Below are 57671 nucleotides of genomic sequence, written 5' to 3'. Positions count from 1 at the left end.
CTCTCCGCCCTGAATCAACTGCCTTGTAAATTCAACGATAGGCTTTGTTGATCTGTAGCTTCGGGTCAATATGAACGTTTCTTTTTGATTGGATTCATATAAAGAGGCCAGATCATCCAGGCCATTGTTTGCTGCATGCGCAAAAATTGCCTGATTCAAATCGCCGAGCACGGTCATTTTGCTGTATGGAAACAACTGTTTAATGAAAGAAAACTGAAAGGGAGAATAGTCCTGCACTTCATCAATAAATACGTGCCTTACAGAAGTGTTTGTCTGCCGCCCTTCTATTTTCTCCTTTAAATATAAATAAGGGGTCGCATCCTCATAAAAGAGTTCCCCAACATTCAATGTTTCAATAGTCTGCTCACAAATGCCCTCCCATTGGTCCAGCCGTTTAGCTCCAGGCAAAAAACGAGAGAAGTGCTCCGTCTTCTCGAACAGCCTGCCGTAAATGGCGGTTATGTCGATAAAATGCAGTTGCTTGACGAATGAACGCACTGGTTTAAAACGCTTTCTCACGACTATGGCAGCAAGCAGTTCCTGTTCACGCTGGAAGTCGTCAAACGTATCTCCCGTAAACTGTTTTTGCCGGCGAAGCCTCTGGTAAGCCTTTAAATATTCTTCCTTCGTAAGAAGCTCGGTTTCATCTTCCACCCACGATTCATCGCGCTCGAGCTTTTCCCATTTTGTCAATTGTTTAAGAAGCCATTCCGCTAGAAGTTTGATACGGTTAGGAATGGATAAAGAATGGTCAAGTGAATAAAACTCTTCCTTTATCCTCTCAGCAGAAATCAACACTTTCTTGCGAAACTTTACATCTTTGAAGATGATTCCTTCCTGTTTAAGAGATTCTGCATATTTGTCAATAGCCTCCATGAAACCTATGCTTGCCTTGTAGCGAATTCCTTCCATACGAGCCTCATATCCTGGTTCATTCATGGCTGTTAGGACATATTCCATTTGCGAAAGGGAATCTTCAAGATGAAAATTCTGTCCGAGGCGATGGTCCAAATATTCTTGAAACGTCGTCTGCTGCATGTTTTCCTCTCCAAGCTCGGGAAGAACGGTGGATACGTAGCTGTTGAACATCGGATTTGGAGAAAACAGCATGATATTCTCTGCCTTTAATGTTTCCCGGTATCGATACAGCAAATAGGCCACCCGCTGCAGGGCAGCTGATGTTTTGCCGCTCCCGGCAGCTCCCTGCACAACAAGAAGGCGGCTTCGTTCATTTCGGATAATCTCGTTTTGCTCTTTTTGGATGGTCGCCACAATGCTTTTCATTTGGGTATCCGCTTGTTTGCCGAGTACTTCCTGAAGCAGTTCATCCCCGATCGTCACGCCCGTATCGAACATGCTCTGGATATGGCCGTCGCGGATGATGAATTGCCGCTTCAATTCCATATCACCGGCAATCACCCCCTCAGGCGTTTCGTATTGCGCAGGCCCCGGGGAGTAGTCATAATACAAACTTGATACAGGGGCCCGCCAATCATACACAAGAAACTGCTCGTCGCGATCGTCAAGCAGCGAGGAGGTACCGATATAAATTTGTTCCCCGCTCTCTTCCCCGTCTTCCATAAAATCAACGCGGCCAAAATAAGGCGACTGTTTTAGTTTAGCCAACGCCTGAAGCTGTTTATGGCTATGCTGATGGCTGCGCTCTCTTTCTGACAGTAATTCCGCCTGCTGCTTAATACTGACATATGTTTCTGCCGCTTCATCCGGTTCATCCAAGTTGACTGTTACATCACTCCAGAAGTTTTTGCGGATGTCTACGATATCTCCCTTCAGGCTGCTGACATTTTGCTGAAGTGCAGCCATTCGTTTTCCAATTTCTTTTATCACTTGATCCACACGCTGTTGTTCTTTCTCTCTCTCTTGTCCCGACATACTCACGGCCTCACTCCTGTTCACATTTTTTTGAGTAAAGGTTTGACAATGTTATTTTTTCTTGTTATAATTATAATGTAATAGTATGATTATTTTTTCGTAAAAATAACCTATTTTTCATTCTACCATGACTATGTTTGAATTTCAATATACATACAATCCATGCAAAAAACCGGAAGCGCCTAAAGCTTCCGGTTTTTGTGCAGGAAACGAACTTCCACCTTTCATAGCCTTTTCTTCTTCTTTCTCTTTTTATTATCCCGCCCAATTGTATATATTCTTTAAGTCTTCTTCCTTTTGATAATCGTTTTGGACATACAGTCTATCTTTTCTCCCTTTTCTAGTGCACTCGTTAATTGAAACATTCCATGTTATATAAAAATATAGATAGCGCTTATATTTTAAATTTGAACTGAAATTTGATTTCATTCAGAATGGGGCGGATGTTTCATTTTCTCATCAAAACCGATTTTCTGTATAGGCATCTGCTTTCGTTTTTCCTATTCCAATACTGACAACTCTCCAGTGATCATTAACGCTTGCAAGGATAAAAATAACTGATAATTAAAATTAGAATCATTTAACTCTCGCCCTAACAAGCATTTAATCTTTTGTAAGCGATATCGCAGCCCGCTTACAGATAAACAAAGATCATCCGATGTTTGTTCGAGGTTTCCCCCATTTTCCAAATAAACGTACAATGTTTTCAGAAGTTCTTTATTTTTAGAACAAGAAGGATTATCATATAATTTCCCTAACATATATCGTGATGTTTGTTTCACAGCCTCTTCATTATTTGAATTAACTAGCATCCCTACTACTCCGAGTGACTCAAATGACACTATGGCGTTTTTTTCAGTCGCCATACGCAATGCTGTCCTCGCCTCATTATAATGCTTAAAAGCCTGATCAATATGCTCACCAATCATGCTGATACCTGTTCGAAATCGATAGAATGGATGGTTTTTAGAAAGAAATTTTAATATTTCACGGCTAAAAGATTCGATCGTTTTTGTAAGAATTGGTGTTGGAACTAATAAAACAACCCCGTTTGTGCGTTGCGAAAATAATAAATTCAGTTTATTTTCCTTTAAAAGTTCTGTTATTGTTTCCATAAATGCTTCATGAAAAACAAGTTCGTTTTCCAGCTTATCTTCGATGCTATGATATTTAATAAAAACAATATAATACGATTGAGTTAGATCGAGATTGATAAAATTTCCCCGCTGGATAATATCCTTTTTTGATGAAATTTTCCCATATAAAATGTTGTCTAAAAAGTATCCCTTCATGCGCTCTGTTGCTTCAAAGCAATTTTTTTCATTTAAAAGGTAAAGCGAACATGCTAACGAAACTCGTTCTATTGTCATAACATCAATCTCGGAAACTTCCGCTTTAGATTTAGTCAAAATAAATGAGCAGTATCCAGAAATTTTATTACTTATAAAAATAGGTGTAATTAAACGAGTGTGATGATCTGTAACGACCTTTTTCGTCGAAAGAAACGGTTCATACTTTTTTTCTTTTTTTTCTGTAAACAGTTTTCTGTTCTCGTGGAGATAGGATTTAAATGAGGAGTCTATTTCGAAATATTGACTTGTCGATAGTCCAGCGTAAGCAAAAGACCGAAATTTAAAATCATCAATTATGATAGGGATCCCGGTAGTTTCATAGACTACTTCCGCAATGGACTGTAAGTTATTCCCTTTAAAAATTTCTTCCGTTAACCTGCTATAAATATTTGCTGCCCTTCTTAAATTATTTCGCTCTATCAGTAGTTTTTCATACGTATACCCAAGCTCATCAATAATGGTATCTTCTTCATAATATTTCAGTTCATTTTTCACTACATTTTCATCGCATAAATCAATCGATTTAGCGATCCAGCTGCAACAATTATCTCCTTTAGCTTCACATGTGATCTCTCTGACAATGACTTGTTGATTACTAATAACAGATAAATAGCCGCTTGCGTAGCCAACTAGAGTATTACATACTGGTTCATTAGCTGTTCCGTAACGATTCACATATTCTTCGGCTTCAAAAGAATGAAACCAATTACCTTCCATATGAAGAGACCATTTCGATTCATCATCCGTCTTGTCGCTCTTCAAATAGGTTACCTCTACATTGGCATGCCCTTTCAGCATATGCATAACCGGACCTTGTTCAATAGATTCTTTCGTTGTTGAAAAATTCATAGTCAAGGCCTTGCGTGCATCATTTTCACCAAGCTCCTTACCATGGCGAATGAAAAAGCCTTTTAACCTTTCTTTTCCAATGTTTTTAGCAATATCTTCTTTAAGTGTTCCCATTGCTGATATGGATAGTAAAACGACTCGCTCACCATCCGCATAATACTCTCCATTTCGTTTGGTTAAAGATTCTGGTAAAAAAATATTATTAGCCATACCGGTTGTAACCCCCTGTCCTGTAAAGGATCAACCAAACTTGGTAAGCGCCAGGCCTTTAGTACGAGTCTATGCTACCTAGTTCAACCCCAGATTTTCAAAGCTTACAAGATTTATAATTCGGCTCAAAAGCTCAGATGCCGACGATCTTTACAGTAAGATCACTTAAAGGATATGTTTTACATGCAAGTGCGTAGCCTTTCTCACGTTCACTATCTGTTAAAACAGCTTTCGAAGATACCCCAAACTCATAATCTCCAGCTGTTATTTTCATTTTACACATCCCGCAGCCACCAGCGCAACAACCGTAAGGAAATCTCACGAAGTTCTTTCTCGCAGCGTCAAGGACGCTTGAATCACCACTGCAAAAGACCGCCTCACCATCGATGGTGACTTGATACATCGTTTGCCTTTTAGTAACTATATCCATTGTTTCACCTCTTTTCTTTGATATACGGGATCAAAATTGGGCAGACTTCCGTTTTCGAAGTCCACCCAATCTTGAACATGAAAGCTGATATCCACGAAAAGGAGATAATGCCTCAAACGCTGATTTTGCGCTGGATTCCGCCTACTCCCCATCAACAAACAATGGCATTTTACGAACGGTTGTTGCCATTTTACTCATTTCACTCATCCCGTTGTGAATGTTCTTGTCTTTTTTTCACGGATATTCCTGCAATTCCCCAATGTTCTGGTTCCATCTCATTGATTAGTATCCTGACATTCTCAACCGGGGCATCCAAAACGTTACTAATTGTGTTCGTAACTTCCTTAATGAGCTCTTCTTTCATTTGAGGAGAACGACCTTTTATTATATTGATTTGAACAAATGGCATGTTTTTCACTTCTTTCTTTCCTAGTAAACTTCGCCTGGACCTCTCCAAGACTATCAAAACTTACAGAAAAAGCATTATCTCTTTCAATCATGATGGTCTCAGTCAGTGCTCCCGCTTTTATGTTAACGCTTTTGAAAATGATTCCATTAATTCGCGGCGATGATAGAAAATCCCGGTACCGATTTGATCCTCCGTCCATGTAATCGTCGGGAAGTCTGCATAAGTGATGTAACCGCTTGCAAAAGCTTCGTTGCGATTACCTGATGGATCAAAGAAATAAACCGTTTGTCCCCGTGTAATACCGTGTCGTGTCGGCGTTACTTCAATATGGATTTTGTTTTTCGATAAAATATCAGCCGCCTTTAAGACTTCATACCAGTTATCCACATGAAATCCTGCGTGGTGAAACTTCTTATCTGGTCCTTTGACAAACGCCAGATCATGTGCTGTATTTGTTATCGCAAGGAAGCTTCCTATCATCTGTTCTCCGTCAACCGTTACGATTTTTTCACTTTGCCGGAAGCCAAGTACCTCTGTAAAAAAGCGTGTGACTGTTTCGATGTCATCTCCCGTTAAAAGGGCGTGATCGAGACGGTGAGGCGCAATTCCACGCAGGTTATCAGGCCACGGATCTGGATTCACCGTACCGACATTTGTACCAACAAATTCGATATCGCTGTATAATTCGACTTCATGGCCTGTCGGAATTTCAAAACGAATCGCTTCTCCTTCCGCAATACGGGAACCATAGGAAACACGCGATAATTTGCAGCCAAACTGTTCGATTTTATGTTCAAGTATTTCTAATTCATATGGATCTTTTACCTTGAATGCCATGTGATCCATCCCCGGCGAGTCCGCTTTTTTCAAGATAATGCTGTGGTGATCATACTCATCCCACGCTTTTAAATAGATACGTTCACTGTCGCGAGCCGTTTCTTCTAATCCAATTACGTTCTTATAATAATCAGCTGATTGTTCTAAATCCATCACACGCAATTCAATTCGACCAATACGCATAATACTGCTCATAAATAGCAACCCCCTTATTTATTAAATTATATTGAATATTCTAATAAAACGAAATGTCAGAAACCTACACAAATCTTTCTATTTTTTGTAGGTTTGTGCTAGTTTTGATAGACTGTTCTCTCTTGAAAAATACGTAAAGCGGCTTCGCAACAAAGTTTATCTTCCTCTTCAGACCCCCCGCTGACTCCGATTCCTCCAATTACTTTACCGTCTGACAAAATGGGATATCCCCCACCGAATACAACGAGGCGTGACGTATGGACAATCCCTGTTTTTAATGCCGGGCTGTTTTCGATTAGCGGATACCATTCATGTGTAGGAATTCCAAAGGCAATCGCGGAATATGCTTTGTTTTGTGCGATTTCAATACTTAAAAGCGGTGCGTGATCCATTCTCGAAAATGCCACTAAGTGTCCGCCATCATCAACAATGGCAATGTTTACCGTTATCTTTAATTCGTTTGCCTTTTCTTTCGCTTTTTGAATCATTTCGTGAGCCAGTCCATTCGAGATCACTTTTTTATTAAGAATCATCATTTCTCTGCTCCTTTATAAAATCCTCTAAATGACACTTACCCTGGAGAATGCAGGAATTATTTCCTCCATGTACACCTGTCCTTGATCTTCATGCAAACGTCTTATCCATTTCAATTGAATCTCTTTATGTTGCTTGAGTGTTTTTAAAATCTCAACTTCTATTTCACCGGTATACTTATGATTCGCTCGAATATAGGAGACGCTCTTATAGCGCTGATCATTAACAATCGCCTCTGTTTCATAAACCCCCGGCTTTGGAAGTGTAAAATGGGGATCTATTTTTACGATCGCTTTTGATTGATCTTCAGTTCGACCTTTGGAATGGATTGAACGAATCTTTCCCCTCGTTTCATAAAATGTACCGAGATAATTAGGAATATTGTCTACATCGCCTGCTCCGAGCATTTCTCTAATCAGTGTGGAACTAATTTTTTCATTAGCTTCATTTACTTTTGAAACGGTTGTTACGCCAAACTGTCCAATACCATGATCTTTTATCGTTTTCATATTGCCTTCTCCCCGGCATCCATAGGTAAAATCAAAGCCGGCAACAACATGCTTGACATTCAATGCGAGTAAATAATCGTTTACAAACTGCTGCGGTGAAAGGGCGGCAAACATGAGATCAAAACGAACGACATAAAGAATATCGACTCCCAGCTGTTCAAACTTTTCTTTCTTTAATGAAAGCGGCGTTAAATATTGAACTGGGTTCTTCCCCCCCGAAAGCACTTCCTTCGGATGGGGGAAGAACGTCATAACGGCCAACTTTACCTTTTTTCGCTCGGCGATTGTTTTTGCCTTTTCAATAACGGTCTGATGCCCGATATGAACACCGTCAAAAAAACCGAGAGCCGCTACACAAGGCTCTTGTTGATCACAGTTATTTCTCTTGTCATGCGCAATCAGTACTGTTTCCACATCGATTCCTCTCCTTATACCAGCTAGTGTCCCTTTTTCAAAATAACCCGTTTCCATCTTTTTGCATGTTACACATTGGTTCACACTAGGGTAGGATCAGAAATCCTTCCTGGATTACTAAACCAATGAAGAGGTACTAGACTGTATATCGCGATATTTTCCATCAAAAAACAGGAGGGGTTCACCATCTTGAATTTGAATATCAGTCACTGCGCCAATAAATAATGTGTGATCGCCCGCATCGACCTCTTTACATACATCACACGTAATGTTTGCGAGTGCATCTTCAATAACAGGCATATTATTAAACCGCTCAAAGATAACCTCATAGTCTTCCTTTAACTGCCCGGCAAACACCATAGACATTTTTTGCTGGTGGTCGGAAAGCAAACTAACCGCGTATGTTTTTGATTGTTTAATGCGGTCATGCATTTTTGCCTTCTTGCCTACAGAAATGAGCACCAATTTCGGGTCTAACGATACAGACATAAAAGCGTTTGCTGTCATTCCGTATACTTCATCATCTACTTCTGTCGTGATAACCGTTACACCAGTTGCGAATTTTCCCATTGCATTTCGAAAAAGTCGATCATCCATTTTAAACTCTCCTCTGCCATCTTTTATATTATTGCTTAACTAGTTCCTTTTCAGGATTAACCCAATTGTCCACGGTCCAGCCTTCAAGATCATATTCACTTAATGCTTGGTCAACAAAGCTCTTGTACTTATCGCTTTCACCTGTTGCATTAGCAATATTAACCATTTCTGCGCGGACGTTTTCTGTATTGCCGCCATAGTTAATTTCATACAACTCGTGGCGTGCACCAAATTCTGTGCCAATTGAATCCCAAATCATTTTGTACAATTTCACACGTTCTAACGCGTCAACTCCAGACCCGCGATAATACTTGTCTATATAAGGACGAAGTTCAGGATTTAAGAAATCTTCGGCACCAGAAGGCAACTGGATTAGACCTCCGGCAAGAACTTGTTCAAAAATATTTTTCACTTTCGGCCATACAAATGGTGCAAGTGCGCGATACGCAGCACCATATTTCAAGTTTGGCATTACCGTGCCGTTCCATCCCGGAGTTGGATCGGTTGCCATTGCAGTAGACAGCGACCAGAACGTATTACGCCATGCAAGCACTTCTCCGACATTCACTTGAACACCTCTAAATTTATTTGTTCCCGCCTGTTCAGTCGCTTTAAGCAGTAATCCTGCCATAAAGTCTAATTTAACCGCAAAACGAGTGCATCCTTGGAATGTGAAGCGATTAATAAATCCTGTTTCAACGAAAAATTTATTTGTGACATCAACATTTTTATAAGTTAGTACGTTCTCCCACGGAATAAACACGTTATCTAGAACGATGACCGCGTCATTTTCGTCAAAACGGCTTGATAGTGGATAATTAAAAGGTGAGCCTGATCTGGATGCCTGAAGTTCGAACGATTGACGGCTAATCATTTTCACTCCAGGCGCATTCATCGGTACAAGGAAAATTAATGCATGACTTTGATCGCCGTCACCTAAATCTGTCGGTCCATAGTTAGAGACAAAATTATAATGTGTCAACGCTGCAGATGTCCCGACCATTTTGGCACCGCTTACAATTATTCCGTCGTCACGTTCCTCCACAGCACGTACAAACACATCTTTGTTTTCATGCAGGGGTTTCGAACGATCTACTTGCGGATTGATAATGGTGTGGTTAATAAATGGAAGTTCTTTTCCTGCTTTTTCATACCAACGTTTTGCATTAGATTCAAATCCCGTATAATAATCGGCATATGCATTCAATTGTCCTGTGAATGATGCTTTATAATCAGGTGATCTTCCCATAAATCCATAGCTTAATCTCGCCCATTCAGCAATTGCGTCTCTCGCTTCTAATAAATCTTGTGCGCTTTTTGCTTCTGTAAAAAATTTATGTGTTGTATATCCTTTTTCTGTCTTTGTTGTTAAGATTGGAGCTTTTTCCGGGTCATGCAAAGCATCATACAATCTTGCAACGGAGCGAACGGAGTTGCGATACGCAGGATGTGTTGTGACATCATCAATTTTTTCCCCATTTAAATAAACTGTACGTCCATCTCTTAAACTTTCAATGTACTCTTTACCATTCATCATTTTTCACTCTACCTCCGGTTCAATTTTTTGTTGTGGTGTACCTTTCCAAGATGTCAACGTATATCTTAATCGTAACGGATGTTTTGAAAATGAACTACGACACAATATGTCTGAAAATTTTATTTTTTTCGAATAGTAGTGCTGGTAATCGGAGTAACCTTTTCAAATCATCCATTCTACTATTTTGGAATTACCGAAGGTTCAGCTGATAAAGAGCAAAACAAAAGCGCTGGATTCCTCTCCAGCGCTTTCTTCAATACAAGTGTCGTCCGCCCGCATTCATTTATTTTTCCAACATAAAGGAAATCACTTTTGCCGCTTGCGCACGTGTTGCTGTGTTGGCCGGTTTGAACCGATTCCCGTAACCTGAACATCAACATCGTCATCATTTTACTGCAGCTGATTGCATGCTTCCTTGTATTATGCAAGGAAGCATGCCTGATGCGAACGCTTTGCGACTGTTTCAATTTTTTCGTAGTAACAACATATTAACGGTAATAATGGTAAACGCGATAAAGGCCAGCAGCGGAATGGTTACGAACCCTAACCAATTAATATATTCCCCCGAGCATGGGATTCCGCTTTTACACATCTCGAATGTTTGCAGGAAAGGAATTTTTTGCAGTGCATAATGATAGCCTGAGAGAATCATTCCAAGAATAGAAAACGGCAGTACATATTGATAAATCACTTGATCGTTCCGATAAAAAGCCAGTCCGAGTAAAATGGCGAGAGGATACATCAAAATCCGCTGATACCAACAAAGTGTACATGGAACAAATTGCATAACTTCACTGAAAAATAAACTTCCGATCACGGCTGTGATGGCTGCAATCCAGGAAAAGAGCAGCGGTTTACTCATCTCCGCTCTTCTCCTTTGCCGCTTTTTTGACCATTTCCTTAAAATCGTCGAATGTACGTCCCTCGAATTGTTTCCCATTAATAAATAAAGTCGGGGTGCCGGTTACTCCTAGCTTTTCCACATAAGACAGATCTTGATCCAAAGCATTTTTGGCATTGTTCTCTTCAAAGGCCTTTACCACTTTGGATACTTCTCCTTCACTTGCAATTTCTTTCAATGTACTCTCCAAAAATGATGGTGTATACAAATCAACCTTCTCATATTTCACGTCTTCAGGCTGTTTCTCATAGAGGCGTTCATGAAATTTCCAAAATGCATCATTTCCGAGTTCCTGATAGACGGCTTCTGCAAAAAGAGCAGAACGCTCAGAATCTACATTGATGAATGGATCATTCATAAAATAAAATTTCACTTTACCTGTTTCAATTAATTCCTTTTCGATCTGAGGAAAGAAAGATTCATTGAAGTCTTTACAAACCGGACATTTATAATCTCCGAATTCTACAATTTGAACCGGTGCAGACTCTTCACCCAAATACGGCTGATTTTCATAGTTGATCGCCGCTTCCTGCTCCTGTTCCTTTTCCTTTCCAGAGAAATTCCCTAAAAAAATCAGTCCTAACACGCATACACTAAATATCCCAATCACCCAAAATATCCATTTGGATGATTGATTGGATGACATGGTTGACTTTTTTGGGGGTTTTTTGTTTGGTTTTTTCTTTGATTTTGCCATAGTCTTCATTCACTCCAATGTTTGCAAAACGGATGAATTTGATTTCTAGAGAGATGTGTCTCCATCCGCTATAAGGCGATATGTTCCTTTGTTACCACTAGATCAAAAAAGAAAGGCACCTCCCGATGTAACCATTATAGTTACATCACAAAAGAAAAATCAAGAACTGATTCATAAACCGTTAACAGTTAACAAAAAACTTTTTCTACTGAAAAGTCCTGTCATCAAAACCCTTGACTTTACCGCACTTCTCATGCCGGGCCATCCTTTTGACTTTTTTTCTATTTATCTTCTTTTTCTTCTCCTAAAAACCAGGTGCTTTTTAGCAATTTCACAGCCACACTTTCCCTCTCCTTTCAAATAACGGTTTACGCTTTTTAAGCACGGGTACATATAACAATAGAAGCTGAATTTCTCTTCATAAAGAAAAATCAAAATCAAGCGGCTGTATAGAAGATATACAAAAGCACTCATATGGAGGTGATCGGAATGGATCATTCAAAATCCCGGAATCAATCAAAAAAAATGGACAATCCCGAACAATACGAAACAAAAACAAAAAGTCTCTTTGATCGTTTTGAGAGTGAACGAAATGTGGACCCTATCCCGCTGGAAGATCTGAAAGAGGAACAGCGGGAAGAAAAAGATGGTTACCATACGAAAGACACTTCCTCGAGCGAGAAAAAGCATAATCCAGATTCATAAAAACGTCCCTTTTTCAGGGCCGTTTTTTTTTTTGGAAAACAGTCTCTTAGAAAACAAGAAAAAAACCGCTCTCACACGAGCGATCCATCTCCCAAATCTTTGATTTTTCGACTTTTTCCATTTTTATTTCGTCTCTTATCTTTTGAACATGCACTTCGCTTGCGCTTCCCATCGCTTTCGTTTCTTGATGCCTTTTCTCCACTTAATTAGTTCATGCATCCCTAAAATAACAGTGACAATCAAACCGCTCATTGTCACAAATAAGGCAATATATTCAAAGATGGAATAGGACCCCATTTTTTCCCACCTAATGTTTCCTTTTAAGTCCTCGATTACCTGGTTCATCCCATATATCCCTCCTACGACCGTATAGAGGGTAAGAATTAAAAGAAGAAGACTGTTTTTCTTCGATGAAAAGGCCTCTTGATATTTGTATAAACTTTGTAAAGTTTGTCGGGCATCATCGTACAGGGCATCAATATTAAGCATGTTTTTTAAATGCAAAAAGATCTCTCGGCCTTGTGATTGGGTAGTAAATTCTATAAAAAAATAGTTTGCTGTAAACGTATTGATGGAATGAATAAGCTTTTCAACTTTTTCTGCATCCCGGTCAATACTAACTTCGGAGTAGTCCTTGTCTATTTTAAGCAAAACGATTTTATGGAATAAATTAAGAAGCAAACCATAATAATACTCACCATACATTTGACTTGCAAGCCGCGGTAATATCCGCTCATTCTCATTTGTAAGACAAGAAAAACTATTCTTTTCTAATACATAATAAGTGTTCGGTGCCCACTTTTCATAACTATTCTCTCGCAAAAAACGGCGAATATAGGATGGGTTATTGGAGCTAATGTACGGGTTTCCTTCTGAATCCAGCCCATCCAGGCTTCCTGCCCGATACACGTCCACACTCTCAATGCTTTCATCCTGCTCCAAACTAAACAGGGATTGAACAAACATTCGTTCATCTTCAAAAAACGGGAATGTTTCAAAATAGGAACCGGCCATTCCTTTTTTATCAAAAAAGCGATCAAGATGCGGGATTAAAAACTTAAAAAGAAAATTTCCTACATGATCATAACGTTTCTTGTCATATTCCACAATCGTCTCGACATCTTCTGACCTCCTTGGTTCCAGTACCCTAAAACGCGCCCCAAATTCTATGGCGCTTGAAAAATCAACTTTAAAAAGATCTGCAATCTCAGTCCGTATGGTCAAAAAGGCTAATTCATAAGGACAAATGACCACATCAGCGGAAAGTAAAGTAAACGGTATGACCTTTTTGTTTGCTTTCAATGAACACGATAGGTTGAAATTTTTGGAGTACCGCTGAAATCCTCCATTTGTTTCGGTTTGAGGAAAAAGAATTTTATTCGTAAAAGGGAGATAATAATGTTCCATATCAGCATGGTGGACACTAAACTTTCCATAGTAACGATCTTGGGCCTCTAGATTATCTAATCTAAATCGTTCAAAACCCCGCTTTTTCAAAGCCGAAACCATTGAAGATTCTGATCCGCCTTTCATGATGAAAGGAAAAATGAATTGAAAAATCGCATGGTTCATTTTTTTCTCTTTCAAGATAATGGGTTTCATAATGACTGATTATCCTTTCAAAAAGTCGCTTTAAAGGTACACGTACCCTTTTCACCGTTTTTTTATTCCCTCCAATTTCTGTATACCCACTTAAAACTTAAAAGAAAAACAATTGATTTTTTTACAGAACAAACCATGAGGGACCTTTTTCATTTATCGAAAGCGAAACCACAATAAAAAAATCATATCCTTGTAAACAATTTCCTTTAAAGGTCGGGTGTTGTCATAAAAAATAAAGGGTAATAAAATCAGAAATCACTTATTATCCAAGGATAAGCTGCCAAAAAGCGGCTGGCAAGGATGCGGGCGGGAGATAATGCGGATCTTAAAGCATACGCGGGAAAAATAGCGGTGAATTTAGAAACGGATTTATAACCATTCTTAACGAAAGGAGAACTTTATGGGATTATTGTTTATTTCTATATATTTAATAATCGTAAAATTAGTAATCGAAATATCCTCTTCCCTCTTGCAGGTGACTGGCTTAGACCCTAAAATCGCCAGATATCAGGCTATCTCTATGTTAACTGGAACCGGGTTTACGACTGACGAGTCAAAGTTAATCATCAATCATCCTGTGAGAAGAAAAATCAGTGAAGTTTTAATCTTATTTGGAGCCTTTTCGCTGGCTGTCATCATTTCTTCAATCAGCAATATACTATCAGATGACTTTAACATTTCCACTCTTCTCATTATTTCCGGCATATTGGGTTTCATTTCACTCGTCCTGAGAGTTCCATCGATAAATGAACGATTGACTCACAGAGTTAAAAGGAAAATCAAACATAATTTTTCGGTGTCCGAACTTCCGATAAGAGATGTGCTTTATTTTTCTAAAAACGATATCGTGATAAATTTAATTGTCAACGAGGAATTTGAATACAAGGATAAAAAACTAAAAGAAATGATTCACCCCCATGAAGATATCCACGTCCTTCTCATCAATAGAGGCGAATTTCCGATTCGAAAAAATTTATATGAAACCACTTTGCAATTAGGGGACCGCATTGTCCTATACGGAGATAAGGATTTAATCAAGCAGAGGTTTACACATTTTTTGACTGAACGAGCGGAGTGATTGATAAAATGTAAAGCCCTCCTTTAAACGGAAAGCTCTGTTAAACTTCATTGCTGATCTATGCCGCACTTTGCGGCACCACAGATTATGGAAGAAATTCTGTTCTTCCATGTGAGAGGAAGTAGGTTCCTTTTTCTTCTGCCAGCAACTGCTTGTAAGTCGTACTATGAGACATTCCTTCATCTATCATTTTTTACTCACATGAATGTTAGATTTGCGTTTTTGCCATAAATCAGTTTCTTCAAGCTGATCAACTAAGGAATATTGTGCATAACACGGTAGATATCTCAATAAAAAAATATCATTAACTCAATTATAAAAAGGGTATTACCCCACTACTTCAATTGTGTAGGGATGTTCAGGAATCTGAATTTCCATGGTCTTATTACCGTTTATTTTCACTCTCATTTTCGAAATCACAGGTTTCTTGTTTCCCATAAACCATTCACGGTCTTTATCGACAACTATAAATAATCCATTATCGTCACCGAATGCTTTAAATGTAAAAGAATCCATTTTCTCCTCAAATAAAGGAATATTCAGAATTCGAACATAAAATTTTCTCATTTCTTTAAGCTTAGTTGTTTGAAGTGTCAATTCAAGAATATGCATGGAGTCTCCTCCTTATTATGATAACAAGCATTCCTTGTTTTTTGAGCACTAGCTAGATAGCAATACTTTTTGGACAAGCAATAAAGAGGCCCATCCTATCATTCCCAGAACAATGGAAAATAGAAAAGGAACAGAGTGTTTTAAAGATAGAGCAACGATAAATATTAAAACAACAGTAGCCGGTAAACCATATAATACGCCAAACAAGAACTGGCTCAAATCGGTTGATTTCTCTCCCTGCATATATAACCAGAACAAACTTAGTAAACTTACAAGAGGAAGAGCAGCAACAATTCCTCCATACTTTGGAGAATACTTGGCCAGCGCACTAATAATCCCAATAATAAGTGCCGAGACAGTAGTTTTAAGAAGAAAATACATGTCTAGCCTCCTTGCTTAAGAGTTCAAATGCTTTTAAAACTTGTGCCTGGTCTTCAACACTAAGGCGCTCCAAAATAACCTGTAATTTTTGTTCATCTAACTCAGTATTTCTCTTTAAAGCTTCCTTCCCTGGAGTTGTAAGTTTCACTTGAACAATTCTTTTGTCTTCTAAATTCCTTTCTTTTTGTACATATCCCTTTTGCATAAGCCTTTTGATGTGCTCAGACGCTGTATTATGAGAAATGCCCATTACCTCTGAAAGAAGTTGTATGGTTACCCTCTTATTTTTTTCAATGGTTTGCATGCATCTTATATTTTGGTGTGTCAGTGACTCCTCGTGTTTGTAATGCAAGTAATAATAAAGATCTGTCCATGCCTTATTGATTGAATCAACACTCAAAATCATCATCCTTTAATATATCGTATAATACGATATATTAACAAAAAAATGTAAAGTTAGCAATAGGTGCTCCATCTGCACATGATACCCATGGAAAGTCTACATAAACATGATTTAACCACTTTGAAAAATCATTGCCACTCATGAATTTCTTTTCCTTCTCGTAATACTCTTTATTGGTAGACAAATACAGATTGTAGACATACCTGCCCATTTGTGGTATAAGATTTTTGATAAACGTTATATAAAGAAATATAAAGTAAAACAAAACCCTTCCTAATCTTGGAAGGGCTTTCTCAATATATATAAATCCACGTAAATCATTTGACATAAATAAAAAGCATTTATGTCAAATGATTTACGCATAAGCGGCTGACAACCGACGTTAAGGGTTCTTGTCAGCCGCTTATACAAGGCCTTTGTCAGCTCGTTCAAGATGAAAAAACAGAAAGGCATAAATAGAAGAAAAACCTTTGACATCATCTATCGCTTGTTATCCTGTTTATGTTCCTTTTCTTGATCTCCAATCAGCTGGTCCGGTAATGAGCCGGGTGTGTATACATTACATGCCCTTAATTACTGTCCAATAAAGTTTGGACTGTTACAAACTCGTATCCTTCTTCACGTAATTGATCAATCATCTTAGGAAGTGCCTGAACGGATCCATCCAATTCACCATTAAGGGCTTCAAAGCCGTGCTGCAAAATAATCCCTCCCGGCGATTTGTCCCTGTTTACAATTGATAAAATTTCTTCTGCTGATAGTCCGCTCCAATCAACGGTGTCCACTGACCACAAAATGGAACGGTAACCATGTTCGTCAAGTACACGAATATCGGCAGCTGTATAGGCGCCATACGGCGGTCTAAATAAGTCTGATTTCATTCCGGTAACTCTCTCAATCTCTTCCTGGGTAGATTGAACTTGTTGAATGACTTGTGAAGTCGTTAGTTTAGGCAGTTTAGGGTGACTCCAAGTATGGTTACCGATTGAGTGTCCTTCCCTTACAATGCGCTGTGTCAATTCAGGGAAGCGTTTGACCTGCTGTCCTACAACGAAGAATGTGGCGGGAACTCCCTTTTCACGAAGAATATCTAAAATTTGCGGAGTATAGATTCTATCAGGACCGTCATCGAAGGTTAAAGCAATCCTCTTTTCAGTTGTATCTCCTTTTTGATAAACGATTGGTTTGCCGGAAGACGGTGTATTCGTCTCAATAAAGGTTCTAGATAGCTGAGAATTATAGGATACCTTCATCCCCAACTTTTGGGCTGTGTACAATAACGGGATATAAGTTCCATCCTTAAGAGGGGTTATAGTGGTCGCAAGAGAGTCACGTGCCCATTTCCCATCCCCCCTGCAGAAACAGCATGACTTATCCAAAACTTCATGTTAGGACTAATATAAAATCGATTAATTCTTGATTTGACATGAGCAAAAACCGCCCATGTCAAATTCTTAACCTTTTCAGTCTATTCAGGATGCAAGAACAAACGAACATAAATAGGATTTCTCTTTTTTACACACGTGTAATTTGTTTTGTATCATTCGACTTAAGAGCCGCTAAAATGACTGCCAATGACTTCATGCCTTCTTCCCCTGTAATCAGTGGCTCTCTATCATTTAGAACACAATCAACAAAGTTTTCTATTACATATGAATTTTTTTGGCCGCCTTCTTCATTAGACTGAATTTTGCCAAGCTGATAATTAACCACTTCACCATTTGCATACTGTACTACCAGCGAGTAAGTTGGATCTTCTTCCAAACGAAGAATCGCTTTTTCACCGTAAATAACCGTAGAGTTATCTTCTTTTCCGACATAAGACCAGCTTGCGGCAAGCGTTCCGATGATGCCGCTTTCGGTTTTAAGTACACAAACCGCATTATCGTCCACATCGGCAAAATCTTTTGCGCTCGTTTCCACAAACGCGCCGACCTCTGTGATTTCTTCACCGAGCACATAACGAAGCAAATCCGTTTTATGAACGCCTAAATCGCCCATTGCCCCGATAAATGCCTGCTCTTTTTTAAAGAACCAGCCTTCCTTTCCTTCGACGCTCCAGGACTCGGGTCCAGGATGGCCGAATGCCGTGCGGAAGCTGTAAATTTTGCCGATTTCCCCATTCTTGATCAGCTGGCGCGCTTTTTGATGGGATTTAACGAAACGCTGATTGTGGGCAATCATTAATTTTTTGCCGCTCTTTTCAGCCGCTTCAATCATAGCCTCTGCTTCTTCTTTTGAAGTTGCCATCGGTTTTTCGCATAAAACATGGATACCTTCATTTAACGCCGCAATTGAGATTGGCGCATGCAGATAGTTCGGTGTACAAACGCTCACAGCTTCTACTTCGCCGCTTTGTAATAACTCTTCATAGCTCGTATAAGGTTTTACCCCATACTTTTCAGCCACTTCTTTTGCACGTTCTTCGACAATGTCACAGACAGCGACAAGCTCCGCGTCTTGATGCAATGCATATTCCGGTAAATGGCGATGCTGTGCAATACTGCCGCATCCAATCACGCCAACTTTTAATTTCCCCATCGTTTCTTCCCCCTTGATTATATATTAGTTTACTTTCACCGTAAGTTTTTCTAATGGTTGTGCATTTCCATAGACTGGACGATTGCGTTTTACAGGCTGTGCCCATTTCACGGCATTCACAATAACACGTTGAATCTCTTTGTTATGGTACGTCGGATATGTTTCATGGCCCGGTCTGAAATAAAACACTTTTCCGTTTCCGCGCTTATATGTGCAGCCGCTTCGGAACACTTCGCCGCCTTCAAACCAGCTTGTCAAAATAAGCTCATCCGGCGTGGGGATATCAAAATGCTCTCCATACATTTCTTCTTTTTCTAATTCGATATACTCACCAATTCCTTCAACGATTGGATGGCTTGGTTCTACAACCCAAAGACGTTCTTTTTCATCCGCTTCACGCCATTTCAAATCACAGCTTGTGCCCATTAATGCTTTAAAGATTTTGGAGAAATGCCCGGAATGAAGAACAATAAGTCCCATTCCATCAAGGACACGCTGCTGCACTTTTTGAACGATTTCGTCTTTTACTTCTCCATGGGCAAGATGTCCCCACCAAATTAGCACATCCGTATTGTTTAATACGTCATCTGTTAAACCGTGTTCCGGCTCATCCAAGGTAGCAGTTCCTGCTTCAAATCCTGCTTCGGTTAAGAATCCCGCAATCGCACCATGAATTCCATTCGGGTATATCTCTCTTACAACCGGATTTTTTTGTTCATGACGATTTTCATTCCATACCGTTACTTTCAACATAATAAAAACACTCCTTCTCGTTTTTTTCCGAAACTTTCCTTCACCGGAAGGAAAGTTTCGGATCTGCCTGAATATTTTTTTGAATTTAGCCCAGCTGCCGTCAAGAGCTTTCATAGCTTCTTCTTTAGATGCTTTTCCGCCAACATATGTTTGCAGGGTTGCGCCAAATTCCCGGCCTGCACCATCCGGATATTTCATGAATTGACCATGTTTGTTAATACAATGGCAACTACTGCATATTTAATGGTAATCCAGAAGGACTGCTGAAGCTTCCCCCTCCCTATATATCTAATTTTAATTAAGTATACAATTAATGAAACCGATTTCATTGACTAATAGAGTGGAAAATATTGACCTCATTCATTGTGGAAATTATTGATACATTTTCGTTGAAGGAACACACACATTTCCTGATAAGCCTTTTCGAACATCAAAGCTGGAATTTCAATGAGATCGTTCGAGGAACTAACATGAATATAAGGAACAGCTGTAGGGATATTTTTGTGAAGATATTGAATCTCTACTCGCCGAATGTCTTCGTAACAAACCTCTTTGCGTTCAAATAGAGTTTTAAAAATGACCTTTCGCTCTTCCAAAATAACCGACATGGACTTCACATACAAAAAGAAAAGAAATAATAATCCATAAACAATCGCTCCCCCTATCCACGACTTAATTGAAGGGGATTGAGAGTTTTGCAGATGGTTCACAAAGCCGTAAGTACACAGTAGAAAAAGTAAACCTATCAAAAAATACGTGAGCGAGGAAAAGCTTTTATATACTTTCATCACGGACTCCTTTTTATTCAGAGTTTAAAACGGGGAAACAAGCTGGTCATTTAATCATATGCAGGGTATTGAAATTTTTAACAATCATTTTCTAGAGTTGAAGGCATAAAAAAAGAGCGGTTGCATTAGGATTGTATATTTTTTAGCGGGTTGAGTGCTTCTGTTTCCACGAGCATGCCACTTAAAGTGGAGGTTTAGCCGCACACCAAAAGCTCCAATCTAATTAGATCTGCGTTTTTTAGTGCTCATATATCCGTTTTCATGAATGAACATGAGTAAAAGTACAATCGAATAACTTATGGGCGATGGATATGGAAGTTATGGCTATGGAGGCGCCGGCTATGGTGGAAGTGGCTTCAATATTGCGTTAATCGTTGTCTTGTTCGTTCTACTAATTATTGTAGGATCCGTTATTTGGAGCTAATAAGCCTAACATTCTTATAAAAATGGACCATTTACTATAAATAGGAGGTATTAAATATGGGCGATGGACTACGCAGTACTTTTGCTTTAGTGGTTGTCTTATTCGTTTTACTCATCATTGTAGGATATTCTTGTACAGGATTTGGCGGGTATTAATTCCCCATAAGGTGACATTAAACGTTCTCTTGATCCCCTTCTTCTTAATCGCTTCTATTTTTCTTTTAAGATTCAGACGACGCATTTTCTAAAAATGATCATTAAAAACATTTGGTTCATCATTTTGAGGTGTCCCAAAACCACTTGTTTTTTTGTGGTTTTGGGATATCCCCGCTTTTATTAGCCTTTTTTGATTTTGAACATTGAATTAGCATTCGCCTGAAATTCGGTGGTATTCCTTCTTTAATTTGTAACATTAAACGATAACAGAGCCAAACTGAAATAAAAAGTCAAGAGACCTTTGATTTTATAGTATTTCCCATGATGCTTTGCCTACAGAAAGATGGCTCACAAGGGCGCTCCTTCTGCTCTTGAATTACCCTCTCCAAGTCATATATGATATAATCAGCAAAGACCATCAACTTGATAGAATAGAGGATTATACATGTTAACGTTTGAAGAGAAACTAGAAATTATCGAATCGTTTCCCCAGTTGGAACGTAGAAACGTCTCCCTTGGACGTGTGAACTTTCATTATGAAGGGAGCGTTTTGGATAAAAAAACAGTCGTTTATCACTTACATCCGAACGGAAACGGTTTCGTCTACGCTGGCCACTTGCCGGCGAGTGCGACAGACAGCAAAGGAATGGTCAATATACGCGATTATTCAGCTGGGGATCTTCGTTCTTTAATTGAAGATTCCATTCGTTACCTTTCCAATGAAAGGGAGACGGCATTCCAAACAACAGCCGAACAAGCCATCATCGGGAATCAACCGGAGGAGCGCTGGGTAGGCCCGGAGGAGCATATGCTTATCCTTGTACATGAAGATGAATTATGGAACGTGTATTCCGGCTTGAATCTCGAAGCTGCTTTTGAATCATATAAAGAAGCAGAAGAATACATGCGGGAAGAAGGTTTTACACGCCGATAACTTGCTCCTGTTGAATTGAAGACTAACAAGAAAGCTGCTGGAACATTCCATAAAAAATGAAACATGAAAGAAGCAGAAATCTGAATGGTTTCTGCTTCTTTCAGTGCAATTGCTTTATTTTGTTTGTCCGCCAACCGTTTCTTTTGATTTCGTTGTAGTTGTGGTCGATGGATTGATCGTTCCTGTTCGTGATTGGGCGGGAGGAACGTTCGGGCTGTCTGCGGTCGAATCATGATGACTTTCTTCATCCGGTTTTACCCCATGAACCGTTCCTGTCAGCTCAGATCCTGCTTCCTTCACCTTTGATCCGATATCCGTTAAATCACTTTTCATTTCACTAGCGGCAGACATTGCCTCACCTGAAACATCCATTACTTTATTGACTTTGCCGAATACTTCCTCATTAACACGCTCGTACAAATTTTGCGCATCGTTAATCGCTTGTTTTAGCATATCTGCAGCATTTTTGAATTGTGAAACCATCTGGTCTTTTACTTCACCAGGATTCTCTTTTACATTCATAAATATTTCTTTTGAGGAATCCTTTAAATCGACTGCCTTATCTTTCATCTGAGTTCGTGTAGTGGAATCCAATAATGAGAGGGCTCCTCCGATGATTCCACCGATAATAATGCCTTTTACAAGCTTGCTGTTCTTTTCATCCGGCATCGTTGCTTGAGTTGTGGTGTATGTTGACGGTGCATTATCTGTTGATGATGCACTTCTTGTTGGAGCCGTCGTATTTGTTGATGCCGCGGTATTCACAGGTACCGCTGTGCCTTTCGCCGCATTTGTTGTACCAAATGTATCGGGTGTGTTTGTTGCGTTTGTTGTTGTCATTTTTATTCCTCTCCTTTATATGTTGATGATTTAATTCGTTATCGTTTTGTTGGTTATTTGTTTCCCGCATTTTTTCAGAGCTAAACCACGATTTGCAAAAAATTCTCTTTCACCAGTATTTACCTTGACCTCCATCGGACTGGATCATGAATCTTCCCTTCATGAAAAGCTGATCGCTTTATGGGCCACCTAGAAATCGGGAGCAATTTGGCGTATATGGGAACATAGGGATCATTATTGCACGAGAACACTGATTATCCCTAAATATGGAAAGAGAGCCGTTTTGTGTCCTTTCTCCTTCCATGTTAGGATGGATATGATACTAAATTAGAAAGGATTGATTTTTTATCAGTACTCTCGATTTAAATTACACGTCGGAAATGGAAAAAGCGATGTATCAGGCTCACGGAATGGGCTATGAGGAATACAGCCGGAAGCTCGATCAACGATTGAAGGTTGAACAGGAACGGGAAAAGGACTATCTACAAAGCAGACGTATTTTAGAGGGAATGAGAATCAATCCTTTAAGCTAAACCGAATAGAGGGACGGCTTTCCAATGAAAGCCGTCCCTCTATTCGGTTTAGTTAATTTTATAAAGTTTACATTTATCGTAAAAGCTTGTCTTACCGATTCCAAGTAATTTCGCCGCTTCCACTTTATTTCCGTCTGCGGCATCCAATGCCTGGATGATTGCTTCTTTCTCAGCCTGTGCCAGCACTTCTTTTAATGGACGAACCTCCGATTCATTGCACGAGAACACGTTTTCTGAAACTTCCATCTTTACACGCGACTCTAAAAGAACAGGTTCATCCTGTAAATATAGTGGCAAGTGCGACGTATAAATGACTCTCCCATCCAGCACATTGACAGCCCTCTCTAACACATTTTCAAGTTCTCGAATATTTCCCGGCCATGTATGGTGCTGTAATTTGCTCACTACATTTGCTGAAAGCTCGATACCCTGCCTATTAAACTTGTGCGCCAGCTTCTTTAATAGGATAGAGGCAATTGGGACAATGTCTTCCCTGCGTTCCCTGAGTGGAGGAATGTCAATCTTCATGACATTCAACCGATAATATAAATCTTGGCGAAACTTCCCCTGCTGGACCATCTCTTCCAAATTCCGGTGTGTCGCTGCCATCACGCGCACATCTACGGAAATGGGAGCCCTTCCGCCTACTCTTTCAATTTCTTTCTCTTGCAGAACGCGAAGGAGCTTACTCTGCATCGGGAGCGGCATGTCGCCGATTTCATCCAGAAAAATCGTCCCCCTGTGAGCCAATTCAAATTTCCCCATTTTCCCTCCGCGCTTTGCTCCTGTAAATGCTCCTTCTTCATATCCGAATAGTTCCGACTCAAGTAGATGCTCAGGAATCGAGGCGCAGTTTACCCGAACAAGCGGGAATGCTCCACGTGGACTAGCATGATGTATGGCGTGCGCAAATAATTCTTTTCCTGTTCCCGACTCCCCTAACAACAGCACAGCGGATTGGCTGCCTGACACTCGTTCCGCCAATCGTTTCGCCTCCAAAAATGCTTTATTTTCACCAACAAGATCTTCAAAGCGGTATTTGCTTCCCAATTCTTTTTCGAATTTCTTCTTGTAATATGTAAGTTCCTCCAGTAAAGGCTGTACTTTTCGTGAATAGTCGAGCCAATCCTGTGCGTTGCGGAACATGACTGTCCCAACTGCCCCTACCAGCTCATTATCGATGTACAACGGATACCGGTTAGCAATCATCTCACTCCCGTTTATGGACTGGATCGATGCTATCTCGGCTTGTCCTGTTTTTATCACCATGTGCATTCTTGTATTTTCAATGACTTCTTGAACATGTTTCCCGTGCGCTTCGTCTATAGTCGTTCCTAAAAACTCGCAGTATGCCCCATTAATATATTGAATGATGCCTTCACGGTCTACGACCACGATTCGTTCAGCCGCAGCATTAATGATTTCTTCCAACCATTCATACGGAAGTTTATCGATACCTGTTTTCACGATTCGCCTCTCCCCACTTCGTCTCACCATGGTGTGATGTATCTCTATGATAACAGAAGATAAAAGATAATTTTATACATTTTTCAGATATTATAAAACCAGGCCCCGATAAAACTACTTTGGGGCCTGCAGTTTTTCATGAAATGATCGCCAAAGATCGCCGTTCACATCAATGATTGTCATAATATCTACAAATGGAATTTTAAATGTCGGAAAACCTGCAGCAAAAGGAGCAATTTCATAAGGGGTAAAATAAAGGTAGAGTGCTTCTTCTGTGACATAAAATGGCTGATCTGCCTGAATTCCTTTAAAACGATCAGGAAAGACATATGAGTATTGGGGATCCGTTTTGATTTGATTGGCAATGTTGTCACTGAGTACTTTTACATAATCACTGTTTTGTTTGAATAAATCTTTCAACTCATAAAATCTTCCATTTGTTAGGTTGATATGAGGATAGATTCTAGAAGGCATGCCGTGGGCGGCCCCAAAAGGATAGTTGTAACCGTAAAGCTCTAATACAAGCAGATGCTTCTTGAAAAAAGGGATCAAGACATCACCTGTATAGCTGTGGTCAAGCTGGACATTCGGGGCAACCGTTTTCACTTGTGATAGTTCCTTCAGTTTCTGATTGACACGTTCTTGTACTCTTTTCAACAATATTCCTTCTATTTTGGGATAGTAGACAACATAGTCTTTATTCGGCTTAAATTTCAACTCTTTTACTTGATATTGCCCGTTTAACGGAACGACCGTATTTTGTGTCCAAATGAGCTTTCCTGCATGGTTATAATATGAAAGCCGTTGGTCTGTATAGGCTTTAATCAAATCGTCTTCAAACGCTACCGAGCCGCTGCCGCTTACGATCGGCAAATCTTGGGCGATTTTCCCGTTTCGATCGATAAAAAAGGTATATTCATCATCATAGGCTGAAGCATAACCGTTTTGATAAGGCGATACTCCTTTATAAACAAAACCGGTCAGAAAGCTTCCCTCCGTGTCAGCAATGGCATACACGGATCCCATAAACGGCCGTTTTTCGTCAATGGCTTTTCCAACCGCTGCACGATTTTGTCCTAATAAAATGATGTCATTATATTGGGGGGAAATCACGAATAGGCCTTCCTTATTAATTAAACCGTACCGATTTGTGTAATCATCGGACATGTTCACAACGGCTCTTCCATGACTAAATGGCTGTGCTCCCGAAAATTGCGGTTTTATAACCATTTTTCCTTCCTCATCGATAAAGCCGTACTTTTCGTTTTTGCCTTGTTGAAAAGCTAACAGCCCCTCGCTTAAATTGCCGACAAATTCATAAGGATACGTATGAAGCCGACTTCCGTTCTGATCAATTAGCGCATATTCCCGTTCCTTTATTTTTACCACTGCTTTTCCGGCGTTAAAGTCATACGCTGATTCATATTGAAGCGGAATCGCTTCGTTCCCTTTCCTGTCTAAAAATCCATCTAAATATTTTCCTTGCGCATCCGTGCCGGAAAACAAGGCCATTCCCTCTTCATACGGGGCAATATAGCTATATGCCTTCCTCGTCATCTCTTTTCCTCTTTCATCCATCACTTTATACCCTTGACCGTTAATAACAACAGCCCGTTGTTCCGAGAACGGAAATATGGTCTGATATTTCGGTTTTACTTTATAGGTACCTGACCGGTCAATTAATCCATACAATCCTTTCGATTGGACAATGGCCAAATGATTATCTTGAAAATCTTGTGCGTCCTCGTATTGGGCCGGCAAAACAAATTGGCCTTGGTTATTTATAAATCCCCACTTGATTCCACCTATGTCTTTCACCGCCGCGGGATATAAAGCGGCTTCTCTCGTAGACAAAACCGCTTCGATCCGTTGCTGTAAAGATAGCAGTTCCTTCCTGGCCGGGTATATATTGCCCAGCCGTATGGCTCGTTGAATGGACTTTAATGCATTGTACGGCTTCCTTTCTTTTAGCTGTGCATCCGCCAAGTAATACCAATAAGAAGAAGCATACGGTGCTTCCTGAATCTTTTGCTTATAATACCGCGCAACCTTCGTAAAATAAGAAGGATACAAATCCGAGGCCAAAACAAAATTCCCTTTACTCCATTTGTATACACTCACTTGATAAGCCTCTCCCGTATCATGCCTCCATAATGCGACTTCGTTTTTCCCGTCACATCCTGTTATTTCCGGTATATCCTCCACATGGATGCGGCTAAAATAAAGATCCTCTTTCACCACATTTTTCAAACCTTCGCACGTCCAATCATAAACCTCCAAAACTGACCACATGTCTCCCGCCAGCCATCCTATAATCAGATTGTTTCGGTTTTGATCCGTAATAGGAGCAGTTTGAAAAGAGCTCACTCCATATCCTTTCCCTTTTATGTTGGCTGCCACCCGCCAGGAATGGAGATGATATTTTAAAACAAGGAGATAGGTTTCCCCCAGCCATCTGTATGCAGCCGCGATTTCGGAAGTTCCATCTCCATCTAAATCCGTTTTCAGCACACATACGTCATGATAGGGTTTTTCCATTTCAATCAACTCGGCCATCGACGGCAAAAATGGTTGAATTATATGGATTACACTTGCTTCATGCCACATCATCTATACTCCCCATATTATGTTTTTAAACTATCATATGGGCATATGGAGATAATGGTACCTTGGCTTTGCAGAGAGGCCCATGAATGTAATATGCTATAATACCCCCTGCACAAATCGGCAGGTGAAAAAATATAAAGCAAAAAGGAGCTATTCTCAAACAGAATGGTTGTTGAGAATGCTCCTTCAACTAAATGATATCGAAATTTACGCAAGCCCTGTAAGCGTGTAGACCGTAATAATAAAGAATACAGCCAGTGTCTTAATGATCGTAATCGCAAAAATATCACGATACGCTTGACGATGGGTTAAGCCTGTTACCGCGAGCAGCGTAATAACAGCTCCATTGTGCGGTAATGTATCCATCCCCCCGGACGCCATCGAAATCACACGGTGCATCACTTCCGGCGGAATATTATACTTTTCAATGGCCTCTAAATATTTTTCCGACATGGCACTCAATGCGATTCCCATACCGCCTGAAGCGGATCCAGTGACCCCTGCAAGAGTAGTGGTCGTTACCGCTCCGTTTACAAGCGGATTGGTAAATGTTTCGGAAATTCCTTTACTGATAACCCCGAATCCTGGAAGTGAGGAAATCACGCCGCCGAATCCGTATTCAGCTCCTGTATTCATGGCCGCTAATAATGCACCGCCAATACTTGCATTAATACCTGTTTGGAAATTCAATTTAACTTTCTGCCAATTATATAGAAGAGTTGTCATAATCCCGACGACAAGTGCCATCTCAACTGACCAAATGGCCAATACGGAAGATAACTCGACTTTACCGAATGACTCCAATCCAATTTTTGCAAAATCAAACCCGTTTGGATACCAGCTCGGCAAAGACATCGTAAAAAACTTATTTGTTACAGCGACGAGAATAAGTGGAACAAATGCAAGAATCTGACGCGCAACCGTCGCGGAAGAATCAGCGGAAGTGCCAGGAACGGGTTCCTCTTCCTTAATAGCTGCTTCTACAGAGGCTGCCGTTTCCGGGCCATCGAAACCATCATATCCTTCTCCGGCCAACTCTGCTTTTTTACGGCGAGATTCCAAGTAAAAAATCCCGAGAATCAAAACGAAGATGGCACCTGTAACCCCAAGAATCGGAGCAGCATAAATGTCTGTTTTAAAAAACGTCGTCGGAATAACGTTTTGGATTTGCGGCGTGCCAGGCAGCGCATCCATCGTAAACGTAAACGCCCCTAACGCAATAGTTCCCGGAATGAGACGTTTTGGAATATTCGCTTCACGGAACAAGTTGGCAGCGAATGGATAAATGGCAAACACGACAACGAATAAACTTACACCGCTGTATGTTAAAATGGCACCCATAAGGACGATGGCTAAAATCGCTCTTTTTGCCCCGACCAATTGTACGATGGTTTTCGCAATCGTTTCCGCTAAACCGGACATCTCGACAACTTTTCCAAAAATCGCTCCCAGTAGAAAGACAGGGAAATATAATTTAATGAAGCCTACCATCTTTTCCATGAAAATATTAGAGAAAAACGGAAGTACGAAACTTGGTTCGGTCAATAAAACCGCAAACAATGCACAAATCGGAGCAAACAAAATAACTGAAAACCCGCGATACGCAACAAACATCAACAAACCTAATGCCAAAAGAATCACGACAAACTCCACAAATATCCCCCTTTTGCATATATATTGGCAGCTTTCAGTCAACCATTCCCCTATAATTGACCAAAGGCAGGAAACGTTTTCATTTTATTGAACACCCTATGCATTGCATAAAGCCATCCTCACCGAAAACGCTTGTCCCCTCTTTTACATGCAATTTCTGTGCCAAATTCATCGTTTAGACACAAATTGTTCACAACCGCTCGGTTTCTGTCACTTTTTGATGGATTCATCCTATGATGATGGCTCAATTTTCTAAAAAACAAGCTACATTTTCCGCTTTTCCGGAATATATTCTGTTTATTATTCCGAAAATACGGAATTTTCCGTTTTGGCGGAATAATAAAGGTTTAAGTGATAATAAAACACTCGCTTGAATATTCCTTTAAAAGCAATTTCAACCTGCGGGATCCTGGCTGGTCTTGACACTCCCAAACTGCATAAACGTGGAATTTGAGCTCCTTTGTAAACTTCTATCCAACTTTTTCTTCCACTTTTTTCATTTTTGAATATGATGAATGGAAGGCAAATATGGGAGGTGATTTTGAGATGGGCTTCTTTGGCGGTTATGGATACGGCTACCCTGGTTACGGATACGGCGGTGCTGGTTACGGCGGTTGTGGTTACGGCGGCGGCTTCGCATTGATTGTTGTATTGTTCATTCTCCTCATTATTGTAGGAGCAGTAATCTGGAGCTAGTAACGGTTCTTTAAGTCTAATTGTTTAAAAAGTTGCTGTAAAATATCCTCTTTAAGTATCCGCGTATGCTGATTTTCCTTCTCATATTCTCTATCCATGAAGAGCTAATCCATGCTTAAGGGGCTATCGAGATTATTCGACAGCCCTTTTCAGCATTTTTATGTGAACATTTCCATCATGTTAAAAACGCTTCTTGACATTTCGATTTTGGTGAACAGGTCTTTTTTTCGGTCTAAATTCCTCTTTTTTTCTCTCGTCTACAAGCTGTCCCCCATATAAAACCTTTTGCTGTACAGTGATGCCCAATTCACGGGCATATTGTTTCAATACACGTTCTTCTCGTTCGGTCACAAGAGAGATGACTGTCCCTGTTGCCCCTTGCCTTCCTGTACGTCCCGAGCGGTGAACATATTGTTTTATATCTTTCGGAAAATCCACATGGATGACATGGGTCAATCCTTTAATATCAAGGCCTCTTGCCGCCACATCGGTCGCAAGCAGCAGCGGAGATTTGCCAGTTCGGAAGTTTTTCAATGCCGCTGCACGCTCTTCTTTCTTGGATTCTCCATGAAGAACGCCTGGAGCGATCCCTTTATACTGCAGTTTTTCCTTCGTTACCGTCAAATTCCCGATATCCCGAATGAATGCCAATGCCTTGAAAGAATCCACATGTAAAAGCTTTCGCAGCATATCCAGCTTTTCTCTTTGGTCACAAACAATATAAAGATGCTCTACCTTTGATGGTGGCATATCCTCCTTTGTCATTTTCACGATTTCGGGCTGGTTCATCAATTCGCGGGCAATTGTCTCAGTAGTTTCAGGAAGCGTCGCTGAGAACAGAACAATTTGACGGTCAGCCATCGTAGCCTTCACGATGTTTTTCACCGTCTGTAAATGCTCCGGTACAAGCAATTGATCACCTTCATCGAGTGCAACGATCTTAACTTCATGCATTTTAAGCTTTTTCATTTTGATCAATTCATCAATGCGACCAGGTGTGCCAACGACGACATGCGGCGCTTTTTTTAGTTTTTCAAGCTGTCTTTTCACATTTGCTCCACCGATCAACGATGTATTGGTAATTCCGCTTCCCTCTGACCATTCTTGAATCACCTGCAAAATCTGCATGACCAGTTCGCGTGACGGTGCCACAATGATGGCTTGTGTGTTCTGCTTATCAGGATTGATCTTTTCTAATAAAGGAAGTAAATAGGTAATCGTCTTTCCCGTTCCCGTCGGGGATTCGGCCATGACATCTTTTCCTTCTAAAATCAAAGGAATGGCTTTTTCTTGAATCGCTGTTGCGCTCTCAAACCCTGCCTTTTTCCAGGCTTCCTGCAGAAATGGTTTCATGTTGGTTAAAAACTGTGACATGTACGTCTCCTTTGTCTATCAAAATTTCAAATTTTCACTGTATATTATATAAATCCATTTTCATTTTTCGACATCAGCTTTGGCTTTTTAAGCTACTTACAGTTTTTCTGTCTTTACATCTTGAATAGGCTGAAAAGGTGAAAATCTGACACGGCTGCTTTTTGCCATGTCGGATTTTCAATATGGATTTATATAGCCTAAAGTAAACTCCATCAAAATTATAACCTATTGAGCTGTTTCCGTTTCATTTTTTTCTTTTTGTTCGGCCTCTTTTAGAGTGGGACCCGGCAGATTTTGAAGGAGTTCGATAGACCGCTTTGGAACCGGTTCCTCTTCGTTTCGCTCTTTTCGTTTCTTCAGGTTTCTCTGTTTTCCCATGTCGGCCATTGTCCTTTTGAACGGAAGGACCTTCAATCTTTTTTCTTTTGATGGATGTATTGATTCCTTTTTCAATTAATTGCAAATGCATCCGGTCTTTCGGTGCAACAAATGTCACGGCTATCCCCTTGCCGCCCGCTCTCCCCGTACGGCCGATTCGATGAATGTAGCTTTCGACATCTTGTGGGATGTCATAGTTAAAGATATGTGTCACTCCTTCAACATCCAATCCTCTTGATGCCACATCGGTCGCAATTAAAAATTGGATTTCCGCCTCACGAAAACGATTCATCACTTGTTCCCGCTTTGACTGTGATAAATCACCGTGAAGCTCATCACAGTTATACCCGAGAGCTTTCAACGCTTCATTCAGCTTGCCCACTCTACGCTTTGTGCGGCAGAAGATGATCGCCAAAAAAGGACGATATACATCCATCATGTGACACAGCGCTTCTTGCTTTGCCCGGTCCGTCGTTTCAATGACGATTTGTTTAATCTCTTCTATAATCGTTTGGCTTCCCGCCACTTTTATATTTTGAGGGTGCTTCATATGCCGGTGTGCCAATGTACGAATCTCGTCAGGCATCGTAGCGGAAAATAACATCATTTGGCGATTGGACGACGTTTGGTGAATAATTTCTTCCACTTCTCCTAAAAAGCCAATATGAAGCATTTGATCTGCTTCATCAAGAACGAGCATTGATACGACAGAAAGATTGATGGTTCCGCGCCTCAAATGATCGAGCAGGCGGCCTGGAGTCCCAATGATGATATGTATATTTCCTTCCAGCTTTTTGATTTGCTTTTCCACATCTTGTCCGCCGTAAACAGGCAGTACATGAATATCATTTCGATGGCTAAGCAGCTTATGCACTTCTTCTGTAATTTGCAATGCCAGCTCACGTGTGGGTGTGATGATGAGCGCTTGTACAGACGGGTTTGATGTTTCGATTTTCTGTAAAATCGGCAAGATAAAAGCTAACGTTTTCCCTGTTCCTGTTTGAGCCTGCGCGATTACATCTTTCCCTGTCAGCACAACCGGAATGGTTTTTTCTTGAATGGGAGTGGGCTCTGCAATTCCATTGACTCTGAGTGCCTTAGCTAGTTCAGCTTGAATACCTACTGTTAAAAAGTCCGGCAAGATTCTGCCTCCCTTACTTTTATTGAAGAATGATCATGAACATTCATCGTAAGCTTTCACGTTTTTTTCTGTCAAGACAATCCCTGAAAAATATATGAATCCACACAAATAATTTGATATGGCTAAAGAGCATCTTCTATATCAAATTATTTGTGCATTATGTAGCGTTTGTGATTTGATGGTGGAACATGCACTGCCCGTACGAATCTTCTTGATCTTTTTGTAATGGTTGGTTCTTATTTATCACATAGAAATTTTAATCGTTCACCATATTTTTTGAAATAGAGCTTATAAAATCAATGATACGGAATAAACTAAGCACGGATTGAGTATATGACAGCCTCAATACCCTACACACGCCTATACGAAAGGACGATGACAAAGATGAAAAAATGGCTTCTGATGTTAACAGCAACATTCTTGTCCGCTTTCATGCTGGCAGCTTGCAACAACAATGATCAAGAGCCGCCTCCCCAGGAAGAGCAAAACCAGGACGATAGAAATGGCGGCACGGATACTGACACTAATAACGACAATATGGATAACGACACCAATGGTGATAATGACGATGACAATCTAAATACTAACATGCTGGATGACGATCCGGATAACAATATCTTGGATAACGATAATGATAACAATATCCTGGATAATGATAATGATAACAATATCCTGGATAACGATAATGATAACAATATCCTGGATAACGATATCCTGGATAATGATAATGATAATGATAACAACAACGGCAATGTAGATGATGACGGAATCATCGATGATGATGACCGTAACAATCGGTAAATAAATACAAGAAGAGGGTGCCCCTAAAAGCGCTGAAAGACATGCTTTTGGGGATACCCTCTCCTGAGCTTATGAACTGATAACACCTTTTCTGGTAAAATCCTGAATCATTTTTTGGAGATGTTTATGTCCATCCCTTAACTTTAAAGACTCATTCATAATCTTTTGAAAATCTTCCAAATCTTTATCTGAAGCGCTCAATAGAGTTCTAGGAAGTCCTTCAGCTAACTGTTGCAGTGTCAATTCCCTAATCACCATACAACTCTCACCTTCCATTCGATTTTTTGAACTCTCTGTCTCGTCTAATGTTCCTTTAGGCTGTAATCTACTTGATTCGGTTTGCATCGTCTTGGTCAAAACGCTCCGACCTCCTCAGTATAATAATTTTCCAAAGACAAAGAATTCCCTGCTTTCAATTAATAAATTTTGATAATTCTAAAAATTAATCGAACAATCCTAAAAAAGAGAAAAGGCGATACCTCAATCGCCTTTTCTCCCCGCTTATTCCCTGTTGAAATTAATTGTCGCCCATCGAATTGGGTTCTACTTCTTCTCCGCTCTTTAGATCAATGACATGCGTCTTATTTTTCGGTGTTGGAATGGTTTTGCTTTCTGGTGCTTGCTTTTTGTTTTCAACCCAATCGACTAGTAAATCAAACGCCTGATGAGCATACGGAAGGAGCGGCTGAACTTCTTGCTTTGGATCTGTAGCAGGATTCCAAACAAGACTATCTACATGGTTGCCTTTTTCAATCGTATAAAGGCGGTGTAAATGGCCCTTGCCCGCCTTCGTCACCAGCTTTTGATATGGCTTCGCATGAACCGATGGGAAAATGAGTGAATCCCACGAGCCGGTTATACTAATAAGCGGAACATCAATATCTCCTGTATTTTCAATCTTTTCTACATTTTCTTTCACGCTATTGGGACGGTTGAAGTAATTATAGTCTTTAAAAATCGAGTCATATGAGCGATTACGAACACCGTCCACAATGTTTAAATAGTTGCGCCAATCAATATGATTAGGAGCTTCTGGATCAAGCTCATCCCGATAAATATTCAATGTCACGAACCAATAAAATTGGTCATGATAACTCCAAAGCTTTTCAGAGCCTTTCGGCAGTCCTGCTTTATATATTTCTCTTAGCGCTTTCTGTTTTTCCTTTCCTTTGCCGTAAAGGGCCTTTTCTGCGTTATTAACAACCGGTGTTAACGAGCTGATCAAGTTCGGTTCGTTCGCTCTCCATAACACACCTTCCCAGTCAACCCCGCCGTCAAATAAAGCCGGTTCTCCGGTCTTTTTTGGTCCATCATGTTCAAGCGCATAGCGAACAACATAACCGCCGTTTGAAATTCCCATCGCATATGTCGGCACTTTATGATGTTTCGTAATCAATTTTCTGGCTGGGTTATGTTTATCATCAGCTTTAATGAGCTTTTGAGGATAGTTTTTAATGAGGTAGTTTTGGGCTGCTTTCGTTACTTGTCTGAACCGCTCATTCCATTCTATGATACTATCATCTTCAGATACGAGCGCATTCTTGACTTTCGCAAATGGATCGTCCGGATCGCTTTCTCCCTGTGTTCCTTTATCGATTGCCGCAAATGCGTAGCCCTTTGCCAGTACGAAATCGCTAAATAACAAATCAGTTGATGTTTCGTTACGGGTTGCCGGGATTCCTGCCACCACTAATTTACCGTTCCAGTTATCGGGCACACGAATAACGAACTTGGCGTCATCAAACATGCCGTTCACTTGGACACCCGTTACCTCGGCCGGCTTGTACATGTGATGCCAACCGCTCCCTGCTTTTGGATCACCCCAGTTATACGGAGCGAGTCCTATATTCCCGTAAACAGTAGCTGCTGCAAACTGTGCTGGATTTTTTGTTGTCAGCCAATTTCCGTCTTTTCCATCAAACTTTGTTACTATCACATTATCCGCCTCCTTTATGACGTTGGAAGAGGAAGCAAAAGCAGTTGTCTGCAGCACATTGGGAGCTGCAACAGGAAACAATAATGCAGATGCCGTGGCTAGAGCCATAAACCTTTTTTTGAACAAAACCATCCCTCCGAATCCGGTAATTCTTTTAAAGGAAAACGCTTTCATTTTGTTGTGGTGAAATCAAAGTGAAAAAACGTCGCCTCCCCCCATCTTATAGCTCATGACTAGAAAAACAAGGATTTACAAAGTTTTATAACAAGTAAAATTTTACCAAACAAAACAAAGGGCAAACAACCTTCTTTTTTCCTATATTTATTAAAGAGGATTGGATCCGATACGAAACTGCAATAAGATTTGCGCTTTAGCACAAGTTCAACATAGTATTGCGCAGTCAATTGCAGGACAGTTAGAGAGCAAGATTGTACTCACATTGTTCCAATCTATCATTTATCTGACCAAAGAAGAATAAAAAAGCGCCGGGTTTCCCCGAACGCTTTTCGATGACAATGAAATAAATCCTTAACGTCCCTTCAAATATCTCTCATATAACTGATAGATTGCAGATAATCCAACTAACCAGTATACAAGATTAATAAGGGATGAAACGGATGCAAACACTTCTTCTACAAGGTTAAAGCCTAGAGCCACAAATAACCAGTTAAGCCCACCTATGATGAGCAAAATGCTTGTGAATAATGATAGGAATCTCATGATGCCACCTCCCGGCTACTTTGTAAACGTCTCCTTATATAGTATGTTTCTCTGTCCCCTCTTGCTAATAAGCTAAAAAAATTCCGCCTTTTTTACTATTAGAAAGAAGAAAATCAAAATCATCATACATATAAAAAAACAGATAGAGGATTTTTTCATCTCCTCTATCCGTTAGAGCCGAATAAAATAAAAGCTTCTCATGTTAATATTCCTTCCTTGCTTCTTGCCGTTGTTGATTGTTCCCTTTTTATTACCCATTTATAGTTTAGTGAGCATGTTAGGATAGAAGAAATGGCTGAAACAACCATTAACGAAAAAATAATGAAGATTTGGTACTTTACAGACTCAAATGGATCTCCACCCGCTAGAATCATTCCTGTCATCGTTCCTGGTATTTGGACCAATCCCACTGTTTTTAAACTATCAATGGTAGGAATCATGGCAACTTTTGCCGCATTTTTCTTTAATTCATTTTCTTGTAGTGATCCGCTTTCTTTTTTCATCGTTTCTAATACGACCGCACTAGCCACCATTGCTGAGCCGATAAACATGCCGCCGATTGGGATTAAATATTGCGCTTTAAGCGGTACAATCGAAAACAGCAGCCAAATCCCGATAAAAAAGGAGACCGTAGTAAAAATTGAGATAAACACAACTAAAAACGACCTTCTTCGTTCAATCCCTCTCCTTGAGGAATTAACGGAAGCAATTACAATCATGGCGAGTATGTAACCGAAAACAGCAAATAAGTTTTTAAAAGAAAAAAGATAAGAGACAAACACTCCTAATAATAAAAGTTGCACAAATCCCCTGATAGACGAAAAGAATATGTCTTTTCCCAAACCTAGCTTTTGATAATAAGATATGAGAATCGGAACAAAGATCAATAATAAGATAAGCAACAATGCCATGTTACCAATGTGCTGCATACCATCATTCCCTTCATGTAAAAAATCCTCTATGATGACAACAAGCGCTGACTATATTATGATATAGGAAAAACAACTTGTACAACGATGCGCATCATTAGTTATGAAAAAAGCCCTTAATAAGTAAGTAACACTCCACAACCCCGCAATATACTTTACGATACTTTTACACAACCGTTACAAAGTTTTCCATGCTATCATGCTAAAATTAAAGAATAAAAGAATCATCAACACAGTATATAAATATGAGGTGACCTTCGTGATGAAACGCCCAAAGATTTTAATTTTGACAGCGGAGTACGGTAACGGACATGTACAAGTCGCCAACGTATTGAAAGAGCAATTTAACAAATACAACGTATCCGATGTGATCATATCAAGTATTTATGCCGAGTCCTATCCAACCCTTACTCCTATTTCCGAAACCATTTATCTCAAAAGCTTTACAACTGTTGGAAAACCGATTTACTCTCTTTGCTATCATGGAATTGAAAAAATTTATAATAAAAAAATTGCGAGATGGTTTGTTAACCTCGGCCGAAAACGCCTTTCGTATCTAGTCGAAACCGAAAAACCCGACGTTATTATCAATACCTTCCCTGTATTAGCCGTTTCTGAATTTCGCCGTCAAACAGGAATGAACATTCCCACCTTCAACATCATTACAGATTATTGTTTACATAAAACATGGGTTTCATCTGAAATTGATAAATATTACGTTGCTACCCAACATGTGAAAGAGGCCATTTGTCAACTAGGCATTTCTCCTTCGGTTGTAAAAGTATCAGGTATTCCAGTCCGTGCTCCCTTTGAACAATCCTTATCACCGTCATACTTATTTCAAAAATATAATCTAAATCCCTATAAGAAAACCATTCTCATGATGGCGGGGGCTTTCGGAGTCTTAAAAAATTTAAATAAGATTTGTGAAACACTTTTAATGAATAATGATTGTCAGTTAGTCATTGTTTGTGGAAAAAACAAGAAACTAAAAACAGAACTCGAAGTGTTGCGTACTAAATTTAAAAACAAATTACATGTTTACGGCTATGTGGAAAGAGTAGATGAATTGTTCCGCATCGCTTCATTCATGATTACAAAGCCTGGTGGTATCACATTGACTGAAGCAACAGCTATCGGGGTACCTGTCATTTTATACAAACCGACTCCCGGCCAAGAAAAAGGGAATGCCATCTATTTTGAACATCAAAACGGGGCAGTCGTCACTCAACGGTTCGGTGACATTTTCAAAGCAGCCTCTCATTTATTGAATAATGATCATGATTTAGAACGAATGAAACGCTCTATCCATTCCATTCATCAGCCGAACGCTGCTAAAACGATTGTAGAAGACGTTCTTCAAACAATATATGCAGGCGAGAAACGGCTGTACAGAAAAATTTTTTATTGAAAAAAGCCAGCGGTCTAGACCTCTGGCTTTTTCGTCCAATTATAACTCCATTATCTCCCCCGATGCTATCACTTTCACTTCCGCTTGGGATGATTCCGCTTTTTGTTTGACTCTGTGGATGCCATCATCTTCTCCCCTTTACGTCGTCTGTAATTGTTCTTCCTGGATAAAACTTCATGTTCTCATCAAGCAGATCTTCTTTAGCAGTCAAGGAATCCACTTGAATTTTAAACACGACTACCTTGCTTCTCATAGATGAACGATATGTTTCCACATGTTTTTTCGATAAAGGTGCTTGATAGTAACCTGGAACATATTTATCTAATAAATATTGTAATGCTTTTGTCGCTTCGTCTATGTCTTCAACTTGTTTTACTTTGCCAAACATCATGACACTAAAATAAGCAGTACCTACTTCAGCGGGAACAGGATGAGCCATTGTTCCAAAGTCTTCGCTGACTGTAAAGCAGACCGTTTCGTTTTTTTTCATCATGTCATTTTTTCGTCCTGCATTCGCCCCATGAAAATAAACGCAGCCGTCTGCATATACGAAATTAAGCGGTACGACATATGGGTGATTCCCTTCACACAATCCCAAATAACCTATTTTTGTACATGCTAGGAACCGTTCAATCTTTCCTGTGTCCTGGCATTCCTTCATGCTTCGTCTCATCGTTATCATTTATTTACTCTCCTCTGTCTTTTTGTTATGCTCATTTTATGAACATTTTGACCTTTCGAAAAGTGACAGTTTTATTTTTTTTGTCAGGGTCAGAAGGAGGAACGCATGCACATTTTATCTCCACAATTATCTAAGGAACATTCGCTGCCTTTATATGTCCAGCTTTACGAGCAAATCAAGCATGATATTATAAACAAAAGCTTGCCAGTAGGAAGTAAGCTTCCATCCATACGTGATTTATCCAAGCATTTGCGAATCAGCCGAAATACAGTTGAAACCGCCTATCAGCAACTGCTCGCAGAAGGATATATTACAAGCAGGCCAAAAAGCGGGATGTATGTAAAAGAGCTGGAGTTGGATGTGCTCCAGCAAGAAACCAAACCATTCCCTTATCAACATACAAAAAACACTCCCATTTTGGATGGTCCGGAAATAGATTTTGAGTATGGGAGCATTGATATGAATGCTTTTCCTATGAAACTATGGAAAAAGTACAGCAACCAGGCCTACAAACAAGAAATGGAAGAAGCGAAATCATACGGCCATCACAAGGGGGAAAATCATTTACGTCGGGAAATAGCCCGCTATTTATATCATGCAAGGGGTGTGCGATGCTCGGCAGAACAAATCATCATTACATCCGGCACCCAACATTCCCTGAACCTGCTTTGTGAAACGGTATTCAAAAATTGTGACCAGTTCGCCATCGAAAATCCCGGATATGACCGTGCCCGTTATATTTTTGAAAACCACCGTTTCATGGTCACGCCCATTTCGCTTGATGAGGATGGTCTTTGTACAGATGACCTTCGAAACAGTAACGCAAAAATTGTTTATGTAACCCCCTCCCATCAGTATCCGTGCGGAATGGTGATGCCGTTTAAGCGGCGCCTTGAGCTGTTGCAATGGGCCGGCGAAACAAATGGTTATATCATTGAAGATGATTATGATGGAGAGTTTCGTTATGAAGGAAGACCGATTCCGGCATTAAAGGAATTGGATCAGCATGACAAGATTATTTATTTAGGAACCTTTTCCAAAATGCTGCTTCCATCGCTGCGTATCAGTTATATCGTCTTACCTCCCCGTCTCCTCCAATCGTACAGTGCAGCGTTCGAAGCATACATACCGACTGTACCGAGGGTCATCCAAAACACACTCTATTATTTTATGAGAGACGGTGAGTGGGATCGGCATGTTCGCCGAATGAGACTGCTTTATCAAAAGAAACATAGTGTATTAGTTAATGCTTTAACAAAACATTTAGAAGAAGCAGCAGAAATCGTAGGAGAGAAAGCCGGACTGCACTTATTGATCAAAGTGAATAGCCAGCTCGGGGAACAAGCACTCATTGAAATGGCTGCAGCCGCGGGAGTGAGGGTATACTCAATTGAAAAATACCGAATACAGCAGAGTACGGACGGAAAACCGTTGCTTTTGCTCGGCTTCAGCAAAATGCCTATTGATCAAATCGAAGACGGAATCAAACGGTTGAAGGAGGCATGGTTTGCGTAACCCATTTCAACAAATGGTCTCTTCTCAAATATGGACTCTGTCATATTTTTACTCCTAAAGTGATGATTGGCTAATACACCCTTTAAAGTCTGAACAATCCTTGGCCAGGTTAAAAATAAGAAGGTGACTCACCTCGATTTTTCAGATTATTTATCTTTTTTTGACTACTTTTGTCGCAATCATTGATTTTTATAAAGGATGTATTAAACTAATGTAAAGATAATGTAAATATTACATTTATAATCTTGACAGCAGAAGGAGGTATACACTATGAAAATGACTGAGTATTGCGGTAATTTCGAGCATTCGATTTTACAATTCATTTTTCACTTAACAAATGATATTCGTGAAAAAATTCAACAGAAGAAACTATTTTATAGAGAGCAAATCGTTCGCTATGCAGAAAAACAGCTTGATTTCTTTTTTAAAGCATACCATTTAAAAAGTGCCATTTTGAATGCTTACAAACAAGAGGCTTATAACACGATGATGTTTAAACTAAAAAACATTTTAAAGGAGAATAACATTTTCCAATGTGTATAGAAGCTGCCATTACGTAAAAAGAGAACTTTACTCTTACTCTAAGCGAAAAGTGAAGTTCTCTTTTATATTTATTCCTGCTCCTTTGGATATGCTAAAATCCCGTATAACAAAATCTCCGTCATTTCCTTTGCCAATATGCTCTCATCTTTTTTGCCGGGAATCAGCCATTTGAATGTAAACCGCTCAAACATGCCGATCATACAGTCTGCCACCGTGTCGGGGACAAGTTCCTCCCTCAAGTGTCCTGCTCCCTGGTTTCACAGAACATTTCGGATTAACACCTGATAAATCGCCTCTTTTATCCCTTCAGATTCATTCGCTTCCAAAAAGGCAGTTTTCGTAAATCGGGTACGGAAGCTAAATGGAATATAATGGTTGATATGTTCAGTAAACTATAGTAAAGCTAACTTATAAGTTAGTTTTTGGATAAGAGGAGGGAGGAAAATGGTTCGTTTATCTTAAACTTTAACATAGCTTTTCAAAAATCGTTCTTTTCGGTCGTGTAAGCATACGTCCTCAACTTATGGGCAATTAAAATTCAATGCCTTTTACCGCTGGAATCCCCTCATTGTAATAATGTTTGACAGGGTTCATTTCTGTCACCAAGTCTGCCATGTCTTTTATTTCAGGTTTAGCTGAACGCCCTGTAATGACCAGATGCATCGATGGTAGGCGATTATTGATTACATCCATTACTTCTTCAAATGGAAGAACGTCGTCAATTGGAAACTTGTCAATGGCAAGGGCGTTGTTTAATTCGTCTAAAATCACAACATCATATTGGCCTGATGCCATTTTTTCTTTTGTGAACATCCAGGCTTTTTTCAACGCCTCTCTATGCTCCTCGGGCGTTTTGGTCCATGTAAAACCTGCACCTGTTTGATACATTTCGATTCCTATTTGATCAAACATGATTTTCTCTCCATATGTACGTTCAGGAGACTTGATGAATTGGATGATGAGCACTTTTTTTCCCCGTCCTTTTGCTCTCAAGGCCAGGCCAAGGGCAGCGGTTGTTTTTCCTTTTCCGTCCCCTGTATAAACGAGCAAAAGTCCTTTCTTTTCAGCCATTTTTCTTCCCCCTTTTTACAGCCATGTTGTTTTTTCCTCAAACGGAGTCCGTTTTGGGCCTTTCACATTTTCCCCTGATTCATGATCCGGATAACCGATGAATACTTCCATAACAGTCATAACTTCTCTCCTTCTCTTTCATAACTGCCTCTGATCACTCTTTTTCTAACTTTGTCTTGTGCTCGAGCAGTAACTTTGATTCTTCAAACCACTGTATTTTCTCTCTTAGGCCGACCACTTCTCCTACTAGAACAATGGCTGGATGAGCGATTCCTTCGCGTTTTACTTTCTCCTCAATATCCTCTAAATTTCCGCTCACGGTTCGCTGGCGGTTCGTTGTTCCCCATTCAATGACAGCCGCTTTTGTATATGGACTCTTGCCATGTTCAATAAGCTGTGTACAAATATGTTTGAGATTTCCAATCCCCATATAAAAAACAATCGTATCGCTTCCTTTAGCAAGCGCGTCCCAATTTAAATCATCCTGTTCTTTTTCCTTTCTGCCATGGCCGGTCACAATTGTAACGGAGGATGCATAATCACGATGGGTGACTGGAATCCCGGCATATGCCGGTGCTGCAATACCTGAGGTGATACCTGGAACAATTTCAAACGGAATCCCTTGCTCTGCCAGCACTTCCGCCTCTTCCCCCACTCTGCCGAACACGCACGGATCACCGCCCTTCAACCTTGTGACCACTTTTCCAGCCAAAGCTTTTTCAACTAAAAGTTCATTGATTTTTTCCTGGATCAGCTCGTGTTTCCCCGGCAATTTCCCGCAGTAAATCAATTCTGCATCTTTTTTGGCATAATTTAATAATTCCTCGTTCACAAGGCGATCGTAAGCAATAACATCCGCCTTTTGAATGCATTCCATCCCGTACACCGTGATGAGCTTCGGATCACCGGGCCCTGCTCCAACTAGATACACTTTTCCTTTATTCATCTACCTTCCCGCCTTTCGGGTATCACTCCATAAAACATTTCTACCTTTTGTCATATTGACTAAACAACCCTCTTATTCCTTATTTGAGATTCCTGCTGAGGAGAAGGTTGCCATTTCTCGTACCATTAATGATGCTGAATGCAAAATGGGAAAAGCAACGGCTGCTCCGCTTCCTTCTCCCAACCGCAAGCCTAAATCGATAAGAGGCTTTTTCCCTAACAATTGAATGGCTGCTTCATGACCGGGCTCCATTGAGCGATGCCCTACAATCATGTAATCAGCCGCCCGGCTTGAAATCATTTTTGCGACTACTGCCGCTGTTGTACAAATAAAGCCGTCCACGAGAATCGGGATGCGGCTGTTGGCTCCGGCAAGCATGGCACCTGCAATCCCCGCAATTTCAAGGCCCCCTATTTTAGAAAGGATATCAATCGGATCACTGACATCCGGTTTTCTTTCATGAAGGGCTTTCTCAATAACCTGCTGTTTATGAATCATGGTGTCTACAGAAATGCCGGTTCCCTGTCCTACAAGGTCCGCAACGCTTTTTCCGCTGATGGCAGCAAGGATGGCACTGCTTGTTGTTGTGTTGCCAATTCCCATTTCCCCCAGAATGAGGCACTTTGCCCCCTTTTGAATCATTTCTTTCCCCTGTTTATAACCGATCTCGATCGCTTTGATCGCTTCTTCTTCCGACATTGCATTCTCTTTGCAAAAGTTGGCTGTTCCATAGCGAACTTTTGCACGGGTCAGCCCTTCTCCATCAATGTCAGAGGCAACGCCAATATCAACAATTCGCAAATGCGCATTAATTTGTTTACTGAACACATTGATGGCTGCGCCGCCGTTCAAAAAGTTCCGTACCATCTGTCCGGTGACCTCTTGAGGAAAAGCAGAAACTCCTTCAGCTGTCACGCCGTGATCTGCTGCAAACACGATTACTCCCGGCCTTGTCACCTGCGGGAATGGATCAGCGGTCATGCTGGCAAGTTCGATTGCCAGCTCTTCCAGCCTGCCAAGACTGCCAGGCGGCTTTGTTAATGTATCTATATAATCCGCAGCCATTTTTCCTTTCTCATCATCAAGTGCAGGAATGGATATAGATGGAAATGTTTTTGTCATAGCTTTCTCATTCTCCTCTGTGAAAATTCTCTATTTTTTCGTAAATGACATCTAATTGCACATGGTTTCTGACATGATCTGCAAGCCGATCAAAAGCTGATTCTCTTAATTGATTAAAAGAAACCCGCTCCGTTATCTGCTCTAATCCTTTTTGTTTACGAATCTTGTTCAATAACGTTTCCCTGAATCCATCATTATGGAAAATCCCGTGAAAATAAGTGCCTATTACACGCTCATCATCACTTTTGGAACCTTCGTACCCTATTTCTGTTTTTATCAAAGGGTTTCGTTTCTCCTCAAAGAAAGATTTTCCCATATGAATTTCATAGCCTTTTACTTTCATAGGCGTTTGCTGGAAAGTCAGAATCCCTTCGGATAGAACGGTTGTTTTTTCCGTTGTAATCGTTGTTCGCAAAGGCAATAAACCGAGTCCCCATTCGTGTTGGAGCGGTGACTCGATGGCGTCAGGATCGGAAATGGAAAGACCTAGCATTTGAAATCCTCCACAAATCCCGACAATCATCGTTTTCCCATTGTTATGAAGGGAGTGAATCTTCTCCATTATTCCGCTTTGCTTCAAAAACAGCAAGTCTTCAATCGTGTTTTTACTGCCTGGTAAAATGACGAGATCCGGTTGTTTCAGTTGATCTGCTTTTGTCACAAATCGAACATGACAGTCCGGTTCGGCGAAAAAAGGATCGACATCCGTAAAATTTGAAATCTTCGGATAGCGGATGACCGCAATGTCTATATCTTTCGTTTGATCTTCATCGGGCTTATACCGGTCTAATATAACCGAATCTTCTGCTTCAATATGTAAATCCTGAAGATATGGAATAACGCCAAGCACCGGTTTTCCTGTATATTCTTCGAACCATTTGAGTCCGGGCTCCAGCAATTTTACGTCTCCCCGGAACTTGTTAATGATGACGCCAACGACACGTTTACGGTCTTCGGGGGAAAGAAGCTGAAGAGTTCCTACTAAACTGGCAAACACTCCACCTTTTTCGATATCACCTACAAGAATAACCGGAGCGTCGGCCATTCGTGCAACACGCATATTCACAAGCTCCCGATCGTTCAAGTTCACTTCAGCCGGGCTTCCTGCTCCTTCAATCACGATTCGCTCGTATGTATGGGACAAAGACTTAATGGCGTCTTTAATCAGCTGTAATCCCATGTTAAAAAAATCTTTCCGATAATCAAATGCATTCATATTTTGAAACGGCTTGCCATGGACAACAATTTGTGCATCATTTTCCCGGCTCGGTTTAATTAAAATGGGGTTCATATCGGTTGTGGCCGGTACACCGGCTGCTTCCGCCTGAACTCCCTGGGCACGCCCGATTTCTTTCCCGTCAATCGTAATGTATGAGTTAAGAGCCATATTTTGCGACTTAAATGGAGCGGTGCGGTAGCCGTCCTGAGCAAAAATTCGGCAAAAAGCAGTGACTAAAACACTTTTGCCTGCATCAGAATGGGTTCCCTGAATCATGATTGGAAGTGCTTTACGCATGCGCTTTTCTCCTCTTGCATTTCTCTATCCACGCTTCCATCATTTCCGGACAGGAGGCAAAATGAAAATGGGTATAACCGGCAACTAGATTTCCATCCATATAGCCTTCATTCTTGATACCCCGCATCCCTTTCGTTTCGTAAGCATGTTGGATTTCCTTATCCGGGTGGAAGGTAGAATAATGAAATTCGTGCCCCTTCGCTCTTTTTCCTTCCTGTAAAAGAAAGTTTCCGGCTTTACCTGTGATTTCCCTATAGCCAAGCGCCGCTAATTCGGGTTGCATTTTTACCTTTCCAGGAATGAGTCCGACCATTTTGAACACCTGTCCATCGTTTGTTTGGATCTCATCTGTTAAATACATAAATCCACCGCATTCTGCTAGTGTTGGCAATTCATCCTCGATGGCATTTCGAAGGGATTGTCTCACAATCGTTTGTTTTGACAGTTGAGCAGCAAATTCTTCAGGGAATCCGCCCCCAAGGTAGAGACCATCCACATTTTCCGGAAGAGCTTCGCCGGCAAGAGGAGAAAAATAAACGAGTTCCGCTCCGTAAGCTTCAAGCATTTCCAGGTTTTCCGGATAATAAAAATTAAAAGCTGCATCTTTGGCTACCGCAATCCGGACCGTCGGCGCTGCTTGTTTTTCAAAGAGTGAAGATGAATGATCGATCTTTAATTCCTCTGACACAGATAGTTCCATCAGCCTGTCGAGATCGACTGTTTCAAGTACGAGTTCACCGAGATGATCGAAAAACGAGTCAAGCTCGCCCCTTTCAATGGAAGGAATTAAGCCAAGGTGACGTTCAGGTATCTCCACCTCTGTTTCTCGCTTTAAATAACCGATAACAGGAATGCCGCATTCTTGTTCAATCGCCGTTTTCACAAGGCGAAAATGCCCTTCGCTTCCAACACGGTTGGCGATCACACCGACAATGTTCGGACCGTCGGCAAAACATTGAAACCCTTTGACAATCGCCGCTGCACTGCGTGCCATGCTGGCACAATTGACAACGAGCAGCACAGGACTCTTTGTCATCATACAGATTTCAGCCGTGCTTCCTGCATTTGTTCTTGGATCCTTCCCATCGAAAAATCCCATGACCCCTTCAATGATGGAAATATCCGCTCCTTCGCTTCCCCGCACGAAGATTTCTTTTACGGTTTCCTCTTCTAACATCCAACTGTCAAGGTTGCGTGAGGCTCTTCCGGTCACGGCAGTATGATAAGATGGGTCAATATAATCCGGACCGCATTTAAATCCCTGCACTATATACCCTTTTTTCCGGAGGGCAGACATTAAACCAATCGTTAACGTCGTTTTTCCGACCCCGCTCCCTGTTCCGGCAATGACGATTCTTCGCTCAGTCATGCTCCTTCCCCCCATCATGCGAAATAACTGCTACCGAAATGGTCACATTTCCTGACTTCTTTTTCACAAGGGCCAGCTTTTGGGTACCACTGCATAATCGGGCGGCAGGCTCGCTTACCCCGTAGGCGCCTGTATATTTGTATACTGTTTCAGAAGGATGTTCCATTTCAATCATATTTAGCTGTTCCGGCGTATAGTATACAAACTCCCAGCCGTATTTGGCTGCCGTCTCAAGCAAGCCTTCTTCATCTTTCTTTAAATCGATTGTGCTGATGGCCTTCACACTTTTAATGGAAAAGCCCAGCTCATCAAGCGTTTCTTGAATGACAGACTCGATTTCTTGCATGGACGTTCCGCGATTGCAGCCCATTCCCAGGACAATGACTTTCGGCCGGTATAATACACCATTTGCCAGGATCGGTTTCTCTTGTTCCGTTAAATGTCTGTGAGTAATAACAAGTGCGGCAGCTGTTTTTGCTTTTAATGCTTCTTGAATAGAAGCGTATGTCTGAATGTTTTCAGGCAGCGGACGGTCATAATCCCACCATTCCTTTTCACCCGATTCCTGGACGACAGCAATCTTCTCTTCATTCACAACGGAAGCACTGACAGGCGTCAGTTTTTCAGCCGAATCCCATACCCAGCCAAAACGTTTTCCAAATAGGTCGACGGGAATCGTTTTTTGGACATCAGAAGCCGTCGTTATGATGGGACGTGCCCCCAAGGCTGCAGCTACTTCTCTTGTTAATTCGTTGGCTCCGCCTAAATGGCCGGAGAGGACACTGATGACGTTTTCTCCCTTATCGTCAATGACCACAACACCCGGGTCCGTTTTTTTATCTTTCAAAAGAGGCGCAATCATTCTGACGACCGCACCGAGAGAAATAATCAAAATGATTCCTTTATAGGCTTGAAAAAGGGATGGTAAAAGAAGCCGGACACTTCCCTCAAACAGTTGGATGTCTCTTGCTTCTTCATCGCCTTTTTCGAATTTCTTCATATAATATAGATCTGCATGTTGAAATGAGTTGCTTAAATTACGTGCTAACTCCACACCGTGCTTCGTGATGGCAACAATGGCATATGTACCGTGCTGGTTAATGGTTGGGCGATTTCCTCCCTCTAACAAAATACTCACGATTTCACTCCTCGTCGAAAACCATGGGTGAAGGTTTTGTCGTACAGCTTAGAGCGGTAGTCCTTTTCATGAATATGTTCATCAAGTGCCCATCCCGCCAGTATCATCGCCTGCTTTCTCATTCCATTTTTGTGCATCTCTTCATCCAGGTGTTCCAATGTTGTCCGAAGAATCCTTTGATCCGGCCATGTTGCTTTATAGACGACTGCTACCGGTGTTTCTTTGCTCCAGCCTGCATCCAGGAATTCTTTCACCACTTTTTTCGTCAAAGTCGCACTCAAAAACAAAGCAATTGTACAATGGTGCTTGGCCAAGTCTTTCAGCTTTTCGGTTTCAGGAACGGGTGTGCGCCCTTCCGCTCTTGTCAGGATGACCGTTTGTGTCAAATCGGGGATCGTAAGCTCAGCTCCCACGGCAGCTGCAGAAGCAAAGACAGAGCTGACACCGGGGATAATTTCAACACCGATTCCAGCTTGTTTTAAAAGAACGATTTGCTCCATGATGGCTCCATAAACGGCTGGATCTCCCGTATGTACACGAACAACCTTTTTTCCGTGTTGTACGCGTTCCACCATTAGATCGACCATTTCCTCAAGGTGCATTCCCGCTGTTTTGATCACTTCCGCATCAGGCTTTGCTCTTTTTACAAGGTCCTCGCTCACTAAAGAATCAGCATACATCACAACATCAGCTTCTTGAAGAAGCGTCAAACCTTTGACCGTAATTAAATCCGGATCCCCTGGCCCTGCTCCGATAATTGTTACCTTCATTATTTTCTCACCACCATCAACGTTAAATATTCAAGCTCCACGTTCTCAAGCTCGCGAACATCCCAAATAATTTCCTCATCAGACGTCACCTTCGTTACAACGGAAGCACGATCCACTATATCGAGTTCACGCAAAATTTCAAGCATAAGGTCCATCACTTTCGCCACTTTAATGAAGACGACACAATCATTTTCTTCCATTACTTTTTTCATGGTTTCATAGTCGTCTCTCGCCGGTATGATGGCAACATGGTCGTCCCCTTCCGCCAGCGGAATGCCCAGCCTTGACGCCGCACCATTGATGGAGGAGATGCCTGGAACTGTTTTAATGTCCACTTCCGGATGGAGCTCTTTCATTACATTCATCATATGGATGAATGTACTATATAAAAGGGGATCTCCCTCTGTCACGAATGCCACATCTTTTCCTTCCTCCAGCTTTTCCCATACCATCTCGACCGTTTTGGTCCATTCCCGTTCTAAGATGACAGGATCTTTTGTCATCGGAAACACAAGGCCAAGCATTTCTTTTTCTTCCGGCTTCACATACACATCGATAATTCGATGTGCATAGCTCTTGCTGCCCTTTCTCTTTTTCGGGTATGCAATAACGGGTGATTCCTTCAGCTTTCGGAAAGCTTTGACCGTTATCAGTTCCGGATCTCCCGGTCCCACTCCTAAACCATATAATGTGCCGATCATGCTAGTCCTCCTTCTTTCGCTCTGCTGTGATAATATAAATCGGATTTAACGCATCAAACCTTGTCAGATTCAAAATCGGCTTGCTTCTTGAGATTTGGGCAAGCGTAATCTCCGTTTCAAATCCCCTCGTTTTAAATGCTTCGACGGCCTGGACAAGGTTTTCAATCGTGACGGCATTCAATACGATGCGCCCCTCCGGCTTTAACCGTGAACAGCAAACATCCAAAATGTCCTCCATCCCCCCGGCTGTGCCACCAATGAAAATGGCATCAGGTTCCGGAAATTCCTCTAAGCCGTCAGGTGCCTTTCCGTGAACAAGAGTGGCATCGACACGGAACTTCTTCATGTTTTTTTGGCCGTTCTCAAGATCTTGTTCATTTTTTTCGATGGCATAAACCGCCCCTTCACGAGCAATTTTTGCTGCTTCGATCGCTACTGACCCCGTGCATGTGCCAATGTCCCATACAACACTCTCTTCTCTTAACCGGAGAGCACTGATGCTTAATGTACGGATTTCCTTTTTTGTAATAAGCCCTTTGTCCGGCTTTCGTTGGTAAAATTCTTGATCATCTATGCCAAATGTCCACGACGGGCCTTCCTTCATTTTTTTTAAAATGACGACATTCAACGGAGAAAACTCTGTTTCGGCCATTTTGCTCAAATCATACCAGCCGCAGCGTTCATCTTCTCCCCCAAGATTTTCGGCCACAAATGCCTTGTACTCCGTGAAGCCAAATGACAATAAATAGTCCGCTATTTTGGCAGGATTGTTTTCTTCGTCCGTCAGCAGCGCTGCTTTTGGGCGACCGTCAATCCGCTGTGCTAATCCTTTTATGCTGCGGCCGTGAACACTCGTAAAATAAGCGTCCTGCCAGCCTTCTTTCATTCTTGCAAAGGCGAGTTGAATCGAACTCAAGTACGGATAGATTTCTACCTCCATCTTTTTTGATAAATAACTGCCGATTCCGTAAAACAATGGATCCCCCGATGCTAAGATGACCACTCGCTTCGTCTCTTCTTTCAGCCGATCCGCAAGGGAGAGTAAGCCTCCTTTAATGACCATCTTTTCTCCCTTATAATCCGGAAAGAAAGACAGCTGCCGCTCGCCGCCGACTAATATTTCACTTTCAGTAATCCATTTTTCATAGATTGGGAGCAGGCTTTGTTGCCCTTCATCACCTATTCCAATCACTTTGATGTTCTGTGCCATTTCGTACCGCCTTTCCTAAAAGCGCACCTTTTAATGTATACAGGCTTGTTTCAATTTCCAGTCCGCCTCTTATTTCTTTCAAACCGTTCAAACAACAGCAATCACAAAGCTTTTGAAAAAACTCCACAAGTCCGCTTTCCATCATTAAATCACCGACTTGTGAAGCGGTATTGGCATTTAGTACTTGTTCGCAAAGTTCTCCATCCGCTCCTGCCTCCCTGGCAACGCTCGCCAGAAAGTTAAAATCGACAGGAGCGCTTTTGGAATGGACCATCATGACCCCTTGAGCAACTTTTGAAAATTTCCCCATCATGCCGACCATGGATACTCTCTTTATCCCTTGCCGCTTGCACTCTTTCAATGTAAAACCGACAAAATCTCCCATTTCGATAAATGCTTCTTCAGGAAGATCGGGATATTGCTGCATACCCAATTTTTCACTGCGTCCGCCTGTTGTAATGACAACATGGTCACAACCTCCCGCTTTGGCTACACTAATGGCTTGAACAATGCTTGCTTTATAAGCGGCAGTGGAAAACGGAACGACAATGCCGCGAGTTCCTAAAATGGAGATACCGCCAATAATGCCAAGTCGGGCATTCAGCGTTTTTTTAGCGATCTCTTCTCCATCGGGAACGGAAATGACCACTTTAACACCTCTTGTGATATTAAATTCCGTTAAAACCTCTTTTGCCGTTTCGTAAATCATCTTTCTCGGTACAGGATTGATGGCAGCTTCCCCGACTGAAACCGGCAGCCCTTCCTTTGTCACACGTCCGACGCCAATGCCGCCGTCTATTGTAATTCCGGGCATTTCACACCAAGTGACCGTTGATTTGATTAAAGCGTTGTGGGTGGCATCGGGATCGTCACCAGCATCTTTAATAACACCGGCTTCTGCCATATCCTGCGTTACTTCACAGCTCTCCATTTGAAAAGTGGCAAACTTCCCGACAGGAAGGTAAATCGTCGCTTCCATGTGCTTTTCACCTGTAATTAATGCCGTCAATGCCGCCTTCGTTGCTGCCGTTGCGCAAGAGCCTGTCGTATAGCCCTGCCTTAATTTCTTTTTATTTTTTGGAACTTCTTTCATCATCGGTTTACGCCTTGTCTGCAAGAATAGAAATCGCATTTAAAGCTGCAACCGTGACGGTACTCCCGCCTTTCCTCCCGATGTTTGTAATAAAAGGAACATCCAGTTTTGCCAGTTCCTCTTTTGATTCGGCAGCTGACACGAACCCAACCGGCAGGCCAATGACAAGACCCGGTTTCGCTTCACCTTCTTTGATCAACCGAATGAGCTCGAGCAATGCCGTCGGTGCGTTTCCGATGGCAAAAATGCCGCCGTCTGCTTCTTTAATCGCTTTTCTCATCGAAATAATGGCCCTTGTCGTATTAAGACGCTTCGCTTCTTCCATGACATCCGGGTCTGAAATATATACTTTGATTTCTCCGCCGTATTTTTCAATTCGCTGTTTGCTGATTCCAACTTGCACCATCTGCACATCCGCCACCACTTTTTTTCCGCTCCGGATAGCGTGGATTCCTGCTTGGATTGCATCCGGGTGAAAGACAAGGCTGCGCCCCAGCTCAAAATCCGCAGAGGCATGGATCACCCGTTGTACTATCGGGTACTGTTCTGCGGTAAACGGGTGCTCTCCAATTTCTTCCGTAATCATTTCAAAGCTTCTTCCTTCAATTTCCTGTGGTTGTACTGTCAACGGTTTAAATTCTGTGCGAAAATCCATCTTGATCCCCTCCTGTTTTATCCTGCTCTAACGGGCAGAAAGATTCCCGCTTCAAACTACACTAAGTAAGGAATCACTGCCCATAAAAGCCTGATCGGTTCAACAAATTTTTCAAATTGTAAGTAAGCGGCTAATGATATCGGAAAAGCTGGAGTAGGCTGTTCCATAATCGATCTTCGGACGTCTAATCATAATTGTTTCAATTCCAAGTTCCATGGCCGCTTCCAGCTTTTCGTCTACTGAACCGGCTTTCCCGCTTTCTTTTGTAATCATTAAGGTCACTCCGTATTGCTTGTATAGTGCCTTGTTGAACTCTTTTGTGAATGGTCCTTGGATGGCGACTATATTTTTTTGTGAAAATCCGAGTTGCTCACATTTTTCCATGTTGTCTTTTCTTGGCAGCATGCGGGCAATGACCCGTGTTTCGGGTAAATGAAGCAGCTTTTCAGAGAATACTTGCAATGTTTTACTTCCGGTTGTCAGCATGATGACACCTTTTTTTTCAGCGGCGACCATTGCTGCTTCTTCATACGTATCGACCATGATAAGATGGCGATTCCCAAATTGCTGAGATTCCCGTTCATAACGAATGTACGGAACATTTGCCAGCTTTGCTCCTTGTATCGCGTTTTTGCTTGCTTCCTCCGCAAAGGGGTGACTTGCATCCACAACCGCCTTCGCCTTATATTCTTCAATAAAGCTTGCAATCTCTTCATTCGTCAATCGGCCAACATGGACCTTTAATCCATTCTCTCTCATCTCGTTTGCTGCGTTTTCCGTCACAACCGTTGTCAATAGTTCAAACCCGTTTTTTTTGATTTCAAGCGCCAGAGCCCGTGCATCACTCGTACCTGCTAAAAACAAAATCATTATATTTTTTGCACCTCATTTCCATGGGTGTGTTCATGTTTATGATGATGGTGGTGGTCATGGTCATGATGATGGTGATGATCGATAAACTCCATTGCATTAATGCGATATTGACACGTGTCGCAATTCATTTTCACTTCTCCTTGGATCGCTTCATCAATGCGGTCCTTTATAACGGTTCGCAGCCCCTCATGAAAACCAAAATAATCGGCAAGTTTAAATTCATGTTCAGGATAAGTTTGCTCCAGTTCTTTTACCACATCTTCCAGGCGTTTAATTAAAATACCCGTGAACAAAAAGTAAGGGAGAATAACAATCCTTTTCGCCCCGAGCTTGATACACCGTTCTACCCCCTCACGGACGAGAGGATCGGTTACACCCATAAATGCAGGCTCAATCAATTTGTAATGAAGTTTCTCCCATAAAAGGCGGGTGATTTTATATAAATCACTGTTGGCATCAGGATCGCTCCCTCCTCGGCCCAGCAATACGACTGCCGTATCCGAATCAGGCTCATGAACGTTCTCGCCGACATCTTCCAACCGATTTTTACAAATTTCCAATGTTTCCTCATGAATCCCGATTGGTCTTCCATATGTAAACTGTATGTGCGGGTACCTTTCCTTCGCCTCATCAATCGCGGCGGGAATATGGATTTTCGAATGCCCTGCCGGCAACAGCATGATCGGAATGACAAGGATGTGGCTTGCTCCTTTTCGGACACAGTTGTCAATCCCTTGATTCACATTTGGAGATTCGAATTCCAAAAAGCATGTTTCCACTAAAAGAGATGAATCCAATTCCGGTTTCAAGTTTTCAATAAATTGCCGTACCTGCTCGCTTCCTTCCGCATCACGGCTTCCGTGGCCTACCATTAACACTGCTTTCATCTTTCTTCCTCCTTGCTTCGTTTATTTTGGAATATCAACTCTCTACTCCCCGCATGGCGCAGGCTCGATTTGAATGTTAGGCGCGATGTCTTTATGTTTGAACCCTTGCACTTCCCGAACGCGCTTAAAAAATTTATAAAACCGTTCATTTGGATGTCCTTTCTCCTTATACTCCCAGACGATGTTTTCAATGACTTCCACGATGTCTTCGGGTTCAATTCCTTCTGCAACGGGCTGTCCGGCATGGGCAGTCCTACCGACCGTCTTCGCTCCTAAAAATAAATCGAATTTCCCTTTTCGGTACACAATGCCGATATCTTCCTTTACTGCACCGTAACATGCCATTCCGCATCCATTGAAACCAATCATCAATTCTTTCGGAAGGTCCATCCCACCTAGTTTTTCTTGGATTTTCTCTGCGTAAGGAATGGAATCCCTCTTCTCTCCATCGCAAAAGTCACATGCTTTGACAACGAGAACATCTCCTGTCGGCGACAACGATAAATTGACGTTCCGTAATTTTTCCGTTACCTTATCGGGACTTGAAGTTGGAATCCGAAGAAGGATTTGATGATGAGGTGTATATTCCATCGTCCCTTTTTGGCCGACCACTTCGGCTAGGGCCATCATTTGCTCCGGCGTGAATTTTTTGTTGACGACTCCAGGACTGACGGCCAGCTCAAAAATGGATTCAACTGGATTGTATGCACGGCCGACACCAGTGGTGTCCAATGCAGCAGCTTTTTCAGCCTTTACTTTTTTTAGAGCTTCCATGGCCAGAGAAAGGGGAGATTCTTCCTGTTTCCCTTGATGAAGCGCCCAAGGTTCATTTTCGTGTCGCAGCCTTTCATGCGGCTTTAACGGCTGTACCTCCGAATCGAGCGTATATTTTCGCTGGTATCCTCTTGGTGTGATCATCTTGCTGCCATATAAAAAAGTAGACGAGTTCCCGATCATAACGGTTGTAAGCATGCCAATTTCGTGATCGAGCATCTCTTTTAGATTGGTCATGACGATATCTTGTTTCTCGCGAAAAGCGCTTTTGACAAGGCCAACCGGTGTTTCCGGAGAACGATATTTGAGCAGAATTTTTTGAGCTTCTGCGATTTGTCTCGTTCTGCGGCCGCTTTTTGGATTATAAAGGGCAATGACAAAGTCCGCCTGAGCGGCCGCTTCGATGCGTTTGGCAATCAAATCCCATGGCGTCAAGTGATCGCTTAAACTAATCGTACAAGCATCGTGCATGACCGGAGCACCGAGCAAGGCTGCACAAGAATTGATGGCCGATATTCCCGGGATGACTTCCACTTCCACACCCGTCTCTTCACTCCACCCTTTTTCCACGAGAACTTCGTAAATGAGTCCTGCCATTCCGTAAACACCTGCGTCACCGCTTGAAATGACGGCAACCTTTTTGCCTTCTTCAGCAAGGCGGACAGCAGCCTGTGCACGGGTCACCTCTTCTGCCATTCCTGTACTGATTATTTCCTGATTAGAAAGCAAATTCTGAATTAATTCTACATACGTTTTGTATCCGATCACACAATCGCTCTCTTGAATCGCTTCCTGCGCTCTTTTCGTGATATGCTCAAAACTGCCGGGACCAAATCCGACTATAAGTAACTTACCTGCCACTTTACAGTCCCCCTTTCATGATTTCTGCCATTATTGAAATTCCCAATCCAATGCTGTAGATTCCCGTTACGGAACCAAGGACAATATAAAGCTTTCGTCTGAATTTTGCCTTTGTGAACCCCCATGAAAGAAGAAACGTAATGAAAATTGTTGAAGCCAGCAATCCCACCACAAAAAGAATGAGCTGAAGTGCAGCGGCTGTTGTGTTATCAACCCCTGCCGCATTTGTGATAATCGCTATTTGCGTCGGGCTTTCTACACCGACACCATGAATGATACCGATGATCAACGCACTAATGATTCCTAAACCGACCGGTGAGATGTCTACCCCCTTTCCTGATTTCTTTAAAAACTTTAGCACGAATTCATAGACGATCCTTAATCGACTCTTAAACTCGTATTCTTTATTTTGCTGAAAAAGAGAGTGTAAGATTATTCCCCCTAATATGAGAAGAGTTAGGCCCACACAGATTTCGATCATATTTTGGGCACCTTCCGGCAATTTGGTCCCGATAAATAAAGTCACCAGCCCAATGCACAGCACGATCAAGCCGTGTCCGAATGCATACATGACCCCTAAGGAGACTTGTCTCTTCTTCCCGTTTTCACTGCCGACCATATCGGCAATCGCTGCGACATGGTCGCTGTCCATTCCATGCCTCATTCCAATAAGGATCGCCAATAAGGCAAAACTCAACCATTCCATCGTTTACTTCCCCGCCTTCTCCATTTTTGAGATTCCTTCATGGAAGCCTTCATAACTGGAGGCTATCATGCCTTCATCACCAAATTGGTAGATGACCGAATCCTCTATTACTTTTCCATCCGCCAGATGTTCGGTGATGATGTTCCGCCCTTCCTCTGGTGACGCGACTTTATACCATGTTCCTTCCGGATACGCGATGACGATACAAGCATCTTTACATCTTCCATTGCAGCGTGTTCTCGTCGTATGAATTTGTTCATCCAGATTTAATCGTTTAATTTCATCCCGAATGGCCTGGGTGACTTCTTCCCCTCCTTTTCGCATGCAGCTTGATCCGTTGCAAATTAAGACATGATGTTTCGTTCCCGTTAAATTCCAAGTTGTCATTGCACTCACCTCTCCCTTTTTTAAACCCCGCCCGTCTTCTAAAAGTAGTATTCAAAACATGAAAGAGTACTCGGACTATGGTCTTTTTCCGTACAAAAAGAAAAGCACCCTCAACATATGAGGATGCTTTTGTACACGAAAGAATAACAGCAAACAATAGAAGAAAACGAACGAGATGAAGACCCAAAATGGCAGCCTTAATCGCGAATGCTTGCTTTCCGAACGTGACACCCCCCCTATTCTCGTAGGTTCATGGCGTCTGCAACATGGCAGGTCTCCTGACTTGCGGATCTTCAATTCCTTGCGTCTTCCCATCTAATCTTAAAACAGTGACATATTGCAAGGCCTCTCCCCGCTTACAGTGGCGGAACCGTGCCGGATTTTCACCGGTCTTCCCTTTTAAGCTAAAGGCCCCAAACGGCCTTAGCACCATCTTGCTCGACAATATTTGGTTTTGTTTACCATATTATCATATATAATAATGGAATAATAGTCTAGTAAAATCTTCTATGTTATTTTTCGTTTCCTCAGTTTTTTTAATTTGTTCATTATATCCGTCTATAGTTAGTTCTTTGTGATTGAGTGTATTTTTGTTGAAGTCATCCTGATCATATAAGCTTGGTCAT

The 57671-nt window shown here is 41.4% G+C and carries 58 protein-coding genes, 2 pseudogenes and 1 riboswitch (1 of these 61 only partly in view); of the genes and pseudogenes, 11 read left to right on the top strand and 49 right to left on the bottom strand.

The window, feature by feature from the left end; all coding sequences use genetic code 11:
* The 12 genes and pseudogenes from helD to ACFOU2_RS10985 form a co-directional block, all read right to left on the bottom strand.
* A protein-coding gene (helD, locus tag ACFOU2_RS11040; protein WP_377915046.1) for an RNA polymerase recycling motor HelD crosses the window boundary here: on the bottom strand, nt 1-1899 show its 5' portion. 453 nt of this gene lie to the left of the window's left edge; 1899 of the gene's 2352 nt are visible here — the first part of the coding sequence; its start codon is at nt 1897-1899; its stop codon lies off the left edge, out of view.
* A gap of 494 nt (nt 1900-2393) precedes the next feature.
* The gene (locus tag ACFOU2_RS11035; protein WP_377915044.1) at nt 2394-4304 is read right to left on the bottom strand and encodes a XylR N-terminal domain-containing protein; all 1911 of its coding nucleotides are present in this window, start codon (nt 4302-4304) and stop codon (nt 2394-2396) included.
* Between the two features lie 133 nt (nt 4305-4437).
* Nucleotides 4438-4734, bottom strand: a complete 297-nt coding sequence (locus ACFOU2_RS11030; RefSeq protein ID WP_377915042.1) for a 2Fe-2S iron-sulfur cluster-binding protein — start codon at nt 4732-4734, stop codon at nt 4438-4440.
* 199 nt (nt 4735-4933) lie between these two features.
* On the bottom strand, nt 4934-5191 hold the full coding sequence (locus tag ACFOU2_RS11025) for a 2-hydroxymuconate tautomerase (protein WP_377915040.1): 258 nt from the start codon (nt 5189-5191) through the stop codon (nt 4934-4936).
* A gap of 69 nt (nt 5192-5260) precedes the next feature.
* On the bottom strand, nt 5261-6175 hold the full coding sequence (locus ACFOU2_RS11020) for a catechol 2,3-dioxygenase (protein WP_377915038.1): 915 nt from the start codon (nt 6173-6175) through the stop codon (nt 5261-5263).
* 98 nt (nt 6176-6273) lie between these two features.
* Complete coding sequence (locus ACFOU2_RS11015) at nt 6274-6711, bottom strand: GlcG/HbpS family heme-binding protein (RefSeq protein ID WP_377915036.1); 438 nt, start codon at nt 6709-6711, stop codon at nt 6274-6276.
* 24 nt (nt 6712-6735) lie between these two features.
* Nucleotides 6736-7632, bottom strand: a complete 897-nt coding sequence (locus ACFOU2_RS11010) for a riboflavin kinase (RefSeq protein ID WP_377915034.1) — start codon at nt 7630-7632, stop codon at nt 6736-6738.
* A 117-nt stretch (nt 7633-7749) separates the two neighbouring features.
* Nucleotides 7750-8229 carry a flavin reductase family protein gene (locus tag ACFOU2_RS11005; RefSeq protein WP_377915032.1) on the bottom strand — a complete coding sequence of 160 codons (480 nt, stop codon included), beginning with the start codon at nt 8227-8229 and terminating at the stop codon, nt 7750-7752.
* A 28-nt stretch (nt 8230-8257) separates the two neighbouring features.
* The gene (locus tag ACFOU2_RS11000; RefSeq protein ID WP_377915030.1) at nt 8258-9766 is read right to left on the bottom strand and encodes a 4-hydroxyphenylacetate 3-hydroxylase family protein; all 1509 of its coding nucleotides are present in this window, start codon (nt 9764-9766) and stop codon (nt 8258-8260) included.
* Nucleotides 9767-10049: 283 nt separating this feature from the next.
* Nucleotides 10050-10136: pseudogene (locus tag ACFOU2_RS10995) on the bottom strand (S-layer homology domain-containing protein); the annotation flags it as partial.
* 93 nt (nt 10137-10229) lie between these two features.
* A complete protein-coding gene (locus ACFOU2_RS10990) occupies nt 10230-10628 on the bottom strand; it encodes a disulfide oxidoreductase (RefSeq protein WP_377915028.1) in 399 nt (132 codons plus the stop codon).
* Nucleotides 10621-11364 (bottom strand): DsbA family protein, encoded by a 744-nt coding sequence (locus ACFOU2_RS10985; RefSeq protein ID WP_377915026.1) that lies wholly within the window; start codon nt 11362-11364, stop codon nt 10621-10623. The genes ACFOU2_RS10990 and ACFOU2_RS10985 overlap by 8 nt, the downstream gene beginning before the upstream one ends.
* 489 nt (nt 11365-11853) lie before the next feature.
* Between ACFOU2_RS10985 and ACFOU2_RS10980 the strand changes: the two genes are divergently transcribed.
* On the top strand, nt 11854-12069 hold the full coding sequence (locus ACFOU2_RS10980) for a hypothetical protein (RefSeq protein WP_377915024.1): 216 nt from the start codon (nt 11854-11856) through the stop codon (nt 12067-12069).
* A gap of 135 nt (nt 12070-12204) precedes the next feature.
* Here ACFOU2_RS10980 and ACFOU2_RS10975 read toward each other — a convergent pair whose 3' ends face one another.
* On the bottom strand, nt 12205-13671 hold the full coding sequence (locus ACFOU2_RS10975; RefSeq protein ID WP_377915022.1) for a hypothetical protein: 1467 nt from the start codon (nt 13669-13671) through the stop codon (nt 12205-12207).
* A 400-nt stretch (nt 13672-14071) separates the two neighbouring features.
* Here ACFOU2_RS10975 and ACFOU2_RS10970 point away from each other — a divergent pair, with 400 nt between their 5' ends.
* Entirely contained in the window at nt 14072-14749 is a 678-nt protein-coding gene (locus ACFOU2_RS10970; protein WP_377915020.1) for a hypothetical protein, read from the top strand.
* A 327-nt stretch (nt 14750-15076) separates the two neighbouring features.
* On the opposite strand, the gene ACFOU2_RS10965 is transcribed toward ACFOU2_RS10970, so the two are convergent.
* The 8 genes and pseudogenes from ACFOU2_RS10965 to ACFOU2_RS10930 form a co-directional block, all read right to left on the bottom strand.
* Complete coding sequence (locus ACFOU2_RS10965) at nt 15077-15361, bottom strand: hypothetical protein (RefSeq protein ID WP_377915018.1); 285 nt, start codon at nt 15359-15361, stop codon at nt 15077-15079.
* Between the two features lie 48 nt (nt 15362-15409).
* Nucleotides 15410-15742 (bottom strand): DUF3147 family protein, encoded by a 333-nt coding sequence (locus tag ACFOU2_RS10960; RefSeq protein WP_377915016.1) that lies wholly within the window; start codon nt 15740-15742, stop codon nt 15410-15412.
* Entirely contained in the window at nt 15726-16148 is a 423-nt protein-coding gene (locus ACFOU2_RS10955) for a MarR family winged helix-turn-helix transcriptional regulator (protein WP_377915014.1), read from the bottom strand. The genes ACFOU2_RS10960 and ACFOU2_RS10955 overlap by 17 nt, the downstream gene beginning before the upstream one ends.
* A 97-nt stretch (nt 16149-16245) precedes the next feature.
* Nucleotides 16246-16356, bottom strand: a pseudogene (locus tag ACFOU2_RS10950) (helix-turn-helix domain-containing protein); the annotation flags it as partial.
* A 358-nt stretch (nt 16357-16714) separates the two neighbouring features.
* The gene (locus ACFOU2_RS10945; RefSeq protein ID WP_377915012.1) at nt 16715-17398 is read right to left on the bottom strand and encodes a polysaccharide deacetylase family protein; all 684 of its coding nucleotides are present in this window, start codon (nt 17396-17398) and stop codon (nt 16715-16717) included.
* 262 nt (nt 17399-17660) lie between these two features.
* Nucleotides 17661-18686: a Gfo/Idh/MocA family protein gene (locus ACFOU2_RS10940; RefSeq protein WP_377915010.1), complete on the bottom strand. Its 1026-nt coding sequence runs from the start codon at nt 18684-18686 to the stop codon at nt 17661-17663.
* 24 nt (nt 18687-18710) lie between these two features.
* The gene (locus tag ACFOU2_RS10935; protein WP_377915102.1) at nt 18711-19439 is read right to left on the bottom strand and encodes a ThuA domain-containing protein; all 729 of its coding nucleotides are present in this window, start codon (nt 19437-19439) and stop codon (nt 18711-18713) included.
* A gap of 356 nt (nt 19440-19795) precedes the next feature.
* A complete protein-coding gene (locus ACFOU2_RS10930; protein WP_377915008.1) occupies nt 19796-20227 on the bottom strand; it encodes a hypothetical protein in 432 nt (143 codons plus the stop codon).
* Nucleotides 20228-20525: 298 nt separating this feature from the next.
* Between ACFOU2_RS10930 and yjcZ the strand changes: the two genes are divergently transcribed.
* From yjcZ to ACFOU2_RS10915, 3 genes are all read left to right on the top strand, one after another.
* Nucleotides 20526-20651 (top strand): sporulation protein YjcZ, encoded by a 126-nt coding sequence (gene yjcZ / locus ACFOU2_RS10925; RefSeq protein ID WP_377915006.1) that lies wholly within the window; start codon nt 20526-20528, stop codon nt 20649-20651.
* Between the two features lie 56 nt (nt 20652-20707).
* The gene (locus ACFOU2_RS10920) at nt 20708-20806 is read left to right on the top strand and encodes a YjcZ family sporulation protein (RefSeq protein ID WP_377915004.1); all 99 of its coding nucleotides are present in this window, start codon (nt 20708-20710) and stop codon (nt 20804-20806) included.
* Nucleotides 20807-21251: 445 nt separating this feature from the next.
* The gene (locus ACFOU2_RS10915) at nt 21252-21740 is read left to right on the top strand and encodes a hypothetical protein (protein WP_377915002.1); all 489 of its coding nucleotides are present in this window, start codon (nt 21252-21254) and stop codon (nt 21738-21740) included.
* Between the two features lie 114 nt (nt 21741-21854).
* Here ACFOU2_RS10915 and ACFOU2_RS10910 read toward each other — a convergent pair whose 3' ends face one another.
* Nucleotides 21855-22580 carry a hypothetical protein gene (locus tag ACFOU2_RS10910; RefSeq protein ID WP_377915000.1) on the bottom strand — a complete coding sequence of 242 codons (726 nt, stop codon included), beginning with the start codon at nt 22578-22580 and terminating at the stop codon, nt 21855-21857.
* A gap of 392 nt (nt 22581-22972) precedes the next feature.
* On the opposite strand from ACFOU2_RS10910, the gene ACFOU2_RS10905 reads away from it, so the two are divergent.
* On the top strand, nt 22973-23113 hold the full coding sequence (locus ACFOU2_RS10905) for a hypothetical protein (RefSeq protein WP_377914998.1): 141 nt from the start codon (nt 22973-22975) through the stop codon (nt 23111-23113).
* Between the two features lie 48 nt (nt 23114-23161).
* On the opposite strand, the gene ACFOU2_RS10900 is transcribed toward ACFOU2_RS10905, so the two are convergent.
* The 3 genes from ACFOU2_RS10900 to ACFOU2_RS10890 all read right to left on the bottom strand — a co-directional run bounded on the left by ACFOU2_RS10900 (nt 23162) and on the right by ACFOU2_RS10890 (nt 28840).
* Entirely contained in the window at nt 23162-24580 is a 1419-nt protein-coding gene (locus ACFOU2_RS10900) for a sigma-54 interaction domain-containing protein (protein ID WP_377914996.1), read from the bottom strand.
* Between the two features lie 114 nt (nt 24581-24694).
* On the bottom strand, nt 24695-27190 hold the full coding sequence (locus ACFOU2_RS10895; RefSeq protein WP_377914994.1) for a WG repeat-containing protein: 2496 nt from the start codon (nt 27188-27190) through the stop codon (nt 24695-24697).
* 204 nt (nt 27191-27394) lie between these two features.
* The gene (locus ACFOU2_RS10890) at nt 27395-28840 is read right to left on the bottom strand and encodes a GntP family permease (protein WP_377914992.1); all 1446 of its coding nucleotides are present in this window, start codon (nt 28838-28840) and stop codon (nt 27395-27397) included.
* Nucleotides 28841-29386: 546 nt separating this feature from the next.
* On the opposite strand from ACFOU2_RS10890, the gene ACFOU2_RS10885 reads away from it, so the two are divergent.
* Nucleotides 29387-29536, top strand: a complete 150-nt coding sequence (locus ACFOU2_RS10885) for a YjcZ family sporulation protein (protein WP_377915100.1) — start codon at nt 29387-29389, stop codon at nt 29534-29536.
* Between the two features lie 180 nt (nt 29537-29716).
* On the opposite strand, the gene ACFOU2_RS10880 is transcribed toward ACFOU2_RS10885, so the two are convergent.
* Together ACFOU2_RS10880 and ACFOU2_RS10875 are read right to left on the bottom strand one after the other, a co-directional pair.
* Nucleotides 29717-30910, bottom strand: coding sequence for a DEAD/DEAH box helicase (locus ACFOU2_RS10880; RefSeq protein WP_377914990.1), 1194 nt, complete (start codon nt 30908-30910; stop codon nt 29717-29719).
* A gap of 244 nt (nt 30911-31154) precedes the next feature.
* Entirely contained in the window at nt 31155-32429 is a 1275-nt protein-coding gene (locus ACFOU2_RS10875) for a DEAD/DEAH box helicase (protein ID WP_377914988.1), read from the bottom strand.
* A gap of 384 nt (nt 32430-32813) precedes the next feature.
* Here ACFOU2_RS10875 and ACFOU2_RS10870 point away from each other — a divergent pair, with 384 nt between their 5' ends.
* Nucleotides 32814-33230 (top strand): hypothetical protein, encoded by a 417-nt coding sequence (locus ACFOU2_RS10870; RefSeq protein WP_377914986.1) that lies wholly within the window; start codon nt 32814-32816, stop codon nt 33228-33230.
* Nucleotides 33231-33299: 69 nt separating this feature from the next.
* On the opposite strand, the gene ACFOU2_RS10865 is transcribed toward ACFOU2_RS10870, so the two are convergent.
* From ACFOU2_RS10865 to ACFOU2_RS10850, 4 genes are all read right to left on the bottom strand, one after another.
* Complete coding sequence (locus ACFOU2_RS10865; RefSeq protein ID WP_377914984.1) at nt 33300-33587, bottom strand: hypothetical protein; 288 nt, start codon at nt 33585-33587, stop codon at nt 33300-33302.
* 160 nt (nt 33588-33747) lie between these two features.
* The gene (locus ACFOU2_RS10860) at nt 33748-35298 is read right to left on the bottom strand and encodes an alpha/beta hydrolase (protein ID WP_377914982.1); all 1551 of its coding nucleotides are present in this window, start codon (nt 35296-35298) and stop codon (nt 33748-33750) included.
* 396 nt (nt 35299-35694) lie between these two features.
* Nucleotides 35695-35886 (bottom strand): DUF378 domain-containing protein, encoded by a 192-nt coding sequence (locus ACFOU2_RS10855; protein ID WP_377914980.1) that lies wholly within the window; start codon nt 35884-35886, stop codon nt 35695-35697.
* Nucleotides 35887-36083: 197 nt separating this feature from the next.
* Nucleotides 36084-36815, bottom strand: a complete 732-nt coding sequence (locus tag ACFOU2_RS10850; protein WP_377914978.1) for an ABC transporter permease — start codon at nt 36813-36815, stop codon at nt 36084-36086.
* Between the two features lie 262 nt (nt 36816-37077).
* Between ACFOU2_RS10850 and ACFOU2_RS10845 the strand changes: the two genes are divergently transcribed.
* Nucleotides 37078-38226, top strand: coding sequence for a diglucosyl diacylglycerol synthase (locus ACFOU2_RS10845; protein WP_377914976.1), 1149 nt, complete (start codon nt 37078-37080; stop codon nt 38224-38226).
* A gap of 124 nt (nt 38227-38350) precedes the next feature.
* Here the strand turns inward: ACFOU2_RS10845 and ACFOU2_RS10840 are convergent, their stop codons facing one another.
* Nucleotides 38351-38908 (bottom strand): pyridoxamine 5'-phosphate oxidase family protein, encoded by a 558-nt coding sequence (locus ACFOU2_RS10840; RefSeq protein ID WP_377914974.1) that lies wholly within the window; start codon nt 38906-38908, stop codon nt 38351-38353.
* Between the two features lie 105 nt (nt 38909-39013).
* Between ACFOU2_RS10840 and pdxR the strand changes: the two genes are divergently transcribed.
* On the top strand, nt 39014-40423 hold the full coding sequence (pdxR, locus tag ACFOU2_RS10835; RefSeq protein WP_377914972.1) for a MocR-like pyridoxine biosynthesis transcription factor PdxR: 1410 nt from the start codon (nt 39014-39016) through the stop codon (nt 40421-40423).
* A gap of 270 nt (nt 40424-40693) precedes the next feature.
* On the top strand, nt 40694-40966 hold the full coding sequence (locus tag ACFOU2_RS10830) for a hypothetical protein (RefSeq protein ID WP_377914970.1): 273 nt from the start codon (nt 40694-40696) through the stop codon (nt 40964-40966).
* Nucleotides 40967-41034: 68 nt separating this feature from the next.
* Here ACFOU2_RS10830 and ACFOU2_RS10825 read toward each other — a convergent pair whose 3' ends face one another.
* The 17 genes from ACFOU2_RS10825 to ACFOU2_RS10745 all read right to left on the bottom strand — a co-directional run bounded on the left by ACFOU2_RS10825 (nt 41035) and on the right by ACFOU2_RS10745 (nt 57045).
* Nucleotides 41035-41205 (bottom strand): hypothetical protein, encoded by a 171-nt coding sequence (locus ACFOU2_RS10825; protein WP_377914968.1) that lies wholly within the window; start codon nt 41203-41205, stop codon nt 41035-41037.
* 292 nt (nt 41206-41497) lie between these two features.
* Complete coding sequence (gene cobO, locus ACFOU2_RS10820) at nt 41498-42037, bottom strand: cob(I)yrinic acid a,c-diamide adenosyltransferase (protein WP_377914966.1); 540 nt, start codon at nt 42035-42037, stop codon at nt 41498-41500.
* A 154-nt stretch (nt 42038-42191) separates the two neighbouring features.
* Complete coding sequence (gene cobA, locus ACFOU2_RS10815) at nt 42192-42983, bottom strand: uroporphyrinogen-III C-methyltransferase (RefSeq protein ID WP_377914964.1); 792 nt, start codon at nt 42981-42983, stop codon at nt 42192-42194.
* A 72-nt stretch (nt 42984-43055) separates the two neighbouring features.
* Nucleotides 43056-44105, bottom strand: a complete 1050-nt coding sequence (cobT, locus tag ACFOU2_RS10810; RefSeq protein WP_377914962.1) for a nicotinate-nucleotide--dimethylbenzimidazole phosphoribosyltransferase — start codon at nt 44103-44105, stop codon at nt 43056-43058.
* Between the two features lie 7 nt (nt 44106-44112).
* Nucleotides 44113-45621, bottom strand: a complete 1509-nt coding sequence (locus tag ACFOU2_RS10805; RefSeq protein WP_377914960.1) for a cobyric acid synthase — start codon at nt 45619-45621, stop codon at nt 44113-44115.
* Nucleotides 45614-46990 carry a cobyrinate a,c-diamide synthase gene (locus ACFOU2_RS10800; RefSeq protein ID WP_377914958.1) on the bottom strand — a complete coding sequence of 459 codons (1377 nt, stop codon included), beginning with the start codon at nt 46988-46990 and terminating at the stop codon, nt 45614-45616. Before ACFOU2_RS10800 ends, ACFOU2_RS10805 begins: the two co-directional genes overlap by 8 nt.
* Nucleotides 46983-48128, bottom strand: coding sequence for a cobalt-precorrin 5A hydrolase (locus ACFOU2_RS10795; protein WP_377914956.1), 1146 nt, complete (start codon nt 48126-48128; stop codon nt 46983-46985). Before ACFOU2_RS10795 ends, ACFOU2_RS10800 begins: the two co-directional genes overlap by 8 nt.
* Entirely contained in the window at nt 48125-48898 is a 774-nt protein-coding gene (cobM, locus tag ACFOU2_RS10790; protein WP_377914954.1) for a precorrin-4 C(11)-methyltransferase, read from the bottom strand. The genes ACFOU2_RS10795 and cobM overlap by 4 nt, the downstream gene beginning before the upstream one ends.
* Entirely contained in the window at nt 48898-49599 is a 702-nt protein-coding gene (gene cobI, locus ACFOU2_RS10785) for a precorrin-2 C(20)-methyltransferase (protein ID WP_377914952.1), read from the bottom strand. The genes cobM and cobI overlap by 1 nt, the downstream gene beginning before the upstream one ends.
* Before the next feature lies 1 nt (nt 49600).
* Nucleotides 49601-50809 carry a precorrin-6y C5,15-methyltransferase (decarboxylating) subunit CbiE gene (cbiE, locus tag ACFOU2_RS10780; protein WP_377914950.1) on the bottom strand — a complete coding sequence of 403 codons (1209 nt, stop codon included), beginning with the start codon at nt 50807-50809 and terminating at the stop codon, nt 49601-49603.
* Entirely contained in the window at nt 50775-51902 is a 1128-nt protein-coding gene (locus tag ACFOU2_RS10775; protein WP_377915098.1) for a cobalt-precorrin-5B (C(1))-methyltransferase, read from the bottom strand. Before ACFOU2_RS10775 ends, cbiE begins: the two co-directional genes overlap by 35 nt.
* 7 nt (nt 51903-51909) lie before the next feature.
* Nucleotides 51910-52557, bottom strand: coding sequence for a precorrin-8X methylmutase (locus ACFOU2_RS10770; RefSeq protein WP_377914948.1), 648 nt, complete (start codon nt 52555-52557; stop codon nt 51910-51912).
* Between the two features lie 111 nt (nt 52558-52668).
* Nucleotides 52669-53427 carry a precorrin-6A reductase gene (gene cobK / locus ACFOU2_RS10765; protein ID WP_377914946.1) on the bottom strand — a complete coding sequence of 253 codons (759 nt, stop codon included), beginning with the start codon at nt 53425-53427 and terminating at the stop codon, nt 52669-52671.
* Nucleotides 53427-54317 (bottom strand): sirohydrochlorin chelatase, encoded by an 891-nt coding sequence (locus ACFOU2_RS10760; RefSeq protein WP_377914944.1) that lies wholly within the window; start codon nt 54315-54317, stop codon nt 53427-53429. The genes cobK and ACFOU2_RS10760 overlap by 1 nt, the downstream gene beginning before the upstream one ends.
* A gap of 42 nt (nt 54318-54359) precedes the next feature.
* A complete protein-coding gene (cobJ, locus tag ACFOU2_RS10755; RefSeq protein WP_377914942.1) occupies nt 54360-55952 on the bottom strand; it encodes a precorrin-3B C(17)-methyltransferase in 1593 nt (530 codons plus the stop codon).
* A gap of 1 nt (nt 55953) precedes the next feature.
* Nucleotides 55954-56658, bottom strand: a complete 705-nt coding sequence (locus ACFOU2_RS10750; RefSeq protein ID WP_377914940.1) for a HoxN/HupN/NixA family nickel/cobalt transporter — start codon at nt 56656-56658, stop codon at nt 55954-55956.
* Nucleotides 56659-56661: 3 nt separating this feature from the next.
* On the bottom strand, nt 56662-57045 hold the full coding sequence (locus tag ACFOU2_RS10745) for a (2Fe-2S) ferredoxin domain-containing protein (protein WP_377914938.1): 384 nt from the start codon (nt 57043-57045) through the stop codon (nt 56662-56664).
* Between the two features lie 251 nt (nt 57046-57296).
* Nucleotides 57297-57494: riboswitch (cobalamin riboswitch) on the bottom strand.
* Nucleotides 57495-57671: the final 177 nt, after the last annotated feature.

Origin of the sequence: Bacillus songklensis, assembly GCF_042649685.1 — a bacterium.
GTDB lineage: Bacteria > Bacillota > Bacilli > Bacillales > Bacillaceae_H > Bacillus_BA > Bacillus_BA songklensis.
The sequence above is the reverse complement of the archived record's forward strand: the minus strand, read 5'-3'. Positions and strand labels throughout refer to the sequence as shown.

What these genes read in the sequence shown, in the direction of transcription:
- ACFOU2_RS10845 (WP_377914976.1), top strand. Translation starts at nt 37,078, where the DNA reads ATGAAACGCCCAAAGATTTTAATTTTGACAGCGGAGTACGGTAACGGA.
- ACFOU2_RS10860 (WP_377914982.1), bottom strand. Translation starts at nt 35,298, where the DNA reads ATGGTTTTGTTCAAAAAAAGGTTTATGGCTCTAGCCACGGCATCTGCA.
- ACFOU2_RS10910 (WP_377915000.1), bottom strand. Translation starts at nt 22,580, where the DNA reads ATGACAACAACAAACGCAACAAACACACCCGATACATTTGGTACAACA.
- ACFOU2_RS10920 (WP_377915004.1), top strand. Translation starts at nt 20,708, where the DNA reads ATGGGCGATGGACTACGCAGTACTTTTGCTTTAGTGGTTGTCTTATTC.
- cobO (WP_377914966.1), bottom strand. Translation starts at nt 42,037, where the DNA reads ATGGCTGAAAAGAAAGGACTTTTGCTCGTTTATACAGGGGACGGAAAA.
- ACFOU2_RS10915 (WP_377915002.1), top strand. Translation starts at nt 21,252, where the DNA reads ATGTTAACGTTTGAAGAGAAACTAGAAATTATCGAATCGTTTCCCCAG.
- ACFOU2_RS11015 (WP_377915036.1), bottom strand. Translation starts at nt 6,711, where the DNA reads ATGATGATTCTTAATAAAAAAGTGATCTCGAATGGACTGGCTCACGAA.
- ACFOU2_RS10770 (WP_377914948.1), bottom strand. Translation starts at nt 52,557, where the DNA reads ATGGATTTTCGCACAGAATTTAAACCGTTGACAGTACAACCACAGGAA.
- ACFOU2_RS10945 (WP_377915012.1), bottom strand. Translation starts at nt 17,398, where the DNA reads ATGAAGGTATCCTATAATTCTCAGCTATCTAGAACCTTTATTGAGACG.
- ACFOU2_RS10990 (WP_377915028.1), bottom strand. Translation starts at nt 10,628, where the DNA reads ATGAGTAAACCGCTGCTCTTTTCCTGGATTGCAGCCATCACAGCCGTG.
- ACFOU2_RS10760 (WP_377914944.1), bottom strand. Translation starts at nt 54,317, where the DNA reads ATGAAAGCAGTGTTAATGGTAGGCCACGGAAGCCGTGATGCGGAAGGA.
- ACFOU2_RS10930 (WP_377915008.1), bottom strand. Translation starts at nt 20,227, where the DNA reads ATGAAAGTATATAAAAGCTTTTCCTCGCTCACGTATTTTTTGATAGGT.
- yjcZ (WP_377915006.1), top strand. Translation starts at nt 20,526, where the DNA reads ATGGGCGATGGATATGGAAGTTATGGCTATGGAGGCGCCGGCTATGGT.
- ACFOU2_RS10935 (WP_377915102.1), bottom strand. Translation starts at nt 19,439, where the DNA reads ATGTTGAAAGTAACGGTATGGAATGAAAATCGTCATGAACAAAAAAAT.
- ACFOU2_RS10980 (WP_377915024.1), top strand. Translation starts at nt 11,854, where the DNA reads ATGGATCATTCAAAATCCCGGAATCAATCAAAAAAAATGGACAATCCC.
- ACFOU2_RS10895 (WP_377914994.1), bottom strand. Translation starts at nt 27,190, where the DNA reads ATGATGTGGCATGAAGCAAGTGTAATCCATATAATTCAACCATTTTTG.
- cobK (WP_377914946.1), bottom strand. Translation starts at nt 53,427, where the DNA reads ATGATTTTGTTTTTAGCAGGTACGAGTGATGCACGGGCTCTGGCGCTT.
- ACFOU2_RS10745 (WP_377914938.1), bottom strand. Translation starts at nt 57,045, where the DNA reads ATGACAACTTGGAATTTAACGGGAACGAAACATCATGTCTTAATTTGC.
- ACFOU2_RS11030 (WP_377915042.1), bottom strand. Translation starts at nt 4,734, where the DNA reads ATGGATATAGTTACTAAAAGGCAAACGATGTATCAAGTCACCATCGAT.
- ACFOU2_RS10985 (WP_377915026.1), bottom strand. Translation starts at nt 11,364, where the DNA reads ATGGCAAAATCAAAGAAAAAACCAAACAAAAAACCCCCAAAAAAGTCA.
- ACFOU2_RS10840 (WP_377914974.1), bottom strand. Translation starts at nt 38,908, where the DNA reads ATGATAACGATGAGACGAAGCATGAAGGAATGCCAGGACACAGGAAAG.
- ACFOU2_RS10960 (WP_377915016.1), bottom strand. Translation starts at nt 15,742, where the DNA reads ATGTATTTTCTTCTTAAAACTACTGTCTCGGCACTTATTATTGGGATT.
- cobA (WP_377914964.1), bottom strand. Translation starts at nt 42,983, where the DNA reads ATGAATAAAGGAAAAGTGTATCTAGTTGGAGCAGGGCCCGGTGATCCG.
- ACFOU2_RS10750 (WP_377914940.1), bottom strand. Translation starts at nt 56,658, where the DNA reads ATGGAATGGTTGAGTTTTGCCTTATTGGCGATCCTTATTGGAATGAGG.
- ACFOU2_RS11000 (WP_377915030.1), bottom strand. Translation starts at nt 9,766, where the DNA reads ATGATGAATGGTAAAGAGTACATTGAAAGTTTAAGAGATGGACGTACA.
- ACFOU2_RS11035 (WP_377915044.1), bottom strand. Translation starts at nt 4,304, where the DNA reads ATGGCTAATAATATTTTTTTACCAGAATCTTTAACCAAACGAAATGGA.
- ACFOU2_RS10940 (WP_377915010.1), bottom strand. Translation starts at nt 18,686, where the DNA reads ATGGGGAAATTAAAAGTTGGCGTGATTGGATGCGGCAGTATTGCACAG.
- cobI (WP_377914952.1), bottom strand. Translation starts at nt 49,599, where the DNA reads ATGATCGGCACATTATATGGTTTAGGAGTGGGACCGGGAGATCCGGAA.
- ACFOU2_RS10905 (WP_377914998.1), top strand. Translation starts at nt 22,973, where the DNA reads ATGTATCAGGCTCACGGAATGGGCTATGAGGAATACAGCCGGAAGCTC.
- ACFOU2_RS10965 (WP_377915018.1), bottom strand. Translation starts at nt 15,361, where the DNA reads ATGCATATTCTTGAATTGACACTTCAAACAACTAAGCTTAAAGAAATG.
- ACFOU2_RS10975 (WP_377915022.1), bottom strand. Translation starts at nt 13,671, where the DNA reads ATGAAACCCATTATCTTGAAAGAGAAAAAAATGAACCATGCGATTTTT.
- ACFOU2_RS10955 (WP_377915014.1), bottom strand. Translation starts at nt 16,148, where the DNA reads ATGATTTTGAGTGTTGATTCAATCAATAAGGCATGGACAGATCTTTAT.
- ACFOU2_RS10885 (WP_377915100.1), top strand. Translation starts at nt 29,387, where the DNA reads ATGGGCTTCTTTGGCGGTTATGGATACGGCTACCCTGGTTACGGATAC.
- cbiE (WP_377914950.1), bottom strand. Translation starts at nt 50,809, where the DNA reads ATGGCACAGAACATCAAAGTGATTGGAATAGGTGATGAAGGGCAACAA.
- ACFOU2_RS10970 (WP_377915020.1), top strand. Translation starts at nt 14,072, where the DNA reads ATGGGATTATTGTTTATTTCTATATATTTAATAATCGTAAAATTAGTA.
- cobM (WP_377914954.1), bottom strand. Translation starts at nt 48,898, where the DNA reads ATGAAGGTAACAATTATCGGAGCAGGGCCAGGGGATCCGGATTTAATT.
- ACFOU2_RS11020 (WP_377915038.1), bottom strand. Translation starts at nt 6,175, where the DNA reads ATGAGCAGTATTATGCGTATTGGTCGAATTGAATTGCGTGTGATGGAT.
- ACFOU2_RS10805 (WP_377914960.1), bottom strand. Translation starts at nt 45,621, where the DNA reads ATGCGTAAAGCACTTCCAATCATGATTCAGGGAACCCATTCTGATGCA.
- ACFOU2_RS10870 (WP_377914986.1), top strand. Translation starts at nt 32,814, where the DNA reads ATGAAAAAATGGCTTCTGATGTTAACAGCAACATTCTTGTCCGCTTTC.
- ACFOU2_RS10830 (WP_377914970.1), top strand. Translation starts at nt 40,694, where the DNA reads ATGAAAATGACTGAGTATTGCGGTAATTTCGAGCATTCGATTTTACAA.
- ACFOU2_RS10775 (WP_377915098.1), bottom strand. Translation starts at nt 51,902, where the DNA reads ATGAAAGAAGTTCCAAAAAATAAAAAGAAATTAAGGCAGGGCTATACG.
- pdxR (WP_377914972.1), top strand. Translation starts at nt 39,014, where the DNA reads ATGCACATTTTATCTCCACAATTATCTAAGGAACATTCGCTGCCTTTA.
- ACFOU2_RS10855 (WP_377914980.1), bottom strand. Translation starts at nt 35,886, where the DNA reads ATGAGATTCCTATCATTATTCACAAGCATTTTGCTCATCATAGGTGGG.
- ACFOU2_RS10880 (WP_377914990.1), bottom strand. Translation starts at nt 30,910, where the DNA reads ATGTCACAGTTTTTAACCAACATGAAACCATTTCTGCAGGAAGCCTGG.
- cobT (WP_377914962.1), bottom strand. Translation starts at nt 44,105, where the DNA reads ATGACAAAAACATTTCCATCTATATCCATTCCTGCACTTGATGATGAG.
- ACFOU2_RS10850 (WP_377914978.1), bottom strand. Translation starts at nt 36,815, where the DNA reads ATGCAGCACATTGGTAACATGGCATTGTTGCTTATCTTATTATTGATC.
- ACFOU2_RS10800 (WP_377914958.1), bottom strand. Translation starts at nt 46,990, where the DNA reads ATGACTGAGCGAAGAATCGTCATTGCCGGAACAGGGAGCGGGGTCGGA.
- ACFOU2_RS11005 (WP_377915032.1), bottom strand. Translation starts at nt 8,229, where the DNA reads ATGGATGATCGACTTTTTCGAAATGCAATGGGAAAATTCGCAACTGGT.